Annotated in this window: 44 protein-coding genes and 1 pseudogene; 25 read left to right on the forward strand and 20 right to left on the reverse strand. The window is 70.9% G+C overall.

The genetic code is table 11. From position 1 onward, the window contains the following. Positions 1–85: 85 nt before the first annotated feature. Together ndk and ASG63_RS21600 are read left to right on the forward strand one after the other, a co-directional pair. A complete protein-coding gene (gene ndk / locus ASG63_RS21595) occupies positions 86–508 on the forward strand; it encodes a nucleoside-diphosphate kinase (protein ID WP_056221568.1) in 423 nt (140 codons plus the stop codon). Between the two features lie 160 nt (positions 509–668). After that, complete coding sequence (locus ASG63_RS21600) at positions 669–1,046, forward strand: hypothetical protein (protein WP_056221571.1); 378 nt, start codon at positions 669–671, stop codon at positions 1,044–1,046. Positions 1,047–1,095: 49 nt separating this feature from the next. Here ASG63_RS21600 and ASG63_RS21605 read toward each other — a convergent pair whose 3' ends face one another. From ASG63_RS21605 to ASG63_RS21660, 12 genes are all read right to left on the reverse strand, one after another. Further along, the gene (locus ASG63_RS21605) at positions 1,096–1,677 is read right to left on the reverse strand and encodes a TetR/AcrR family transcriptional regulator (RefSeq protein ID WP_056221574.1); all 582 of its coding nucleotides are present in this window, start codon (positions 1,675–1,677) and stop codon (positions 1,096–1,098) included. Between the two features lie 182 nt (positions 1,678–1,859). After that, positions 1,860–4,961, reverse strand: a complete 3,102-nt coding sequence (locus tag ASG63_RS21610; RefSeq protein WP_056221577.1) for an efflux RND transporter permease subunit — start codon at positions 4,959–4,961, stop codon at positions 1,860–1,862. Continuing rightward, on the reverse strand, positions 4,958–6,043 hold the full coding sequence (locus ASG63_RS21615; RefSeq protein WP_056221582.1) for an efflux RND transporter periplasmic adaptor subunit: 1,086 nt from the start codon (positions 6,041–6,043) through the stop codon (positions 4,958–4,960). Before ASG63_RS21615 ends, ASG63_RS21610 begins: the two co-directional genes overlap by 4 nt. A gap of 194 nt (positions 6,044–6,237) precedes the next feature. After that, entirely contained in the window at positions 6,238–7,491 is a 1,254-nt protein-coding gene (locus ASG63_RS21620; RefSeq protein WP_056221585.1) for an O-antigen ligase family protein, read from the reverse strand. A gap of 114 nt (positions 7,492–7,605) precedes the next feature. After that, positions 7,606–9,117 (reverse strand): lipopolysaccharide biosynthesis protein, encoded by a 1,512-nt coding sequence (locus ASG63_RS21625; protein WP_056221587.1) that lies wholly within the window; start codon positions 9,115–9,117, stop codon positions 7,606–7,608. Then, entirely contained in the window at positions 9,114–10,487 is a 1,374-nt protein-coding gene (locus ASG63_RS21630; protein ID WP_244472595.1) for a glycosyltransferase family 4 protein, read from the reverse strand. The genes ASG63_RS21625 and ASG63_RS21630 overlap by 4 nt, the downstream gene beginning before the upstream one ends. After that, entirely contained in the window at positions 10,484–11,743 is a 1,260-nt protein-coding gene (locus ASG63_RS21635; RefSeq protein ID WP_056221590.1) for a glycosyltransferase family 4 protein, read from the reverse strand. Before ASG63_RS21635 ends, ASG63_RS21630 begins: the two co-directional genes overlap by 4 nt. Further along, positions 11,724–12,869, reverse strand: coding sequence for a glycosyltransferase family 4 protein (locus tag ASG63_RS21640; protein ID WP_056221593.1), 1,146 nt, complete (start codon positions 12,867–12,869; stop codon positions 11,724–11,726). The genes ASG63_RS21635 and ASG63_RS21640 overlap by 20 nt, the downstream gene beginning before the upstream one ends. 41 nt (positions 12,870–12,910) lie before the next feature. Further along, a complete protein-coding gene (locus ASG63_RS21645; protein ID WP_056221802.1) occupies positions 12,911–14,017 on the reverse strand; it encodes a glycosyltransferase family 4 protein in 1,107 nt (368 codons plus the stop codon). 110 nt (positions 14,018–14,127) lie between these two features. After that, entirely contained in the window at positions 14,128–16,326 is a 2,199-nt protein-coding gene (locus ASG63_RS21650; protein ID WP_056221596.1) for a GumC family protein, read from the reverse strand. A 12-nt stretch (positions 16,327–16,338) separates the two neighbouring features. Then, positions 16,339–17,526 carry a glycosyltransferase gene (locus ASG63_RS21655; RefSeq protein WP_056221601.1) on the reverse strand — a complete coding sequence of 396 codons (1,188 nt, stop codon included), beginning with the start codon at positions 17,524–17,526 and terminating at the stop codon, positions 16,339–16,341. A gap of 253 nt (positions 17,527–17,779) precedes the next feature. Continuing rightward, complete coding sequence (locus ASG63_RS21660; RefSeq protein ID WP_056221604.1) at positions 17,780–18,868, reverse strand: acyltransferase family protein; 1,089 nt, start codon at positions 18,866–18,868, stop codon at positions 17,780–17,782. Positions 18,869–19,297: 429 nt separating this feature from the next. Between ASG63_RS21660 and ASG63_RS21665 the strand changes: the two genes are divergently transcribed. Genes ASG63_RS21665 through ASG63_RS21695 form a run of 7 tightly spaced genes read left to right on the forward strand, consistent with a single transcriptional unit; the run spans position 19,298 to position 28,170 of the window. Then, the gene (locus tag ASG63_RS21665; RefSeq protein ID WP_244472596.1) at positions 19,298–19,552 is read left to right on the forward strand and encodes an acyl carrier protein; all 255 of its coding nucleotides are present in this window, start codon (positions 19,298–19,300) and stop codon (positions 19,550–19,552) included. Beyond that, positions 19,549–20,712, forward strand: a complete 1,164-nt coding sequence (locus ASG63_RS21670) for an acyl-CoA dehydrogenase family protein (protein WP_056221610.1) — start codon at positions 19,549–19,551, stop codon at positions 20,710–20,712. The genes ASG63_RS21665 and ASG63_RS21670 overlap by 4 nt, the downstream gene beginning before the upstream one ends. After that, positions 20,712–21,680 (forward strand): amino acid--[acyl-carrier-protein] ligase, encoded by a 969-nt coding sequence (locus ASG63_RS21675; protein WP_082559452.1) that lies wholly within the window; start codon positions 20,712–20,714, stop codon positions 21,678–21,680. Before ASG63_RS21670 ends, ASG63_RS21675 begins: the two co-directional genes overlap by 1 nt. Before the next feature lie 4 nt (positions 21,681–21,684). Further along, positions 21,685–22,659, forward strand: a complete 975-nt coding sequence (locus ASG63_RS21680) for a DUF1839 family protein (protein WP_056221613.1) — start codon at positions 21,685–21,687, stop codon at positions 22,657–22,659. A gap of 9 nt (positions 22,660–22,668) precedes the next feature. Next, a complete protein-coding gene (locus ASG63_RS21685) occupies positions 22,669–25,104 on the forward strand; it encodes a glycosyl hydrolase 2 galactose-binding domain-containing protein (RefSeq protein ID WP_056221616.1) in 2,436 nt (811 codons plus the stop codon). After that, the gene (locus ASG63_RS21690; RefSeq protein ID WP_056221619.1) at positions 25,094–26,890 is read left to right on the forward strand and encodes an alpha/beta fold hydrolase; all 1,797 of its coding nucleotides are present in this window, start codon (positions 25,094–25,096) and stop codon (positions 26,888–26,890) included. The genes ASG63_RS21685 and ASG63_RS21690 overlap by 11 nt, the downstream gene beginning before the upstream one ends. Continuing rightward, a complete protein-coding gene (locus tag ASG63_RS21695; RefSeq protein WP_056221622.1) occupies positions 26,887–28,170 on the forward strand; it encodes a hypothetical protein in 1,284 nt (427 codons plus the stop codon). Before ASG63_RS21690 ends, ASG63_RS21695 begins: the two co-directional genes overlap by 4 nt. 10 nt (positions 28,171–28,180) lie before the next feature. Here ASG63_RS21695 and ASG63_RS21700 read toward each other — a convergent pair whose 3' ends face one another. Both ASG63_RS21700 and ASG63_RS21705 read right to left on the reverse strand, forming a co-directional pair. Next, on the reverse strand, positions 28,181–28,450 hold the full coding sequence (locus tag ASG63_RS21700; protein ID WP_338011825.1) for a PilZ domain-containing protein: 270 nt from the start codon (positions 28,448–28,450) through the stop codon (positions 28,181–28,183). 72 nt (positions 28,451–28,522) lie between these two features. Next, positions 28,523–28,765, reverse strand: a complete 243-nt coding sequence (locus tag ASG63_RS21705; protein ID WP_056221628.1) for a PilZ domain-containing protein — start codon at positions 28,763–28,765, stop codon at positions 28,523–28,525. 258 nt (positions 28,766–29,023) lie between these two features. Between ASG63_RS21705 and poxB the strand changes: the two genes are divergently transcribed. Then, positions 29,024–30,784 (forward strand): ubiquinone-dependent pyruvate dehydrogenase, encoded by a 1,761-nt coding sequence (poxB, locus tag ASG63_RS21710; protein ID WP_056221631.1) that lies wholly within the window; start codon positions 29,024–29,026, stop codon positions 30,782–30,784. Positions 30,785–30,864: 80 nt separating this feature from the next. Here the strand turns inward: poxB and ASG63_RS21715 are convergent, their stop codons facing one another. Next, positions 30,865–35,523 carry a beta strand repeat-containing protein gene (locus ASG63_RS21715; protein ID WP_056221635.1) on the reverse strand — a complete coding sequence of 1,553 codons (4,659 nt, stop codon included), beginning with the start codon at positions 35,521–35,523 and terminating at the stop codon, positions 30,865–30,867. A gap of 518 nt (positions 35,524–36,041) precedes the next feature. Then, complete coding sequence (locus ASG63_RS21720; protein ID WP_244472601.1) at positions 36,042–36,746, reverse strand: GntR family transcriptional regulator; 705 nt, start codon at positions 36,744–36,746, stop codon at positions 36,042–36,044. 158 nt (positions 36,747–36,904) lie between these two features. Here ASG63_RS21720 and ASG63_RS21725 point away from each other — a divergent pair, with 158 nt between their 5' ends. Then, positions 36,905–37,882, forward strand: coding sequence for a PfkB family carbohydrate kinase (locus ASG63_RS21725; RefSeq protein WP_056221638.1), 978 nt, complete (start codon positions 36,905–36,907; stop codon positions 37,880–37,882). Here ASG63_RS21725 and ASG63_RS21730 read toward each other — a convergent pair. Next, positions 37,857–38,936, reverse strand: a complete 1,080-nt coding sequence (locus ASG63_RS21730) for a helix-turn-helix transcriptional regulator (RefSeq protein WP_056221640.1) — start codon at positions 38,934–38,936, stop codon at positions 37,857–37,859. The two genes, ASG63_RS21725 and ASG63_RS21730, sit on opposite strands and share 26 nt — an antisense overlap. 520 nt (positions 38,937–39,456) lie before the next feature. Here ASG63_RS21730 and ASG63_RS26090 point away from each other — a divergent pair. From ASG63_RS26090 to ASG63_RS21755, 5 genes are all read left to right on the forward strand, one after another. After that, a complete protein-coding gene (locus ASG63_RS26090) occupies positions 39,457–39,804 on the forward strand; it encodes a hypothetical protein (RefSeq protein WP_056221643.1) in 348 nt (115 codons plus the stop codon). A gap of 11 nt (positions 39,805–39,815) precedes the next feature. Next, positions 39,816–41,117, forward strand: a complete 1,302-nt coding sequence (locus ASG63_RS21740) for a glycosyltransferase family 87 protein (protein WP_244479997.1) — start codon at positions 39,816–39,818, stop codon at positions 41,115–41,117. Between the two features lie 388 nt (positions 41,118–41,505). Next, positions 41,506–42,249 carry a (Fe-S)-binding protein gene (locus tag ASG63_RS21745; RefSeq protein WP_056221646.1) on the forward strand — a complete coding sequence of 248 codons (744 nt, stop codon included), beginning with the start codon at positions 41,506–41,508 and terminating at the stop codon, positions 42,247–42,249. Continuing rightward, on the forward strand, positions 42,246–43,913 hold the full coding sequence (locus ASG63_RS21750; protein WP_056221651.1) for a lactate utilization protein B: 1,668 nt from the start codon (positions 42,246–42,248) through the stop codon (positions 43,911–43,913). The genes ASG63_RS21745 and ASG63_RS21750 overlap by 4 nt, the downstream gene beginning before the upstream one ends. After that, on the forward strand, positions 43,910–44,503 hold the full coding sequence (locus ASG63_RS21755; RefSeq protein ID WP_056221654.1) for a LutC/YkgG family protein: 594 nt from the start codon (positions 43,910–43,912) through the stop codon (positions 44,501–44,503). Before ASG63_RS21750 ends, ASG63_RS21755 begins: the two co-directional genes overlap by 4 nt. A 4-nt stretch (positions 44,504–44,507) precedes the next feature. On the opposite strand, the gene ASG63_RS21760 is transcribed toward ASG63_RS21755, so the two are convergent. After that, complete coding sequence (locus ASG63_RS21760) at positions 44,508–44,984, reverse strand: hypothetical protein (protein ID WP_056221659.1); 477 nt, start codon at positions 44,982–44,984, stop codon at positions 44,508–44,510. Between the two features lie 310 nt (positions 44,985–45,294). On the opposite strand from ASG63_RS21760, the gene ASG63_RS21765 reads away from it, so the two are divergent. The 6 genes from ASG63_RS21765 to ASG63_RS21790 all read left to right on the forward strand — a co-directional run bounded on the left by ASG63_RS21765 (position 45,295) and on the right by ASG63_RS21790 (position 52,614). Further along, positions 45,295–46,155, forward strand: a complete 861-nt coding sequence (locus tag ASG63_RS21765) for a transglutaminase-like domain-containing protein (RefSeq protein WP_056221813.1) — start codon at positions 45,295–45,297, stop codon at positions 46,153–46,155. A 533-nt stretch (positions 46,156–46,688) separates the two neighbouring features. Then, entirely contained in the window at positions 46,689–47,387 is a 699-nt protein-coding gene (locus ASG63_RS21770) for a hypothetical protein (RefSeq protein ID WP_056221662.1), read from the forward strand. Positions 47,388–47,440: 53 nt separating this feature from the next. Then, positions 47,441–48,838 carry an ethanolamine ammonia-lyase subunit EutB gene (locus tag ASG63_RS21775; protein ID WP_056221665.1) on the forward strand — a complete coding sequence of 466 codons (1,398 nt, stop codon included), beginning with the start codon at positions 47,441–47,443 and terminating at the stop codon, positions 48,836–48,838. After that, a complete protein-coding gene (eutC, locus tag ASG63_RS21780) occupies positions 48,835–49,626 on the forward strand; it encodes an ethanolamine ammonia-lyase subunit EutC (protein ID WP_056221668.1) in 792 nt (263 codons plus the stop codon). The genes ASG63_RS21775 and eutC overlap by 4 nt, the downstream gene beginning before the upstream one ends. 350 nt (positions 49,627–49,976) lie before the next feature. Next, on the forward strand, positions 49,977–51,707 hold the full coding sequence (gene ilvD / locus ASG63_RS21785; RefSeq protein ID WP_056221671.1) for a dihydroxy-acid dehydratase: 1,731 nt from the start codon (positions 49,977–49,979) through the stop codon (positions 51,705–51,707). A gap of 61 nt (positions 51,708–51,768) precedes the next feature. Next, entirely contained in the window at positions 51,769–52,614 is an 846-nt protein-coding gene (locus ASG63_RS21790) for a tetratricopeptide repeat protein (protein WP_156394308.1), read from the forward strand. Positions 52,615–52,655: 41 nt separating this feature from the next. Here ASG63_RS21790 and ASG63_RS21795 read toward each other — a convergent pair whose 3' ends face one another. Next, the gene (locus ASG63_RS21795) at positions 52,656–53,285 is read right to left on the reverse strand and encodes a glutathione S-transferase family protein (protein WP_056221677.1); all 630 of its coding nucleotides are present in this window, start codon (positions 53,283–53,285) and stop codon (positions 52,656–52,658) included. Positions 53,286–53,363: 78 nt separating this feature from the next. Next, positions 53,364–54,158 (reverse strand): exodeoxyribonuclease III, encoded by a 795-nt coding sequence (gene xth / locus ASG63_RS21800; protein ID WP_056221680.1) that lies wholly within the window; start codon positions 54,156–54,158, stop codon positions 53,364–53,366. Positions 54,159–54,298: 140 nt separating this feature from the next. On the opposite strand from xth, the pseudogene ASG63_RS21805 reads away from it, so the two are divergent. From ASG63_RS21805 to glpX, 3 genes and pseudogenes are all read left to right on the forward strand, one after another. Continuing rightward, positions 54,299–55,029 (forward strand): annotated as a pseudogene (locus tag ASG63_RS21805) (ceramidase domain-containing protein). 182 nt (positions 55,030–55,211) lie between these two features. Next, positions 55,212–56,534: a homoserine dehydrogenase gene (locus tag ASG63_RS21810; protein ID WP_056221683.1), complete on the forward strand. Its 1,323-nt coding sequence runs from the start codon at positions 55,212–55,214 to the stop codon at positions 56,532–56,534. 123 nt (positions 56,535–56,657) lie between these two features. Further along, positions 56,658–57,644, forward strand: coding sequence for a class II fructose-bisphosphatase (glpX, locus tag ASG63_RS21815; RefSeq protein ID WP_056221688.1), 987 nt, complete (start codon positions 56,658–56,660; stop codon positions 57,642–57,644). Positions 57,645–57,671: the final 27 nt, after the last annotated feature.

A 57,671-nucleotide genomic window follows, 5' to 3' on the forward strand; every position in this document is an offset into this window, starting at 1 on the left:
GCCTCGGGTTGAGGGCCGGGGGCCTGGCGGCTATAAGCCCGGCGCCGAAGCCATTTTCGGCTGAGCGATCACAACCGGACGGACCATGGCCACCGAGCGCACCTTCTCCATTCTCAAGCCCGACGCCACGAAGCGGAACCTGACCGGCGCGGTCAACGCCGTGATCGAGAAGGCGGGCCTGCGCATCGTCGGCCAGCGCCGCATCCAGATGAGCCGCGCCCAGGCCGAGACGTTCTACGAGATCCACAAGGAGCGCCCCTTCTTCGGCGAGCTCGTGGAGTTCATGACCTCCGGGCCGGTCGTCGTGCAGGTGCTCGAGGGCGAGAACGCCGTCGCCAAGTACCGCGAAGTGATGGGCGCCACCAACCCGGCCAACGCCGACGCGGGCACCATCCGCAAGACCTTCTCCGAGTCGGTCGGCGAGAACACCGTCCACGGCTCCGACAGCCTCGAGAACGCCAAGGCGGAAATCGCCCAGTTCTTCCAGGATTCCGACATCGTCGGCTGAATCCTTCGGGGTTCGGACACGGTCGACCAAACCGGCGCGCCGAAGCTTCCCGGAAGCTTCGGCGTTTGCCGTCCCAGTGTGGCCCCGGCGCCCTTGCGCGGCGGGGGCCCGGACGTGAAACCGGTTCGTTCCCGAATCGCTTTCACGGACCCATCATTCCATGCGCTCCATCGCCCCGCGCACCGGCCGGCTCCTGCTCGCCGCCGGCCTGCTCTCGCTCGTCGCCGCCTGCAACGCCAACAAGTCCGGCCCGACCGCGTCGCTCGAAGGCTACACTCCCGATCCGGCGCTGAAGACGGCCTCCACCAGCAACCTGACCGGCCGCGTGCGTCACGCCTGCACCGTCACCCAGGCCCGTCTGCAGAACGTCTCCGAGGTCTCCCTCGCCCGCCCCTGCGGCTGCTACGCGAACCAGACGTTGGCAAGCCTCGACAAGAGCGAGCTCGATGGCTACCGCAGCACCGGCTACTTCAACGATTCCGCCCGCGCCAAGGCCCTGAACGCTCTCGACAGCTGCAAGCTGCCGCGTCCGGCGTAAGGCTCCGTCCGTCCCGGACTGCCCCGGGAGGCGACGCGTCGGTGCCGGTTCAGTGCGGCGACGCGCTGTCGGGGGTCGGTGGGTCGCCGCGCTCGCCTGCGGCGGTCCGTGCGGCCCGGAGGAGATCCTCGGCGAGGCTCGGATCGTCCACCGCCCGTGCCAGCACGACGGCGCCCACGAGGGTCGACAACTTGGCGAGCGCGCGCTGGCGGCGGCGCTCCTTCGCACCCTGGGGCGAGAGCTCGGACAGCAGGCCCACGAGGTGTCGGACCCCATGGGTGAAGCGTCCCCGCAGGGGACTCCCCGCCGGCTCGCGGGCGACGTCGTTGGCCAGGGCGGCGAGGGGGCAGCCCATGCCGGGCGACTGGACGTGGCCCACGGACAGGTAGTTGGCGATGAGCATGTCCAGCGCGCCCCGCCGGTCCTCCCCGAGGGCCGCGTCGAACGCCTCGACCGCCAGCGCATCCTTGCTGGCGAACTGGCCGTAGAAGCCGCCATGCGTCAGGCCGGCCGAGGCCATGATGTCGGCCACCCCCACCCCGTGCAGGCCACGTTCCCGGAACAGGGCGGCGGCGACCGCGACGACCCTTTGGCGGTTGAGCTTGGCCTGCTCCTGCGAAACTCTCGGCATCTCCGGCTCTCCCGCTGCCTTCCCGGTCTTATATAGATGCGGGCCGTCATCGATACAGGTCCGCATCGGCCGGCCCGCCGAGGGGAACAGGGTACGGATCGGCCGACGGCCCGCGCGGTCTCGGGCAAGCCCGGCGCGATACGCTTATACCACCGCTGCCGGGATCTCGCCCCGCGCCTGCGTCAGGTTCCGGCCCCCTGCGGCGCCGTCTCGGTGGCGCCCCGCGCGTCGCGCGGCTGGCGCGCCACCCGGAACCAGAGGGCGTAGAGGGCGGGCAGGAACAGGAGGGTCAGCAGGGTGCCGACCCCGACGCCGCCGATGAGGACGTAGGCCAGCGCCCCCCAGAACACCGAGTGGGTGAGCGGGATGAAGGCCAGCATCGCCGCCGCCGCCGTGAGGATGACGGGACGGGCGCGCCGCACCGTGGATTCCACGATCGCGTCGTAATCCCCCAGGCCCGCCGCCTGGTCGTAGTGGATCTGGTCCACCAAAATCAGGGTGTTGCGCATCAGGATTCCCGACAGGGCGATCAGCCCGAGGATCGCGTTGAAGCCGAAGGGCTGGTGGAAGAGCAGCAGGGTCGGTGCTGCGCCCACCAGGCCCAGCGGGGCGGTGGCGAAGACCATGAACATGGTGGCGAACGAGCGGACCTGGATCATGATGACGGTGAGCGTCACGATCAGCATGATCGGGAACACCGCCACCAGGGACATCATCGCCTTCTCGCTCTCCTCCACGGCACCCGCGGTATCGATGCGGTAGCCCGGCGGGAGATTGGCCTTGATCGGCGCCAGGAGGGGAAACACCTGGGCATGGATGTCCGGCGGCTGCTTGCCGTCGAGCACGTCGCCCTGGACGCGGATGTAGGTCTCGCGGTTGTAGCGCTTGAGCACCGCGTCCTCGGTCCGGCTCTCCAGGCGCGCCACCTGCGAGACCGGCACCTGACGACCGTCCTTGGTCGTCAGCGTCAGGTCTCCGATCTCGCCCAGGGAGCGCCGCTCGGGGCCGGGGCTGCGCAGGACGACGTCGACGGAACGCAGGTTCTCGCGCACCTGGGTGGCGGGCGTGCCGTTGAGGTAGCTCTGCAGCTGCTGGCCGGCCTCCTTCGGGGTCAGGCCGATGAGGCGCAGACGTTCCTGGTCGAAGGCGAGGCGCAGGCTCGGGGTCTTGTCGCCCCAGTCGAGATGGACGAGGCGCATGTTGGCATTGGCCGCCATGACCTCCCGAACCTCGGCGGCGATGCCGCGGATAACGTCGAGGTCGGGCCCCACCACCCGGAAGGCGACGGGAAAGCGGATGGGTGGGCCGAACACGATCTGGAGCACCCGCACGCGGGCCTCCGGAAAGCGGCCGTCCTCCACGAGTCGGCGCAGCTTGCCCCTGAGGACGTCGCGCGCCTGCGCGTCGGCCGTCTGCACCACGATCTGTGCGAAGGCCGGATCGGGCAGCTCGGGATCGAAGGAGAGCACGAAGCGCGGCATACCCTGGCCGATGTAGCTCGTCATCGCGCCAGCTTCCGGCAGATCGCGCACCGCGGCCTCGATCCGCTTGACGCTGGCCTCCGTCGTGGCGAAGGCCGAGCCCGCCGGCAGCGTGACCTCGACGATGAGCTCGGGGCGCTCTGAGTTCGGGAAGAACTGCTGTTCGACCTTGCCCATCGCCGCCACGGCGAGGGCGAACAGCCCCACGGTGATGCCGGCGGCGAGCCATTTGTGGTCGACCGACATCCGCACGACGCGGCGCAGGCGCGCGTAGGTCTTCGTGGCGTAGATCGCCTCGTGTCCCCCCAAGACGCGCTGGATGTTCGGCAGGAGCTTCACGCCGAGATAGGGCGTGAAGGTCACGGCCACGATCCAGGAGAGGATCAGCGAGAAGGCCACCACCCAGAAGATGTCGCCGGCGTACTCACCTGCCGTGGAAGCGGCGAAGCCCACGGGCAGGAAGCCCGCGATGGTCACCAGAGTGCCGGTGAGCATCGGCGCGGCCGTGGCGCTCCAGGCATGGGTCGCCGCCGCGATGCGGTCGGCGCCCTCCTCCATGCGCACCACCATCATCTCGATGGCGATGATGGCGTCGTCGACGAGGAGGCCGAGCGAGATGATGAGGGCGCCCAGCGTGATGCGATCGAAATCGCGGCCCGTGACCATCATCACGACGAACACCGCCGAGAGGGTGAGCGGCACGGCCAGCGCGACCACGATGCCGACCCGGAAGCCGAGTGCCACCAGGGAGACGAGGATCACCACGCCGAGGGCAGTGAAGAACTTGACCATGAACTCGTGGATGGCGTCGTCGATGACCTTGGCCTGATCGGTGATCTTGGTGAAGGCGATGCCCACCGGCGTCTCGTGGTGGATCGCCACCTCCTCGGCGTTGAGCGCCGCGCCGAGCGTGAGCCCGTTGAAGCCGGGCTTCATCACGAGGCCGAGCATCAGGGCCGGGTCGCCGTCGTTGCGGATCGCGAAGGTCCGGGGATCCTCGTAGCCGCGCCTGACCTCGGCGATGTCGCCGAGCTTGAGGCTGCGGTCGCCGGCGGCCACGGGAAGATTCCGGATGGCGTCGAGGCCGTCGATGGCCCCGTCGAGACGCAGGTACACCCGCGGTCCCGCCGCCTCGACAAAGCCGGCCGGGGTGACGTCGTTCTGGTTAGCCAGCGCGGCCAGCAGCTGCTGGCCGGTGATGCCGAGGGTGGCGAGGCGCTGGTAGGAGATCTCCACGAAGATCTTCTGGGTCTGCTCACCCAGGATGTTGATCTTCTCCACGCCCGGCACCCGCAGCAGGCGCTGGCGCAGGTCCTCGGCGTGCAGCACGAGCTGGCGGTGTGGCAGACCCTTGGCCTGTACGGCGTAGAGGGCGAAGTAGATGTCCGAGAACTCGTCGTTGAAGAGCGGCCCCATCACGCCGCGCGGCAGGCTGGAGGCCTGGTCGGAGAGCTTCTTCCGGGCCTGGTAGAACTCCGACTGGAGCTTGGCCGGAGGCATCGCATCCTTGAAGATGACCTTCGTCACCATCAGGCCGGGGCGCACCGTGGTCTCCGCCCGGTCGTAGTAGACGAGCTCCTGCAGGCGCTTCTCGAGGGGGTCGGCGACCTGGCGCTGCATCTCTTCCGCCGTGGCGCCGGGCCAGGCAGCCGAGACCGTCATGACCTTGACGGTGAAGGCCGGGTCCTCCGCCCGCCCGAGCTTCTGGAAGGCGAAGAAGCCCGCCCCCGTCAGCGCGATCAGCAGGAACAGGGTGACGGCCCGCTCGCGGACGGCGAGCGCGGAGAGGTTGAGGCCGCTCATCGCACCACCCCGGTCCTGCTGGCGGGCGCCGGGCGCACCCGCTGGTCGGCCGTGAGGAGATGGGCACCGAGCGCCACGATCCGGTCGCCGGGGTTCAGACCGTCGACGATCTCGGCGCGCTCCTCGCCCAGGCGAGCGACCTGCACGATCTGCGGACGCACGGTCTCGGTGGCGGCATCGTAGCGCCAGACCGCTATGCCGTGCCCCTGGTCGAACAGGGCCGCGAGGGGCACCTCGACGCGCGGTACGCGGGCCGCCGCGGCATCAATGAGCTGAAGGGTGACGGTGGCGCCCAGTGGGGCGGCCTCGCCCCCGCCCGAGAGGATATAGCGCGCCCGGTAGGTCCGCGTCGCCGGATCGGCGGTGGCGGAGAGTTCGCGCAGGCGCGCCGGGTACGTCGCCGCGCCCTCGGCGTAGAGGGTGGCGGAGGCCTCTCCCTCGGCAGCGCGCCGGCTGCCCTCGGGCAGGAACACCTCCGCCTCGCGCGCCCCGTCGCGGGCGAGCTTGACCACGGTCTGGCCGGCCGCGACCACCTGGCCGGGCTCGGAGGGCACCTCCATGACGACGCCGTCGGCATCGGCCTGGAGTTCGGCATAGCCCGCCTGGTTCTGGATCTGACTGGCCTGGGCCTCGGCAAGGGCGAGCTGGGCGATGGCGGCATCGGCCGCGCCCTTGTTCTGGTCGTAGGTCTGCCGGGAGGTCCAGCCGTCGGCCACCAGCCTGCGGCTGCGCTCCTCGTCCGCCTTGGCCTTGATCATTTGGGCCCGGGCCGCCTCGGCAGAGGCGCGGGCGGCGTCGAGGGCGAGGGTGAAGTCGGTGCGGTCGAGGCGCATCAGGGGCTGCCCGCGACGCACCCGGTCGCCCGGGTCGACGAGGCGCTCGAAGATCTTGCCGCCGACCCGGAAGCCCAGGTTGCTCTCGGTCCGGGCCCGGATCACCCCGGTGTAGCGCGCGACCGTGCCGGAACCGCGGACGACCTCGGCCACCTGAACGAGGGGCGGTTCCGGGCTCACCGCCGTCTCCGCCGGCGAGCAGGCGCCGAGGGCGAGGGACGCGAGACCGGGTGCGAACCACTTCTGCATGATGCATCCTCAGCAGCCGGACCATCCGCCGCTCTAAGATTATGTTTATCATCTATTTTGGCGGATGGAACAGGTCAACGCTGCCGTGGCGCCCCCGCGTGCGGGGGGACACCCAGGGAGGTCGACACCGGTAGAAGTGGGCACCGGACGAGAACCTTGGGGCGACCGGATCGGCCGACGTGCCGCCCGTACCCCTAGCGCCCGGTTGCCGGCTCCGAACCGGACCGCACGACCCGCGAGGCCAGCAGCACCGCCATGAAGAAGAGGAAGTACTGGTTCACCGACAATTCCTCGAACATCATCGAGGGCACCAGGAACAGGGCCGTGTAGGCGACGAAGGGACCGGCGGCGGCGGGTGCGCGGGCGATGCGCACGAGGGCCGCGAGGAGGAGCAGCGCCGTCGCGATGCCGCTCTGGAGCGCCAGGGAGACGAAGCCGTTATGCGGCGTCACCAGCCCGGTGAGGGCGCGGAGTTCTTCGCGCCGCGTGGTCTCGCCGACACCGAACGGGTATTCCACCACGAGTTGCAGGGCGGTGAAGCCGGAAATGAAGCGCTCGTCGGCGTTGCCCGAGACGTTGCCGTCGCCCGCAAAGCGCGTCTCGATGGACTGCGCCAACTTCTGGGGCAGGGGGATCTCGCCGGTCATCGAGAAGCCGATGAGCAGGATCCCGAGCACCCCGAGGACGGGCAGCACCACCTGCAGCCGGATGCTCCGGCGCATCAGCACCAGCAGGATCAGCACCGGCATGAACAGCCCGGAGCGGTTGTTGGTCAGGGGAAAGCTCGCCAGCAGGGCCGCGAAATAGGCAAGGTAGATCAGGTTCAAGCGGTAGCGCAGGCTCAGCAGCAGGGCCGCCGCCCCGCCGAGGGCGAAGACGTGGCCGGTCTCGTTGCCGGAAGCCCAGAGGCCGCCCTGCTTGTCCTCGACGAAGAGCTTGAGTTCCTCGTCCAGGCCATCGGTCGGGACGCCGAGGCCGAAGCGGTCCAGCGGCAAACCGGAGGACGAGAGCAGCAGGACGACCAGCGAGCCGCCGAGGCCCGCGAGAAGGCCCCAGCAGAAGGCGTTCTCCAGGCTCCGGTCGCGGAACATCACAAGCAGGATCATCGCCAGGACGAAGTAGAGCAGCAGGACGAGGGTCAGGTAGACGTCGCCGGCCTGGATCTCGGCCTTCAGCACCAGCGAGAGGGCGATCAGGATTCCGACGGCCCCCATCGGGACAGCCTGGCGCAGCCCCTCGGCGATCACGGCGCGGCGCAGGCCGAACCAGGGGATCAGCAGGAAGGGCAGGAGGTCCGACAGGCGCTGGAAGGGAAGCCCGAAGCTCGAGGTCAGGACGTTGAGCTGCAGGGCGACCCCGAGCAGGAACACGGCCGCACGGTCGGCCATGATCGGCACCGCCCGCGTCCGCCGCATCCCGGCCGCCATCGGCCCCGCTGGTCCCGTCATCGCTCCGGCCCCCCGAGAAGACGCCGCGTGCCCGGCTCGGGCATGCCTCCGCCCGCGCGTGCACTCTGGCGCGCAAAGGTTTGCGAAGCGTGCAGGTGCCGGGAGGCCGGTGGCTCAGCCGCCGCGGCGGACGAAGAACCCGAGCGCCGCGCGGACGGTGGGACGCAGGAAGACAAGGGCGAGGGTGCCATAGGCCATCATGCCCAGGGTCACGCAGGCGACGAGGCCGAGTCGGTCGCCGAGGGCCGCGTTGATGGGCTCCTGCACTAGCAAGACCAGGGCCGCCATGGCGCCGGCGCAGGCCGTGGCGGGCAGCAGCACCCCGACGAGGCCCCCGTTGCTCACCGGCACGAAGCGCCCGGCCCGCGCGACGATCAGGGGTGAGAACAGGTAGGCCCGGACCACGTGGCCGATGACGAGGGCCGACAGGCCGAACGGTCCGGTGAGGATCGCCGTCACGGCCCCGATCCCGAACTGGGCGCCGGCGAGCTTCAGGGCGGTGCCGCTGCGGCCCAGCGCCGTGAAGATCATCCACAGCATGGAGGTCACGACGAATTCCGGCGCGAGCAGCGCCAGGATGCGCAGGACCGGCGCCGCGTCGTGCCACTGTTCGCCGAACAGGAACGGGATCACCGTCGGGGCCACCGCCGCCATACCGAAGAAGGCCGGCAGCGCCAGGAAGGCGGAGGTCCGGGTGAAGTCGTGGAAGGCGGCGGCGAGGTCGGCCGGTCGGTCCTGCAGGCGGGCATAGGTGGTCAGCGCAACCGCCGAGAACGGGATCACCGCGACCTGGCTCACGAGGTCGATGCAGCGCCAGGCGAGGCGCAGGTGGCCGACATCGGCGGTGGACAGGAAATAGGCGGCGATCACCTCCTGGCTGCGGATCGAGAAGACCAGCAGCAGGTTCGTGGAGAAGACCCGGGAGCCGAAGGCGATCTGGCGCCGGGCCGCCGCGAGATCCAGGCGCCGGGCCGGGACCCAGGGCATCGCCGCCCAGGTCAGGAGCGTGGTCGCGCCGGTGGCGACGAGGCGCTGGACCACGAGGCTCCAGACCCCGTAATCCGCGAGCGCCAGGGCCAGAGCGGCGGCGCCCCCGAGGAGGTTCGCGCCGAGCGCCCGGAGGGCAAGCTTGCGGAAGCCGAAGCTGCGCTGGAGCCGCGCCTCGTGGATCGCGCCCAGCGCCGAGATCACGAAGCAGGCGGAGAGCGCGCAGAGGGCGGGCCGCAGCTCGGGCAGGTCGAGCAGCCAGGCGATCGGCCAGGACAGGGCGACGAGGGCCGCAGCGTAGACGACGCTGGAGGCCAGGGTGACCCAGAAGGCGGTAGCGGCGAAGGCCTCCTCGAGATCGGCCCGCTGGACCACCGCGTCGGGCAGGCCGCCGCGGGCGACGATCTGCAGGATGTCGATGAACACGGCGGCGACGGCGACGAGCCCGAACTGGGCAGGCTCGATCAGCCGGGCCAGGACCAGGAACACCCCGAAGCTGAGGACGACGTTGCCGACGGAGGCCAGCGCCACCCAGCGGGCCGCCGCGAAGGAGCGGCCGGAGACGTCCGGCTCGTCGGTGACCCCGAGGGCGGCCGGGGCGGTGGCGGCCTGCCCCGGAAGCAGTGCGGTGGCGCTCACGCGCGGTCGGCCCGGCGCTCGTCCACAAGCTCGGCGTAGAGATCGAGATACTTCTCCGCCACGCGCTCGGAGGTCGATTCCCGGATGACGTGCTGGAAGCTGCGCTCGTCCGGCAGACCGACGCGGCCGCGGGCGATCACGGCCCGGATTCGGTCGGCAAGCTCGGCCTCGTTGCCCGGCGTGAACAGCCATTCGGCGTTGTTCTCGCCGATCAGCTCGGGGATGCCGCCCGAGGCCGCGCCGATCACCGGCACGCCCATGACGTAGGCCTCGTAGATCGTCCGCGGCGAGGGCTCGGCCCAGAACGAGGGCACGATGAGCACGTCGATCTCGCTGAGGAAGTCGGCGGGCTTGGCCCAGCCCACGAACTCGATCGGCAGCCCCTCGGCCTGCGCCGTGAAGCGGTCGATCGAGTCGTCCATCGCTTGGCCGGCCACGAGGCAGCGCCAGTCGCCGGGGCCCACCGCGCGGAATGCGTCGACGAGGGTGCCGACGCCCTTCTCGACGTTGATGCGGCCGAGATAGCCGAAGGTCATCGGCCGACCGGTGCGGTCGATCCGCCGCCGCGCCTCTGGGTCGCCGTCCGGCACCGTGCAGGAATAGTAGATGACCCGGCGGCGCTCCGGCGCGAGGTGGCGGAACAGGCCGTGCGTCACGTGGGTCTTCAGGATTTCGGTTCCGACGCTGACCACGGCGCCCACCGCCCGGTTGGTGATCTGCTTGGTGGCGTTCACCACCTTGCAGCCGAGGTGCCAGTGCGTACAGGGCTTGCCGTGCCGGAACATCGCGGCATTGCCGCAGATCAGGTCGTACTCGCAGACCGTGTGGACGATCGGAATGCCGCGCTTGGCCGCCTCCCGCCAGACCAGGGTGGAGACGTCGAGAAGCGAGTGGGTGTTGACGATGTCGGGCCGGAAATCGTCGAGGACGCGGCCGAACTCCGCGGCGATGGCGAAGTTCCACTGCTGCTTCAGCTTGGCCCAGGTGCGGCCGACCCGCGTCGCCTTCGGCCAGTCCTCCAGCCAGAAATCGTTGTTGTGGGCCATGCGGTAGACGGTGACGCCGTTGCGCACGATCTTGGGCTCGGCCTCCCGGGCGATGCAGGCCGCCGCCACCGTGTGGCCGGCCGTCACCAGCTCCTCGGCGAGATGCTCCACCGACCGCTCGGCGCCGCCAACGATGTAGGGCGGGTAGAGCGCGCTGAGATGTAGGATGCGCAGCGGCCCGGTGGCGGCGATCCGTGCGGCACTCTCCGCGCCGCGCACCGCGAGCGCCGGGGCGGCGGACGGGGCCAGCTGGGCGCGGGTGAGGCCCGGGGCCGTCATCGCGGCGGTGGCCATCTCGGACGCGGTCATCATGGAAGCGGTCATGGGCGACACTCGTCGAGACGCGGGGGCTCGGAGAAGGCCACCGGCGGGAGAGGATGGGGGGAGGTCGCGACGCCAGCGCGAACGGCGGCGTAGAGCTCGAGATAGGCGCCGGCGACGACGTCGGGGTCGGTGCCCGAGCGAACGGCTTCGGCGCGGGACAGGCCCTCGGGAAGGCGCTCCGGCGCCGCCACGACCCGCGCCATCGCGGCGGCCAGGGCGGACGCATCGCCGGGAGGGACGAGCCAGGGGCCGGCGCCGATTTGCTCGCCGATCCCGCCCACGGCGGTTCCGATCACCGGCACGGCGCGACCATAGGCTTCCGCCACCGTCCGGCCGAACGCCTCCGGCCAGACCGGCGGGACGACGAGACAGTCGATGGCGTCGAGGAAGGCATCCTTCTCGGCATACCCGACAAACGTTACCGGCAACCCCTCGGCCAGGGCGCGGTATCGCGCGAGCCCATCCGCAGCCCGGCCGGCGACGACGAGGCGCCACCCCTCGGGCGGCAGGTGGCGGCAGGCCGCCAGCAACACGTCGGTGCCCTTCGACGCCTCGATGCGGCCGAGGGAGCCGAAGACGACCGGATCGCCGGGCCTGCGCGGCGGACGAGCGGCGGGGCCACCGGAGGCGATCGGGTTCCAGATCACTCGGCGCAGCGAGTCGGGAATCTCCGCGAAGAACCCGGCCGCCAGGTGCCGGTCCAGGATGTCGGTGCCGACCGCCGCGACGGCGGAGACCGCGCGCTGGCAGCGGCGGTGCGGCTCGCCGTAGAGCCGACACTTCAGGTGCTGGCCGGCGCAGGCGCGTCCGTGCTTCGCCATCGCACCGTTGGTGCACAGGCTGGTGAAGTCGTGAAGCGTGTGGACAACCGGAATATCGAGGCGCCGGAGCATCGGCCAGACGGCCGGGGTGATCTCCGAGATCGAGTGGGTGTTGACGACATCGGGGGCGAAGGCGCGGACCGCCGCCTCCATCCGGATCACCGTCTTCCGGTTCCACTGCGTGGCGAGCTTGTAGCGGAGGCGGTCGAGGCGTCCGTGCTGCGGCCAGTCGAGGCTGTGGAAGGGCGTGCCATGGCCGGTCCGGTAGACGGTGACCCCGTCCTGGAGGGTCGGCGCCTCCACCCGGCGCGAGGCGCAGGCCACCGCCACGGCATGGCCGAGGCCGGCCTGGGTCCGGGCCAGGGTCTCCACCATCAGTTCGGCGCCGCCGACCTGCTCGGGGGCGTAGAGGGAGCTAAGGTGCAGGATGCGCATCCGAGGCCTCCCCGGCGGGCATTGGGCGGGCGGCGTCCCGCAAGGCCTCGAGCAGCACGCTCTCGTAGCGCCGGGCGGTCTCGGCCCAGTCGTAGCGTCGGGCATTGGCGTGGCCCCGCGCGATCAGGTCGGCGCGCAGGTCGGGCTCGTGCAGGAGGCGGCGCAGGGCCGCGGCGAGCGCAGCGGGATCGGCGGGATCGAAGGTGAGCGCACCATTCCCGGCGATCTCGGGCGTCGCCGAGCGGTCCGAGCACAGCACCGGGCAGCCCAGGGTCTGCGCCTCCAGCACCGGCAGGCAGAATCCTTCGGCAAAGGAGGGTACGCACAGGCACAGGGCGTCCCGGTAGAGAGCGGCGAGGCGATCCTCGCCGATGCGCGACAGGCGCGTCAGCCGCACCGGCGCCCCCGCCAGGGCCGCCGCGATGGTCTCTTGCGCGTCCTCGCCGACATGGACGATGGCAAGGTCGGGATGGGTTTGGGAGAGCGCCGCGGCCGCATGCGCCAGGGCGGCGAAGTTCTTGTTGTGGGTGGCGTTGCCCACCGCCAGAACGTAGGCGCCCCGCGCGGTTTCGGGCGCGATGCCGCCCGTCGCCGACGCATCGAGCATGGCCGCCGAGGGCACGCTCCGGACGCGCTCGCGCAGGGAGGGGTAGAACTGCCCGAGGCTGTCCCGGGTGGTGTCCGAGACCGCGATCACCCGGGCGCTGTTGCCGAGGACCAGCCGGAAGATCAGGTCCGTCGTGAGCGCCTCGCGCCACCCGGTGCAGTCCGGGATGGTTCGGAAGTAGAGGTCGTGCACGACGGTGACGCGGGCCAGGCCGCCGAAGGCCGCACCGTAGGGATCGGCGTTCAAGACCAGGTCGATCCCTTCCGCCCGGCACAGGGCCGGGACGGTGACGGCCTGGCGCAGGACGTCGAGGATCATCAGGCGCGGGCGCGGCACGGTCACGACCGCGACCCGGTCGCGAATCGCCTCGGGCAGCTGCGCGCGGGTCCAGGGCGAGCGCAGGACGACGGTGATGGTGCCCCGGTCGAGCAGCCCGGCGATCACCCGGAAGGCGACCAACGCCACGCCGGACGGGCGGCCGCCATGCTGGCTCGGCATGTTGACGAGGACGCGGGTCATCGTGGCTCGGCGGCTCCGGATGGGGGGATTGTCCGTCAGCGTCACGGGCGAGCGGCGGCCTGGCGGATCAGGTCGGCGAGGTCGTCCTGCATCCGGGTGGCGCCGTAGCGGGCGAGGGCCCGCTCGCGAGCCAGGCGAGTGCGCTCCGCGAAGGCCTCCGGGCGATCCAGGATCTCGGCGAGGGCGGCGGCGATGCGGTCGGGGCGACGGGGCGGTACGAGGGTGCCGAGGGCGCCGCCGTCGAGGATCTCGCTGGAAGCGCCGGCATCAGTGGCGACCACTGGCACGCCGGCCAGCATCGCCTCGACGAGGGTCCGGCCGAACGGCTCGGGGTCCACGGAGGGATGAACGACCGCATCGACGGCCTGCATCAGGCGAGGCACGTCGCTGCGCTGGCCCAGGAACAGGACCCGGTCGGCGACGCCGCGGGCCGCCGCGAGGTCGCGCAGGCCCGCCGCGTAGGCATCCTCCCCGAACAGGGCCGAGCCCACCACGACGCAGCGCAGGCCCGGCACCTCGGCCAGCGCCTCGATCACGACGTCCTGCCCTTTCCAGGGCGCGAGACGGCTGAACACACCGACGAGAGGTCCGGCGGGCAGGCCGAGTTCCGTGCGCAGTTCGGCCACGGGGCGCGGGTCGAGGATCAGATCGAGGCCGTTCGGCACCACCGTCACCCGGTCCCGGCGTCCGCCCGCCTGCACGAACGCCTCGGCCGCGGCCCGCGAGGGGACGATGACGCACGCCGCGCAGGCATTGGCGAGCCGGGCCTGCACGATCCGCTGCGCCGGGCCGAAATGGGCGCCGTCGAGGATGTCGTGCAGGTGCCAGACCAGAGGGCGGCCGACGAGACGGGCCGGCAGGGCCGCGAGCAGGAAGGCCTTCTGCGAATTGGCATAGACCACGTCGCAGCCGCGCGCGGCCCGGGCGAGGTCCCGCGCCAAACGGGCGAGGCTGCCGAGCACCGGAAGGGCGCGCCAGGGGGAGACGTCCCGGCGCAGGCCGGAGAGGTCGGCGCCCGGCGCTGCGAGCCGGATCGTCAGGCCGGCCTCCCGCAGGGCGTCGGCGAGGGGGCCGCCCTCGAACAGGAAGGCCTGGGAGCCGGGCCAGGCCCGCACGACGTCCCGCAGAACGAGCTCGGCGCCGGACATGGTGCCGGTGTGGCTGACGAACAGCACCCGGGGCTGGGCCGCCCGCGCCTCCACCAGATGCGCGGTGCGCGCCCGCTCGGAACCGGTCGCGGTCGAGAGCGTCCCGGCCATCAGGCGGCTCCCGTACGATGCGGCAAGGACAGGGGCATGGCCTCGTAGGCCGGCTGGCCGCCGGGCTTGACCATCGTCATGGCGATGCCGAGGACGGCGCCGCCGGCCTGACGCAGGCTCGTCACGGTCTCGATCGTATCGGACAGCTGCGAGCGGCCCGCACGGGTGCAGCAGAGCACGCCGTCCACGTGGCGGGCGAGCATGCAAGCATCCATCAGCAGGCTGGTCGGCGGACTGTCGAGGAGCACGAGGTCGTAGCGCCGGCTCCAACGCAGGAGGTTCGCCATGCGGTGGTTCATCAGAAGCTCGGTCGAGTCCGGCGTCGGAACGCCGGCCGGGATGACGTCGAATCCGTCCTTGGCGATGACGGCCGCCGCCGCGTCGATCTCGCCGCGCAGGATGCCGGCGAGGCCGGGACTGCGGCCCAGACCGAGGGAGGCCTCGAAGTTGGGCCGGCGCAGGTCGCACTCGATCACCAGGACACGGCGACCGCTCGCGGCACTGAGGCCGGCAATGGCGAAGGTCGTGAAGGACTTGCCCTCGCGCGGCTTGCCCGAGGTCACCAGCACCGTGCGCGAGCCGTCGCCGCCCGCCAGGAACAGGTGGGCGTGGAGGGTCCGCAGCACGTTCCGCATGCCAGGATCCGCCTGCGCCCGCTGCAGGGCCTCGGCCAGCGGCAGTTCGCGGCGCCGGTCGGAAAGGCGGCCCATCAGGCCGCCGGCAGCCAGGCAGGGCAGCTGGGCGAAGACCGGGGCGCCGGTGCCGGCCACCAGCTGGGCGGGCGTGCGGACCCGGCGGTCGGCGAGATCGCGCAGGAGGGCGGCGCCGGCGGCGAGCACGGTCGCCAGTACGACGGCCCCGACCAGGAACGGGACGGGCTTGGGCGAGAACGCCTCCTGGGGCACTTCGGCGAGGCTGACCAAGCGAGTGCTGCCGGTGAGGATGCGGCGCTCGGTCTCCAGCTCGCTCGCCCGCTTCACGAGGTCGGCATAGCGGGCGCGCTTGATCTCCGCATTGCGGACCATGCCCTCGATCGAGGCCTCGTCGTCCATGGCAGCGGCCGCCTCGGACTTGGCGGCGTCCATCTGGGCGCGGAGGGAGCGGGCCAGGCTGTTCGAGGCCTCGTAGGTCTTGCGCAGGCCATCGGCGACGTTGGCGAGTTCCCGGTCGATCCGGGCGCGCAGGCTGGCCTGCTCGGTCTGCAGGGCGCGAACGGTCGGGTGGTTCGGGCCAAGCAGAGTGCTCTGGTTGGCGAGCTGCGCACTGACGCCGCTGATCTGCTGCTTGAGGTCGCCTACGGCGCGGCTGGCGAGCACCGCCGGGGCGCTGTCGGAGCCGCGTCGACGGTCGGCCTCGATCTCCTTCAGGCGTGCAGCGGCATCCGCCTTGGCGGCCTCGGCGGCCGCGAGCTGCTGGCTGATCCCGGTGAGGCGCTCGGCGCTGATCGGACCGGTCGCACCCTTCACGAGGCCTTTACGGCGGCGGAAGGCCTGGATGCGCGCCTCGTCGTCGCGGATCGAGGCGTCGAGCTGCTTGATCTCGGTGAACAGCCAGTCGGTGGCCGCCTTGCGGCTCGAGGCCTGCGCGTTGCGCTGGTCTTCCAGAAAGGCGTTGATGAGCGCGTTGGTCATCGTCTGCGCCACCTCGGGCAGCGGCGACTTGTAGCCGATGGCGATGACGCGGGAGCGGCCGGCGCTGCCGACCATGTAGCGCTTCTGCAGATACTCCACGAGCGCGTCGCGGTCCGCGCCGAGCTTGGCGCAGACGGCATCCTTCTTCTCCGTGATCCGGTCGGGATGCCCACGGGTGACGGTCTCGCGGCATTCGGACATCACCGCCTCGGCGAGGCCGCTCTCGGCGGCGAGACGCATGAGGCGGGGCGAGCGGATCACCAGGATCTGGCTCTCCAGATCGGCCGGATCGCCGAGCTTCTGAATCCAGGCCATCGAGGCGTTGCTGGCGCCCGGCTCCGGCTCGGCCACGATGACGGACCCGGTCGCCACGTACTGGGCGGGTGTGCGCAACAGGATGGCCACCGCGAGCCCGAGGACGGCGACGAAGACGGTCACGAACAGGACGCGGCGGCGCCAGATCTTGAGGAGGGGCGCCATGAGCGCGCCGCCGCGCTCGCGGTCCTGCTCGGGTACGCGCCCGGCGGCCGGCGCGCGGTCGGGCATGTCGAGGGTGAGGAGGGACATACGCGCCGCTCCTCAGGACACGGCTTCGAAGCGGGGAACGGCCTCGAGCCGGGAGAGGGTGCGCAGGCGTGGCTCGCAGGCGGCGCGATGCATCGTGAGCTGTTCGTCGACGAAGCGCGAGAAGCGGATGCGGAACAGATCGGAGGAGAACGGCTCCGCCTGGTTCCGGCAGGCCTCGCGGGTGAAGCTGTCCTCCTGGCGGATGAAGTCGCAGACGCAGGACGCGATGGCATCGGGCTCGGGCGTGTCGAAGAACAGGCCCGTGCGGTTCGGCCCACGGACCTGCACGGTCTCGCGAGCGCCGCCGCGCCCGAGGGCGAGGACGGGCGTGCCCTCCGATTGGGCCTCCACAACGATGATCCCGAAATCCTCCTCCGCCGCGAAGACGAAGGCGCGGGCCGTGGCCATGAGACGGCGCAGCTCCTCGTCGGATACGAACCCCGCGAAGGTGACGTTCGGGGTCGCGATCGCCCTCAGCCGCTCGGCCTCCGGACCGGTGCCGGCGACCACGAGGTCGAGGCCGGGCAGCTGCGCGAAGGCACGCACCACGGCTTCGACGTTCTTGTAGGGCACGAGGCGGCTCGCCACCAGGAAGTGGTTCCCCCGCGGTCCGTCGTAGCGCTGGCTGGACAGGGTGACGGGCGGAGGGATCACCTCGGCGCCGCGGCCGTAGACCTTGTGGATCCGCCGCGCCACGAAACCGGAATTGGCGATGATCGCGTTCGGCCCGGGGGCGGTGCGGTAGTCCCACAGGCGCATCCGGTGGAGGATGAGCCGAGCGAGCAGGCCCTTGAGGCCGCTCGCGCAGCCGCTTTCCCGCAGATAGGTGTGCTGCAGATCCCAGGCGTAGCGCATGGGGGAGTGGACGTAGGACACGTGAAGCTGGTCCGGTCCGGTGAGTACGCCCTTGGCCACGGCGTAACTGCTCGAGATGACGAGGTCGTAGCTCGACAGGTCGAACTGCTCGATGGCGAGCGGCATCAGCGGCAGGTAGTGCCGGTGCCGCGTGCGCGCGAGGGGAAGGCGCTGGATGAAACTCGTGCGCGCCTGCGTGTAGCCGAGATAGGCCCGCGCGGACTCGGGCAGGAAGTCGAACAGGGTATAGATATGGGCCTGCGGATAGATCTTCAGCAGCTGGCGCAGCACCTGCTCGGCGCCTCCGACCACGTATAACCAGTCGTGAACGATCGCGATACGCATCCGAACCATCCTCGCCGGCCTGCCGGACACCGAGAGAACCTCCGCAGACGGACGGCATGACACCGACCCCTAAGAGCATTCTCTCTTCGAACTAAACTACTATGATAAACCCATGTACTGAAGTCATCTTACGCACGATCAGTACTTAGAGATAACAGTCTGCGGACGCTTTTATCGAAAATCAGCCTGCCCGTATTAGGGTTTTAGGAAGGATCAAGACAGACGGTGGTTTCGTATCGCGGCGTCCGTTCGTTCAGGAAGGAACCGCGCCGGGCAGCGGCCCAGGGCCCGGGCTCCGGTCGCACAACCGCCGCAGGGCGGCCCCGATGGGCCTTTCCACGCAGCGGAACAGCCATTCCCCGAGGAGCACGGAAGCGCTGAAGGCCAGGACGAAGACCAGGACGACGCGCAGGGGACCGGGAACCACCAGAACGGCCGCCACCTTGGCGCCGGCATGCAACATCAGATTGTGGATCAGGTAGAACGCGTAGCTGGCGTTCCCCTGGGAGAACAGCCACCTCGAGCGTAGGACGATGCCGCCCCGCTCCAGCAGAAGCAGCGCGCCGACGGCGAGCGCTGCGGCGCTCCCCCAGACAAGAGGGCGCAGGAACCCCGTCATCTCCAAATCGGCGCCGAGGGCGCCCGCCACCGCCTGCCCACCGAGGATGAGGGCGCCCGCGACCGCGAGCGCGCCGACGGCCGCCCGCCGGACCGGGAAGCCGGGCGAGGGCGCCCCGCAGCGGAGATAGGCGTAGCCCAGAGCCGCACCGGCCACGAATTCGAGCACGATCGGCTTCGTGTAATAGGCCCAGTAGAGGCCCGGTACCGGCGCCAGGCCGAGCAGGACCAGCGCACCGAAGGCGGCGGCCAGGCCGATCAACCGCGCGCGCAAGTCCGACACGAGCAGCAAGGCGGCGAAGCCGGCATAGAAGAACATCTCGTAGTTGAGCGTCCAGCCCACCGAATTGAGGGGCTCGACGTAGCCGCCCCGCGAGAACGGCAGGAACAGCAGTGACTGCACCACGTAATCCGGCCGCAGCTCGACGATGCCGATGGGTTTCAGTCCGGCAAGCGCGATCAGCGCCAGCCCGAGGGTGACGAGCCAGTAGAGGGGTACCACGCGAATCGCCCGACGGAGCAGGAACGAACCGGGGGTCTCGCTTCGCCCGGCCGTGCTCACGAACATGATGAAGCCGGACACGACGAAGAACACGTCCACGCCCGCCGCTCCGAACGCCATCACGTCGGGCCTCGGCAGGATGGGGCCCGCGTACAGTCCGAAATGCGTCAGGAAGACCGAATAGGCCGCCAGGGCGCGCAGGATCTGCAGGTTGTAGATCATCTCTCGCCGAAGGATCGTGTGCGTCCGCCGAACGGGAGCGGGCCCGGTCAACGCCTGATCGTCGAACCTGAGCGCGCGCCGGCCCGCAAAGTCACGTCATTCCAGGCATTATCCTGAATCGTTCCGCCTTTTGTCAATTATTGCGAGACTTTGTTTACCAAGCTATCAGGTGTTGTCGCTGACGCTGCGAATGCCGGTGAATTTCCGAGCCGGAGGATCTTGAGGGAAGCGCCTGTAAAGTCGCCTTCCTCTAGGATTGGCACGAAGATCGATCAGAAGACCGGCGCGCTGGGTGAGCATCGGAGCGTCGGCCGTCGACAAACCCGATCGCACACAACAGAGCCCGGTATTTACCATCGTGGCCCTTGTTGTTTGACAATTCAAATCGCCAGCCAATACATGTGCTATTGCTTAGAAAGGAGCCGTACCTTGGTCACCTCCCAGGACATCCGCGAGATCCTCGCGACCAATGAGGTGCTCGCGCCGGTCGCCGAACAGATCGGCGACGACGACAGCCTGTTCGATCGAGGCCTCGACTCGTTCGGCTCGGTCCAGCTGATGCTGGCCCTCGAGGAGCGGTTCGGCATCGAGTTCCCGGACGAGTTCCTGACCCGCAAGTCCTTCGCGTCGATCGCTGCGATCCGCGAGACCGTGGCCACCGTCCTCCATCCGCAGGCCGCATGAGTACCCTGGCCCAGCGCGCGCAGCGGGCAGCGACGATCGCGGCGCTCCATGCCGACGCCGTCGACCGAGACGGCCGCTTCCCCCTGGAAGCGGTCACGGCCCTCAAGGCGGAGCGCCTGTTGGGCCTGCAGATCCCGAGCCAGTTCGCCGGCGAAGGGGCCGGGCTGAGAGAGATCGCGGACCTGTGCTGCACGCTTGGGCAAGCGTGCAGCAGTGCCGCGATGGTGTTCGCGATGCACCACATCAAGGTCGCGAGCCTCGTGGCCCACGGCCTGGACAGCGCGTGGCATTGTCACCTGATGGAGCGGATCGCCCAGGAGCAGCTCCTCGTCGCCTCCTCGACCACGGAGGCCGGGATCGGCGGCGACCTGCGCACCAGCTTCTGCGCCGTCGAGACCACCGGAGGCGTCTTCGCCCTCGGCAAAGACGCCTCCGTGATCTCCTACGGGACGCAGGCCGACCTGATCCTCGCCACTGCCCGGCGCCACCCGGAGGCCGCGGGCTCCGACCAAGTGCTGGTGGCACTGTTCGCCGACCAGGTCTCCCTGGAGCGCAAGAGCGTGTGGGACACTCTCGGCATGCGCGGCACCTGCAGCGACGGCTTCCGCCTGGAGGCCCGGAACATTCCCGTCGAGCAGATCCTGCCCAAGCCCTTCGCGGAGATTGCGGCCCAGTCGATGCTGGCCTCCTCGCACCTCCTGTGGAGCAGCGTCTGGTTCGGCATCGCCAATTCCGCTGTCGACCGCGCCCGCACCTTCGTGCAGGCCGAGGCCCGGCGCCAGCCGGGGCAGGTGCCGCCGACGGCCCTGCGCCTCGCGGAAGTCTCGAACGCCCTCCAGGCGATGCGGGCCGCCATCGTGTCGGCGCTGCGCCGCTACGAGGACGCGCAGGGAGACGTCGACACCATCGGGTCGATCGGCTTCTCCGTCATGCTGAACAACTTGAAGACGACCGCCTCCGAGATGGCCGTCGACATCGTGCAGCGCGCCCTCTCGATCGTCGGCCTCGCCGGCTACCAGAACGGCACGCCCTTCAGCCTCGGCCGGCCACTGCGCGACGTCCTGTCGGCGCCGCTGATGATCGGAAACGACCGCATCCTCGCCAACACCGCCAAGCTTCTGCTCGTGCAGAAGGGCGGCGGCCAGCTCATGAGCGCGTGATGGACTCGACCTTCTCTCCCCGGGCAGAGTCCCGCGCCGCCGAAATCTTCGACGAGGCCCCGGACGGCGTCCCGAGCTTCCTCGACCGCCTGTTCGACCAGGGCCTCCTGGTACGCACCGGCGTCGACGGCCTCTACGGCCGCAGCGGCGCCTTCGAGAGCGTCGTCGATGCCCTCGAGCGCCTGATCAGCCGCCTCGGCGCGGCGGACGGGGCGGAGGTGATGCGCTTTCCCCCCGGCATGAGCCGGCCAGCCTTCGAGCGCAGCGGCTACCTCAAGGGTTTCCCGAATCTCGCCGGCACCATTCACAGCTTCTGCGGCAACGAGGCGGAGCATGCCGAGCTTCTCGCCTGCGTCGAAGCCCGGAGCGACTGGACCGGTCACCAGCAGGCGACGGACATCGTGCTCACCCCCGCAGCCTGCTACCCCCTCTACCCGGCCGCCGCAGCGCGCGGCCGCCTGCCCGAAGAGGGCGGCCTGTTCGACCTGCAATCGTACTGTTTCCGGCGCGAGCCTAGCCTGGAGCCGACCCGGATGCAGCTCTTCCGGATGCGCGAATACGTGCGCATGGGCAGCCCCGAGCAGGTGCTGGCCTTCCGTGAATCCTGGCTCGCCCGCGGCACCGAGATGATCCGCAGCCTCCTGCTGCCGCTGGCGATCGACGTCGCCAACGATCCGTTTTTCGGCCGGGCCGGGCGGATGCTCGCCAACAACCAGCGCCAGCAGAACCTGAAGTTCGAGCTGAACGTGCCGGTGAACAGCGTCGAGAAGCCGACCGCCTGCCTCAGCTTCAACTACCATCAGGACCATTTCGGAACGACCTGGAACCTGCGCCAAGCCGACGGCAGCGTCGCGCACACTGCCTGCGTCGGCTTCGGCCTGGAACGGATCACCCTGGCGCTCCTGCGCCATCACGGCCTGGACCTTGCCGCCTGGCCGGATGCCGTGCACATCACTCTGTGGGGCTGATCCGGTGACCGCCGCACGCCTCCGGCCGGCGCAGGGGCTCGCCCCCGAGACGCCCTACGCGCCGCACCTGCTCCATGCGGCCGACCGCAACTGGCCGGAAACGAACTGCTACGTCGATCTCTGGATCGAACTCCTGCACGGGCGCGGCCTCGTGCCGGAGGCGATGCTGGGCTTCACCCTGCGGCAGGATTTCGAGGGCGACCAGTTCACGTTCTTCAAGCCGCCGGCGGCCGATCTCGAGCGGCTCTACGGGATCGAGGTGCTGGAGCTCGCGGTCTACGACACCCTCGAAGCGCAGGCCCTGATCCAGGTCCAACAGGGCCGCCCGGTGCTGGTGGAAGTGGACGCGATCCACCTGCCCGATACTTCCGGCACCACCTACGGCCGGGAGCACGGCAAGACCACGATCGGTATCCTGGCCCTCGACCCCGAAACCCGGGAGCTCGACTACCTTCACAATGCCGGTCGCTTCCGGCTCTCCGGCGACAATTACCACGGCATCTTCGGACCTGCCGTGCTGCCGCCCTACGCGGAGTTCGTGAAGGCGGTCGCGTCCCCCATGAGCCCGGCCGACCTGCCGGGCGCCGCCCTCGACCTGCTACGGCGCCACCGTACGCGGGCGCCGGCGCACAATCCGGTCCTGGCGTTCCGCGACGCCCTCGCGCGGACGGCGCCTGCCCTGGTCCAGCGCCCCCTCGGGGTCTTTCACGCCTACGCCTTCAACACCACGCGCCAGCTCGGAGCGAATTTCGAGATGCTCGCGAGCCATCTCGCCTGGCTCGAAGCGGCAGCTGCGGGGCCTTTCGCTCCAGCCTCGGACGCGGCCGCGCGCCTCGCCGTCGAGGCCAAGGCCTTCCAGTTCCAGCTTGCACGGGCCTTCCACCGCCGCAGTGCCGACGGTCTCGCGCCGCGTCTCGACCGGCTCGCGGCCACCTACGCGGACGTGTTCGCAGCCCTCGACCGCGCGCTCGATCGATAGGGGCGGAGCGTGGCCAGGATCCGGTCCATCGACGGTGTGGTACCGCAGGCCGTGGACGGCCCCTGGCGGCTCGCCCTGACGCCGCCCGGCGCCTGGGCCGGCCCGGGCGACCTGTCGGAGGCGGCGGACTGGATCCCCGCCCCGGTGCCCGGCACCGTCGCCGCGGCCCTGCGGGACGCCGGAGGCTGGTCGGAGTCGGCACCGACGCCGATTCATGACCAGGACGTCTGGTACCGGACCCGGCTGACCCAAAGCGGTCCCGTGCGCCTGCGCTTCGAGGGCTTGGCGACCCTCGCCGAGGTGTGGCTCGACGGCATGCCCGTGCTGGTCTCCCGCTCGATGTTCGAGGCCTACGCCGTCGAGGCCGATCTCCGGCCGGGGGCCGAGCTCGGCCTCTGCTTCCGGTCGCTCAAGACGGAGCTCGACCGCCCGGGCAAACGCGGGCGCTGGCGCCCCCGCATGATCACGCCGGGCTCCCTGCGCCACGTCCGAACGAGCCACCTCGGCTTCATGCCGGGCTGGTGCCCGGACATCGACCTCGTAGGTCCCTACCGCCCGATCACGGTGGAGCCCTTGCGCCGCGGCCTGGCGGAAGCCGACCTGCGGGCCACCTATGACGGCGACGTGGGCCGGCTGTCCGCGCGCCTGCGGATCGACGGCCATCCCGCATCGGTCACGCTGCATTGCGCCGGGCGCGCGGTCACCCTGACGGAATCCGAGCCCGATCTGTTCACCGGAACCCTGGCGCTGCCCGGCGTGGCGCCCTGGTGGCCCCATACCCACGGCACGCCCCACCTCCATCCCGTGCGCGTGGAAATCGACGGCACGACGGTCGATCTCGGCCGGACGGGCTTTCGCAGCCTGTCGCTGGCACGACCCTTCGCGGAGGGCCTGGCGCTCGCCGTCAACGGCGTGCCGGTGTTCTGTCGGGGTGCCAACTGGACCCCCCCGGACCTCGTCGGCCTCGGCACCGAGGATGGCGCCATCCTCGTCGACCTTGCGCGCGAGGCCGGCATGAACATGCTGCGCGTTTCCGGCGCCACCCTCTATCCCTCGCCCAAGTTCTACGACCTTTGCGACGCCGCCGGCATCCTCGTCTGGCAGGACCTGATGCTGGCGAATTTCGATTATCCACACGACGCCGCCGGCTTTGCCGCCAGCCTCGACCGGGAAGTGTCGGGGATCCTCGAGCGGACTCAGCTCGCACCCTGCCTCGCCGTGATCTGCGGCGGCAGCGAAGTCTGGCAGCAAGCGGCCATGCTCGGGGCGCCGCGGACGGTTTGGGCCGACGCCTTCTGCACCGAGACGCTGCCGGGGCTCGTCGCCGGCACCCGTCCCGACCTCGTGGTGGTACCGAACTCGCCCTCGGGCGGCGACCTACCGTTCTCGCCGAGCGCGGGCTGTACCCACTATTACGGCGTCGGTGCCTATCGCCGCCCTCTGGAGGATGCGCGCCGGGCCGAGGTGGGATTCGCCAGCGAATGCCTCGCTTTCGCCAACCCGCCTGAACCGGCGACGCTCGGGCAGATGGGGCCCGCCGATCCGCTCTGGGCTCGCGGCATCCCCCGCGACCGGGGCGCCGACTGGGATTTCGAGCAGGTGCGCGACCACTATGTCGCCCTGCTCTACGGGGTCGATCCCGCCGCCCTGCGCGCCGCCGATCCCGAGCGCTACCTCGAACTCGGCCGCGCCGCCGTGGCCGAGGTGATGGAGGCGACCTTCGCCGAGTGGCGCCGGGCGCGCTCGCCGACTGCCGGCGGCCTCGTCTGGTTCCTGCGTGACCTCGAGCCGGGCACCGGCTGGGGCGTGATCGACTGGACCCAAACCCCGAAATCCGGCTGGTACGCCTTGAAGCGCGCCTTCCGCCCGGTGCAGGTCACCCTGTCGGACGAGGGCCTGAGCGGTCTCCACCTCCATGTCCACAACGAGACCGCCGGGCCGGTCGACCTGCGCTTGGGGCTGATCTTCGCGGATCGCACCGGCAAAGTCGCGGCCCGGGCCGAACGCGGGATCACGGTCGACCCGCGCGCCTCGCTGACCCTCTCCTCCGACGAGATGCTCGGCCGCTTCTTCGATGCCACCGACAGCTACCGCTTCGGCCCCCGCATCCACGACCTCGCGCATGCCCGTCTCACCGATGCGGACGGCGCGGTCGTCGCCGAAAGCTTCCACTTTCCGGGCCCCCTGCCGGTCACTCCCGAGGCGATCGGCCTGCGGGTCGAACCCGTGGCCGGTGCATCCGTACCGACCCTGCGCATCGGAACCGACCATCTCGCCCTCGGGGTGAGCGTGCGGAGCTCCGCGGCGCGGCCCTGCGACAGCGGCTTCCACCTGGCACCGGGGACAGAGCGGCTGGTTCGCTTCCCCGGGTGCCATCGGCTCCCGCAGGGCGCGGTCGCGGCCCTCAACAGCAGCGAAAGCGTGAGGTTCGGTCATGACGCGTGAGGTCCGCCCCGAGCACGAGACGCACGCGGCGCCCGACGCCGCCATGCCCGTGACCTTCGACGACCTGTTCGGATGGGTCCACCCGGCCGCGGGCCGGCGCGGCGTGCTCCTGTGCGGCGCCTGTGGGTTCGAGCAGATGGCCGCCCATCGCCCCTGGCGCGCCCTGGCGGATCGACTCGCCGGGGCCGGCTGCCCGACCCTGCGGTTCGACTATCCGGGGGAGGGCAACTCCGGCGATCCCGGCGAGGTGCGGGTTTCGGCCAACGTCGCGGCGATCCGCCGGGCGATGCGCTTCCTGCGCGAGACGACCGGCGTCACGGAGATCGTCCTCGTCGGCCTGCGCCTCGGCGCCAACCTGGCCCTGCTGGCGGCCCGGGAGGAGAGCGTCGACCGCCTGGTCCTGCTGGCACCGGCCGCGACCGGACGCGCCTATCTCCGCGAGATGCGGCTTCGCGCCCGGACGGTGGGCGGCGTCGCGGAGGGCGCGGCCCCGAAGGCGGATCCGGACGGCCTGTCGGTCGGGGGCTTTCGCATGGATGCAGCCTTCCTGACCGATGTCGGCGCCCTCGACGCCGGCGCGATCACCCGCGCGCCGGCCCCGCGAACCCTGCTTCTCGCACCGGAGACCCGGACGCTGGCGGGACGGCTGACGGCGCGCGGCAGCGCCGTCGAGACGGGGCCGCTGCCGGGCCTTCCGCTTCTCGTCGGCGACCCGATCTTCGCCGAGGTCCCGGAGGCGGATTTCAATCGGATCACCGCCTTCGCAACGGACGGCGTCACCATCGCCGGTCCGGCCATTCCCCTGGATCTCGGCCCGGCGCACCTCGTCGGCCCCGGCTGGTCCGAGGCGCCCGCCCGGTTCCAGCCGGACCTGTTCGGCATCAGCTGTACGCCCCGGCGGCAGGATCCGGGTGCGCCGACGGTGGTGTTCGTCTCCACCGGCATGACCGTGCATTCGGGGTGGGGCCGGCAGACCACCACGCTCGCCCGCAGGCTCGCGGTGGACGGCATTCCGTCCTTCCGCTTCGACCTCGCGGGCATCGGCGACAGCGGCGGCCGGTCGGACGGTCGCAGGCCGCCCTACGCCCCCGACGGTTTCGCGGATGTGGGCCGTGCCCTCGATCACCTCGCCGAGGTCCGAGGCCCCATCGTCCTCATGGGCAATTGCAGCGGCGCCCATGCGGCGTTCCAGGCCCTCTGCCGCGACGCCCGGGTCGATGGGGCGCTCCTGATCAACCCCTACTGCTTCGACTGGGACCCGGATCAGGACGTCGACGCCGTGATCCGCCAGACGTTCGGCAGCACCGGCACCTATGCGGCGCTGCTCAAGCGGGGCGCGACCTGGCGGCGGCTCCTGCGCGGCGAGATCCACGTGCGGGCGATCGGCGCGACCCTGGCCAAGCGCGGCCTCGATGCGGCCGTCCGGCGGCTGCGGCGCCTCGTGAACCCGATCTCCCCCGGCGGCTCCGTCGCCCGACGGGTGGCGCGGCTGCGGCGACGGGGCGCCGAGATCCGCCTGGTCTACAGCGCCGGCGACCCCGGGCTCGCCGCCCTCCACCGCTATCTCGGCCGCGCGCCCGGTCGGGCCGATCGGCACCTCGGCGCGCCGGTGGCGATCGTGCCCGAAGTCGACCACAACTTCAGCTCGGCCACGGCGCAGGCCCTGCTCGGGCATCACCTGCGCGACCTCCTGACGGCGGTTCAGGAGGCCCGGGCGACCCGCACGGAAGCGCACAAACCCGTCGAGACCGATTCCCGGGCCACCGTTCTGGCGAGCCTGGCGTGAGCGAGCTCACCCGCCGGGCGACCCTGGCCCTTGGGGCGGGGGCCTTCGCATCGCGGATCGAGGCCGCACCCGCGCCGGCGCACCGCTGCGAGGACCTGATCGACGCCATCGGCATCAACGTGCATCTCGGCCATGGCGGCTCGCCCTACGTCGCGCGCTTTTCCGACTGTGCCGCCGCCCTCGACGACCTCGGCGTGCGCCACCTGCGCGACGACATCGTCCTCGTCGGCACGGAGCCGGCCGGGCAGTTCGAGCGGATCGCGGGGCTCGCCCGCCGGGGCTACCGCTTCAGCCTGGTCTTCTATGACGGCCTGACCCCCGGTCCGCGCGTGCCGCCGGAGCGCTTCGCCGAGATCGCCGATTGGGCCGACGACGGGCTCGTCGTCGTGGAGGGCGGCAACGAGCCGCCGGTGGCCGCGCGTCCGGGCCTTGCCCGCCTGTCCGCGGAGCATCAGGCGGCGCTGTTCCGCGCGGTGCGGGACGCCCCGCGGCACCGAACCGTCCGGGTGGCCGGGCCGAGCTACATCCAGGCCAACATCGCCGCCGCGGAGAACCTGTCCGCCTCGGTCGATCTCGCCAACGTCCACGCCTATCCGGGGCTGGAGCATCCCGAAACCCGAGGGGCGGGCAGTCTCGGCGGTTTCCTCGCGGCCGTCCGGCCGGTCTTCGGCACCGCGCCGGTCATCGTCACCGAGACCGGCTATCACACGGCGCTGGCCACCCGGAGCGCCCACCTGCCGGTCTCGGAAGCTCTCCGCGCCCGCTACCTGCCGCGCCTCCTCCTGTGGAGCTACCTGCAGGGCGTACGCCGGACCTATCTCTACGAGCTGATCTCCGCGTTCGATGGGGGCGATGCCGATCCGGAGAGCCGGTTCGGACTGATCGCCCATGACGGCACGCCGAGCGCGTCCTTCGCCGCCGTTCGGAGCCTGATCCGCCTGTTCGGCGGCCGCGCGGAGGACGCGACGGCGTCCCGAGACCGCATCGGGGTCGTGCTGCCGGTCGATGTGCCCGATCTGGTGGCGACGAGTTTCCAGCGGGCGGACGGCGCCCTGCTGGTGCCGGTCTGGCTCGGGCTCGACGGCTGGGACCGCAACGCCCGGGCGCCGCGCCCGGACAGCGCGCCGCGCCCCGTGGCGCTCCATCTTTCGAGCCCGCCCCGGCGGTTGCGCCTGCACCGCTTCGGCGACGACGGCGTCGTCAGCGTCACGGGACTGGCACCGATGCAGGTCCCCACGGTGGCGGCCACCGACCGCCTCGCCGTCCTCGAGATCTGGTAGCCCGCCGGTCCTAGAGGGCCGGTTCGTCGAGGAACTGGACGCCGATCTCACCCGGCTTGCGCCACGCGACCCGGGCCGGGCGGCGCTCGCCCTGCAGCTCCAGCAGCAGCGTGAAGCGGTCGGGAATGCCGACCACGCTGGCGACCCGGAGACGGGCGCCGGACGCGGAGCGGTTGCGCAGCGTGCAGTCGATCACGCCGCCACCCTGCAACGCGATCTTGCCTGTCAGCAACGTGCGGGAGCGGGGCTCGGATCGTCTCTCTTCCATCGGGGGTGCCATGTGGTTGTGGTCGAGGCGAAGGTAGAGTCCCAGTGGTTACGACTCGGTATCCACGATCCGCCGGGCGGATCGTCAGCGGAATTGCACACCGATCATTTCGTCGGTGCGCCAGACGACGTGGCAGAGCTTGATCCCGTCCAGCGGTGGCGCCGTCAGCAGGAAGGGACTCGGCACCCGGGCGGCATCCGGTAAGGTGATCCTGACCCCGCCCAGGGAGACATCATGGACCAGGCAGGCGATCTCGGTGTGTTCGTCGAGAGTGATGCTGCCGGTCTCATCGGACAGGATCCGGGGTTCGGCGCGGCGGTCTTGCATGGGACGGATCTCGAGACAGATCGGACAGCCCAGATTCGGCGGCCCGCGCCAAGGACGGCCTAACCGGGTCGCTCAAATTGCCCGCATTCCCGAGAAAAGTCGGGGCCGGAAACCGCGCAGCGTATACGCCGAGGGTCGCGACGAGGTCGCGCCCCGCGCCAACGCCCCCGGATGACAGCTGCGCGTGGGACACAACCCTCGGCTGGAACCGCCGGGTGCGGCATCCGGTTCGGCAGGGGACAACCGGAGCCGAGCGCCATGAAGATCGTCACCGTCGCGGACCTCATCGTCGACACCCTGGACCAGGCGGGCGTCCAGCGGATCTACGGCATCGTCGGGGACAGCCTGAACGCGCTGACCGAGTCGCTGCGGGCCCGGGGCACCATCGACTGGGTCCATGTCCGCCACGAGGAGGTGGCGGCCTTCGCGGCGGGGGCCGACAGCCAGCTCTCGGGCAAGCTCGCGGTCTGCGCCGGGTCCTGCGGGCCGGGCCATGTCCACCTGATCAACGGGCTCTACGATTGCCACCGCACCCGCACTCCGGTGCTGGCCATCGCGGCCCATATCCCGTCGTCCGAGATCGGCTCGGGCTACTTCCAGGAGACGCATCCGGGCGAGCTGTTCCGCGAGTGCAGCCACTACTGCGAGATGGTGGGCGACGCCTCCCAGCTGCCGCAGGTGCTGGAGAACGCCATGCGGGCGGCGATCGGCCTCTCCGGCGTCGCCGTGGTCATCATCCCCGGCGACGTCGCCCTGATGGACGCGCCCACCCGCGGCGTCGCCCCCAATGCGGGGCTGATCCCGCCCAGGCCCGTGGTGCGCCCGGCCGAGCCCGAGCTCGACGCGCTCGCGGCGCTGCTGAACGGCTCGGAGCGGATCACCCTGCTGTGCGGACGCGGCTGCGCCGGGGCCCATGCCGAGCTGCTCCAACTGGCCGAGGCCCTGAAGAGTCCGATCGTGCATGCCCTCGGCGGCAAGGACATGGTCGAGTACGACAACCCCTACGACGTCGGCATGACCGGGCTGATCGGCTTCTCGTCGGGCTATGCCGCGATGATGTCCTGCGACACCCTGCTGATGCTCGGCACCGACTTCCCCTACCGCCAGTTCTACCCGCAGGACGCGACGATCGCGCAGGTCGACATCCGCCCCGGCCAGCTCGGGCGCCGGTGCAAGCTCGACCTCGGCCTCGTCGGCCACGTGGACGACACCCTCCGGGCCCTCCTGCCGAAGCTCACCGTCAAGACCGAGCGCAAGCATCTCGACGCCGCCCTGAAGCACTACGCCAAGGCGCGCGAGGACCTCGACGACCTCGCCACCGGCGCGCCCGCCAAGGGCTGGTTCGGCCTGAAATCGGCAAAGCCGCCGATCCACCCGCAATACCTGACGAAGCTGGTGAGCGAGGCGGCCGACGACGATGCGGTGTTCACGGCCGATGTCGGCACCCCGACGATCTGGGCGGCGCGCTACCTGAAGATGAACGGCCGGCGCCGGCTGATCGGCTCCTGGGTCCACGGCTCGATGGCCAACGCCATGGCGCAGGGCATCGGCGCGCAATCGGCCTATCCCGACCGGCAGGTGGTGTCGCTCTCGGGCGACGGCGGCTTCACCATGCTGATGGGCGACCTCCTCACCCTGCGCCAGCAGAAGCTGCCCCTGAAGATCGTGGTCTACAACAACGGCACCCTCGGCTTCGTCGAGCTGGAGATGAAGGCCGCCGGCTACATCGAGACGGGCGTGTCCCTCGACAACCCGGACTTCGCCGCCATGGCCCGCGGCGCCGGCATCCATGCCGTCCGGGTCGAGGACCCGGCCGAACTCGAGGACGCCGTGCGCGCGGTGATGGCCCATCCGGGCCCGGCTCTCCTCGACTGCGTGGTGGCCCGCCAGGAACTCTCGATGCCCCCGAAGATCGACGGCAAGCAGGTGAAGGGCTTCAGCCTCTACGTCCTGCGGGCGGTGATGAGCGGGCGCGGGGATTCGGTCCTCGACCTGGCGAAGACGAACCTCCTGCGCTGAGGGCGGAGGGCCGCCCGGGCGGCCCATCCTCACCGCAAGCGCCGCTCGGGCGGCCGGGGTCTCCCAGCCGCCCGAGGCCGTCAGCCCAGGGGGGATCGGCCCTCGAGCGCGCCGAACTGCAGGTAGTGCAGCATCGGGTCGATCTGCTCGGCCCGGACGTCCGGGTTGGCCGCCTCGTAGGCGTTCGTGTGGAAGCCGGCGGACGGATCCCGCCCTTCCTTCCAGCCGAAGTCGTGATAGTGCGCCAGGGGATCCATGTTGGCGGCGGCGACGTCCTGGTAGGCCGCCAGATACCCCTGGGTGTCGAAGATCGCGTTCGGATCGCGGCCCTCGTGCCAGCCGTTGGTCTCGTAGTGCTGGTAGGCGAAGGCGAAGCTGTCCCCGCCGGCCTTAAGCGCCGCCTGGGCGACGTCGAGGTTGGACAGCAGGTAGTATTCCGCGTCGAAGCCCGGGTGCGTGTTCAGGTCGAGCGCGCGGCCCACGGCGGCATAGGTCTCGCGCCCCTCGGCCTGGCCGAAAGCGAGGTAATGGACCAGGGGATTCATGCCCGCCGCCTTCACGTCCGGATTCCGGGCGAGGTACAGCTCGTTGTCGAAGCCGAGCGACGGATCGCGGCCCTCGTTCCAGCCGTTGGTCTCGTAATGCGTCAGGGGATTCACCTTCGCGGCCGCGACGTCCGGATTGGCCGCCAGGTAGCCCGTCGTCGAGAATTCCGCGTTCGGATCGCGGCCCTCCAGCCAGCCGAACTGGGCGTAGTGCGTGTCGGCATCCATGCCGTCCCGCCAGACGTCCTTGTTGCTGCCATAGTAGAACAGGTCGTCGACCAGCGGGCTGGCATCGTTCTCGACGATGGTCCCATCGGTGAACTTGATTTCGGAGATCCCGGTGACGTCGTGTGACAGTCCGCTCGGATCGATGACGAACGATCGCCCCTGCTCGATCCGGACCTGCGAGGCGTCGAAGGCGAACGCGAACGTGACGGCGTCGCGCGATCCCAGGTCCACGATCGCCCCGAGCGTCTGGGACGCGAGTCCCGGATGGTTCGCACCATCGGTGTAGGTCGCGTCGATGGCGAGCGCCTTGCCGCCATCCTGATAGCCGGGCGTATAGACGCCGGTGTTGTTCGTCTCGACGACGATCCCGTCGAGCTTGAAGTCGTAGGCGACGCTGCCGGCCGCCGGGTCGCCATCCGCATCCGTCACCCGGGCGGTCAGCCTCTGTCCCTCGACGGCCCGGCCATCGCTGAGGCCGGCCAGGAGCAGGCTGCCGGCCCGGTCCCCGTCCGCCACGCTGCCGCCCACGGCCGAGGCGACGTCCGCGTGGCCCTGCGCATCCGTGTAGCTGGCAACCACCGAAAGCACCTTGCCGGCCTCGGCGTAGCCGAGGGTGTACTGGCCGGAGCTGTTGGTCTCCACCGTGCTGCCGTCGAGCTGGAAGGCGTAGCTCACGCCCCCCGGTGCCGGGAGCCCGTCCGGGTCCGACAGGCTGGCGCTGACGGTCTGGCCTTCCGCTACCAGCCCCGACAGGAGCAGGCTGCCGGCGCGGTCCACGTCCGTGACGGTGCCACCCACCGCCGAGGCGATGTCCGCGTGGCCCTGCGCATCGGTGTAGCTCGCGACCACCGAGAGCACCTTGCCGGCTTCGGCGTAGCCGAGGGTGTACTGGCCGGAGGTGTTGGTCTCCACCGTGCTGCCGTCGAGCTGGAAGGCGTAGCTCACGCCCCCCGGCGCCGGGACCCCGTCCGGGTCCGACAGGCTGGCGCTGACGGTCTGGCCCTCCGTCACCGAGCCCGACAGGAGCAGGCTGCCGGCGCGATCCACGTCCGTGACGGTGCCACTTACCGCCGAGGCGATGTCCGCGTGGCCCTGCGCATCGGTGTAGCTCGCGACCACCGAGAGCACCTTGCCGGCATCGGCGTAGCCGAGCGTGTACTGGCCGGACGTGTTGGTCTCGACCGTGCTGCCGTCGAGCTGGAAGGCGTAAGTCACGCCCCCCGGCGCCGGGACCCCGTCGGGGTCCGACAGGCTGGCGCTGACGGTCTGGCCCTCCGCCACCGAGCCGGACAGGAGGACGCTGCCGGCGCGATTCACGTCCGTGATGGTGCCGCCCGCAGCCGCCACCACACTGTCATGGCCCTGCGCATCGGTGTAGCTGGCAACCACCGAGAGCACCTTGCCGGCATCAGCGTAGCCGAGCGTGTACGCGCCGGACGTGTTGGTCTCGACCGTGCTGCCGTCGAGCTGGAAGGCATAAGTCACGCCGCCGGCTGCCGGCACGCCATCGGGGTCCGACAGGCTGGCGCTGACGGTCTCGCCCTCCGTCACCGAGCCCGACAGGAGGACGCTGCCGGCGCGATCCACGTCCGCCACGCTGACGCCCACGGCGGAGGCGATGCCGGCGTGCCCTTGCGCATCCGTGTAGCTCGCGACCACCGCGAGGACCTTACCGGCATCGGCGTAGCCGAGGGTGAACTCGCCGGAGGTGTTGGTCTCCACCGTGCTGCCGTCTAACTGGAAGGCGTAAGTCACGCCCCCCGGTGCCGGGACCCCGTCCGGGTCCGACAGGCTGGCGCTGATCGTCTGGCCTTCCGTCACCAGGCCAGACAGCAGGACGCTGCCGGTGCGGTCCACGTCCGTGACGGTGCCACCCACAACCGAGACGATGCCGGCGTGGCCCTGGCCATCGGTGTAGCTCGCGACCACCGAGAGGACCTTGCCCGCATCGGCGTAGCCGAGGGTGTACTGGCCGGACGTATTCGTCTCGACCGTGCTGCCGTCGAGCTGGAAGGCGTAAGTCACGCCGCCCGGCGCCGGGACCCCATCCGGGTCCGTCAGGCTGGCGCTGACGGTCTGGCCTTCCGTCACCGAGCCCGACAGCAGGACGCTGCCGGCCTGGTTCGCGTCCGCCACGCTGCCGCCGGCGACCGAGGCGATGTCGGCGTGCCCTTGCGCATCCGTGTAGCTCGCGACCACCGAGAGCACTTTGCCCGCATCGCCGAAGCCGAGCGTGTACTGGCCGGAGGTGTTGGTCTCGACCGTGCTGCCGTCGAGCTGGAAGGCGTAAGTCACGCCGCCCGGCGCCGGGACCCCATCCGGGTCCGACAGGCTGGCGCTAACGGTCTGGCCCTCCGCCACCGAACCCGACAGGAGGACGCTGCCGGCGCGGTCCACGTCCGTGACGCTCCCGCCCACGGCCGAGGCGATGTCCGCGTGGCCCTGGCCATCGGTGTAGCTCGCGACCACCGAGAGCACCTTGCCGGCATCGGCGTAGCCGAGCGTGTACGCGCCGGACGTGTTGGTCTCGACCGTGCTGCCGTCGAGCTGGAAGGCATAAGTCACGCCGCCCGGTGCCGGGACCCCGTCGGGATCCGACAGGCTGGCGCTGACGGTCTGGCCTTCCGTCACCGCGCCCGACAGGAGGACGCTGCCGGCGCGGTCCACGTCCGTGACGCTGCCGCCGACAGCCGAGGCGATGCCGGCATGTCCCTGCCCATCGGTGTAGGTGGCGACCACCGAGAGCACCTTGCCCGCATCGCCGTAGCCGAGGGTGAACTCGCCGGAGGTGTTGGTCTCCACCGTGCTGCCGTCCAACTGGAACGCGTAAGTCACGCCGCCCGGTGCCGGGACCCCATCCGGGTCCGACAGGCTGGCGCTGACGGTCTGGCCCTCCGCCACCGAGCCCGACAGGAGTAGGCTGCCGGCGCGGTCCACGTCCGTGACGCTCCCGCCCACGGCCGAGGCGATGTCCGCGTGGCCCTGGCCATCGGTGTAGGTGGCGACCACCGAAAGCCCCTTGCCGGCATCGCCATAGCCCAGGGTGTACTGGCCGGAACTGTTGGTCTCGACCGTGCTGCCGTCGAGTTGGAAGGCGTAGCTCACGCCGCTGGCCGCCGGCACGCCATCGGGGTCCGACAGGCTGGCGCTGATGGTCTGGCCTTCCGCCACCGAGCCCGACAGGAGGACGCTGCCGGCGCGGTCCACGTCCGTGACGCTGCCGGCCGAGGCCGAGGCCGAGTCGGCGTGCCCCAGGGCGTCGGTGTAGGTGACCGTGACGGCGATGATCTTGCCGCTGTCGCCGTAGGTCGGCGTGTAGCTGTTGGAATCGGTGGCCTGCAGCACCTGATTCGCGACGATGTCCAGGAAGGTGTAGAGCGCCGGCCCACCGGGCACAAGGCCATCGGCATCGGTGAGGGTCGCCACGATGGGCGTGCCTTCGGACGCATTGCCGTCGGTCAGCCCGGACAGCGTCAGGTCTCCGGGCTGATTGGTCTCAGCGATCGTGTAGGGGCCGGCCGCATAATCGCCCGGAATGAAGACCGCGTTGTTGACGTCCGCGAAAACGTTCAGGCTGGTCGGCCCGCCGATCTGGGCCGTCGGGAGGCTGAGTTCCAGCACCGAGCGATCGGCGTTGTAGGCGTGGGTGAGGGGCGTGACCGAAACGAGTGTCCCCCCGTCGACGCCCGTATAGAGATACGGTTGCCCGTCCGGCGCGATGTTGATGTTGAAGTCGTAGCCGCCGTAGAGGTCAAAGATCTGGTATCCGGTCGCCGTGTTGGCATCGGTGTCGAGCCAGATCGTGGTGAAGGTTCCGATGGCGGTCCCGGCGGGTGCCGTGATGGCGAAGGTCGCCACGCCGCCCTCGATGTGCCCGTAGAGGCCGTAATCCATCGGCCCGCCGTCGATGGGATTCAGACGGTCGGAAGGCGCCCATTCCCCGAGATTACCGTCAATCGTATACATGGCGTCCCTGTCTCCCTACGACAGAAAAATACGAACAACGACGACCACAGCTTATCTATCGACGCGGACAGGGTCCGATGCGCGCTCCGGAGAAGCCAGACGAGCTTCAGTAAAGATCAGGCCGCCAGAACAACCGTTCGCCACTAGACGATAACGCTGCCGTTTTTTCGTTCAATTTTACGTACCGCAGCGGGACAACGAGTAAAATCAAACCTTTGGTTCTTTGAATAACGAAAAATGATTAGATGCTTCGCGCGAATTCTGGCGGACAGGCGTCCGAGGCTGCGGACGCGGCGCACGGCCCTTCGGCCGCGCCGCCGACCGCGTCCGGTTGATCGCTTCGGTTGGCACGTGCGGAACGGCCCCCCTCCCGTGTGCGGGAGGGGGGCCGCAGGAACCAACCGGAGGGGGGACCCGGCCCATCCGTTCGATCCCTTCGGGAGACCGGATCTGGGCTTCGCTCAAGGGCCGCGCAGGCTTGCCGATCCGGGCACCGCCTCGATCGAGCGGAGCCCGGATCAGGTGCTCAGGTTCAGGCGGTAGCGGTAGGCGTCGCCGCGGAACAGGCCCTCGACATACTCGATCATGACCGCGTCGCGGTTGTAGCTGTGGCGCTTGATCAGCAGGCAGGGGAGGGGCTGGGCGAAGGCGAAGATCTCGCATTCGGCCGCATTCGGCATCGTCGCCTCCACGGTCTGCTCGCAACGCACGAGGCGGCCGCCCGGGTGCTCGGCCAGGAAGGCGTAGACCGAGCCGGAGAGGTCGCCGGTCTCCAGGCTGGGCACGGCCCGGATGTTGTACCAGGCCACCTCCCGGGACATCGGCACGCCGTCGCCGGAGCGCACGCGGGTCAGCCGCAGGAACGGGGCCGTGGAGGGCAGGCCGAAGATCGAGGCGATCGAGCGGTCCTCGGCGACCACCCGCTCCAGGATGCGGGAGGAGGGGATCTTGCCCAGCTCCCGCATCTCCTCGGTGAAGCCCTTGAGGCGGTCCATGCCCGGGCGCACCGGCTCGGGGCGATGGCGCACGAGGAAGCCGGAGCGTCCGCGGGGAACGAGGAGCTCCTCGTCGCTGAGCTCGGCATAGGCCCGCTGGACCGTGACGCGACTGACGCCGAGGCTGTCGGCCAGCTGACGCTCGGCCGGCAGGATGACGCCCGGCGGAAGGGAGCCCGACAGGATCAGCTCGCGCAGCTGGCCCTCGATCTGCCGGTAGAGCGGCATGGCGGTGTCCGCGCGCAGCCGCAGGAGGGACAGCACCGAGGGGCGATCACCGGCCGCCGGATCCGGCGCGACATCGCCGTGTATCGTTGGATTTCTGGGGCGCACGTCCGTCCGACCTCCGGTACGAATACTTATATCGGATCGGGCCGGGGTGCTCCATGCGGGTCTTCGTCATCGGCAGCTTCGTGATTGCCTGCTCGGTCAAGGTCCCGCGGCTGCCGCAGGCGGGCGAATCCCTCGGGGGCTCGGCCTTCCGCGCGGAGCCCGGCGGCAAGGGCTTCAACCTCGCGCTGGCCGCGCACCGGCTCGGCGTCGGGGTGGACGGGCTCTTCGCCGTCGGCGCGGACGTGTTCTCCCCGGTGGTCCGCTCGACCTTCGCGCAGGTGGGCTTTCCCGAGACCATGCTGGTGCCGCATGCGGGCTCGACCGGCGCCGGCGTCGCCTTCGTCGATCCGGCGGGCGAGAACTGCCTCGCGGTCTGCCTCGGGGCCAACCTCGCCCTGACGGCGGCGGATGTCCGGGCCGCGGCCGACCGCGTCGCGGCCGCCGACCTCGTGGCGGCGACCTTCGAATCCCCGGATGCCCCCATCCGCGAGGCCTTCGCCCTGGCCCGGGCGCGGGGCCTGCCCACCCTGCTCAACCCGTCGCCGATGCGCCCCCTCGACCCCGCGATCCTGGCCGACACCACGCTCCTCGTCGTCAACGGGATCGAGGCGGCCGCGCTCGGCCTCGGCCCGGCCGAGGCCCTGGCCGAGACGCGGCGCCCGACGCCCGCCATCGCCGCCCTCCTCGACGGGGGCCTCGACCACCTCGTGGTCACCCTGGGGGAGCGCGGCGCGGTCGCGTTCCGCCCCGGGCTGCCGCCCCTGCGCCAGCCGGCCTTCCCGGTGGCGGCCGTCGATACGGTCGGGGCGGGCGATGCCTTCGCGGCCGGCCTGATGGCGGCCCTGCTGGCGAAGGCGCCCCTCGGGGCGGCCCTGCGGCGGGCGGCGGCCTGCGGGGCGCTGGCCACCGCGCAGTTCGGCGCCTTCGACGCCTTCCCCACCGCCGCCGCGCTGGAGGCCTTCCTGGACGGGGCCGGGCCGGACGCCGCCTCCGGCGACGCGGGCCTCAGCACGGGGCCGACGGCCCGCTGAACATCGAGAGCGAGGCCACGATGCTCAGGAGTTCCGCCTGCCGCTTGGTGCCCGTCTTGTTGAAGATCGAGGTGAGCTGGGTCCGCACCGTGCTGGTCTGGACGCCGACGCTCTCGGCATAACTCTGCAGGCGCAGGCCCCCGGCCAGGGCCTGGAGCAGGCGCGCCTCCGCCGGGGTCAGGTCGAACAGCAGGTGGAGGAGGCCGTCATCCGGCGCCGCCCGGGCGCCGACCTGCACCAGGATGAGGAGCACCGCCGAGGCGTCGAAGACGTCGCCGGGGTGCCGGTCGAAGCGCAGGATGTGGGCGATGCGGGCGCGGCGGTCGGCGTAGCCGCGCACCGGCATGGTCTGGGCCGCGCGCCGGCCGGCGACCACGTCGGCGATCGCGTCCTGCAGGAGCTTGCTGTTGGCCAGGCTCTTGAACAGGAGGCCGCCATGCTGGCCCGAGGGCAGGATCTCGTCCTGCTCCTCCAGGCGGGCATTCATGGCCAGGACCCGCCCCGAGGCCGACAGGACCGCGGCCGGCAGCCCGATCCGGTTGAGGGCCGTGGTGGTGGTGCGGGCGCGCCCGGAGCCGAATCGCGCCCCGAGCCGGCAGGCGCGGACGAGATGCGGCCGCAGGGCATCGAGGCGCGGCAGGAGGCCGGCCTCGTGCGGACCGGCCTCGGCCCGGCGCTCGGCCGTGACGATCGCCACGTCGCCGGTGGGGAGGGGGATCGTCGTCCCCACCTGCCAGAACGGTTCGTCGACCCGGGAGGACCGGCCGTCATAGGAACCCGGCAGCAGGTCGACGTCGCGGACGAAGCTCCCCTGGGCGAGGGCGCGCCACTGCGCCGTGCGCCCGCTGCCCCGCCAGGACGCGGCGTCGGTGTGATGCCGCAGGCGGCGCTCGAGGGACGGGGAGGCGATCCAGCGCGGCGTGCCCGCGGGCGGCAGGACCATGAGCACGCCGCCATCCGAATGCGCCGTCTCTCCGAAGCATTGGAGGACGTCCGGCCAGAATTCGGGCGTGCCAGCCGCTTCATAGATCCGGTCGATCAGAGTTTCCCGCATCGGCCCGCCCCACTGATGATGTGTCTGATCTTGATAAGACCAATATCAGTCCAAAACCGGCGGCGGTATCCTCCGAATGGGGGATGTCGCCGGCCCGAGCTGGGCGCGGGGCCGGCGGCAGGTCCCTCCGCCCGCGGAGGACGGTGCGGCGGGCGGTCCCCGGCCGGTCGCGCGGTACGCGGCAAACCCCTGGCGAGACGGTGCTTATTCGACGGGGCCGGGGCACCGGCCGGAGCCGGTGGCGACCGGCACGGCCGCGGCCGTGCCTTCCGGACCTGCCGAGACTGTCCGCGTTTCGGAGGATCCCGCCATCAGGACCTTCTGCGCCAGCGCCGTCGTCGTCCTGTCCTGCACCGCGACGCGGGCCGACGAACGGAACGACGGGCCCGATCTCGCCTGAGCCCAGGCTTCCTCGGCCCTGAAGCGCGGGCCGATCGGCTCCCCGGAGGCGACCCTCGCGACGGTCGCGCCACGGGCGGGATTCGTCGCCCGCGACCGCACGGAGGTCGACGAGGCGCCCGTGGCGGGCGCCGTGAGCGTCATCGCCACGGCCCTGCCGGCCGGCGCGAGCCGGGGTCTGTCCATCGCCGCGCCCATCGGCCCGACGAGCCTTCTCTGCATCCGGCGCACCCTCGCGGGCGCCCTGCCCACCGGCCTCGCCACCGGGCTCGGCGTCGCAACGGTCCACCTGACCGACGGAACCCTGGCGGCCCGCTGGGGCGCCGGCCGGACCGCATCCACCCGGGCCGGACGCGGTTTGTTAAGCGCTTTCGGCCTTACTGAAGCCGGGCGGACACAGCCTCCGGCCGCCCGGGTCGGGACCGTCGTCGCGGCCGCCCGTGCCCCGGAGCGTTCCTGGTGCGTGTGATCGGAATGGCCATGACGGGACGGCACGCAACTGCGCCGCACGGCGCCTGGCGCGCCGCGTTCGCGGACCTGGTGGGCTCCGATGCGCGCCTGCTGGCCTTTGCCCGGCGCGCCGCCTGGATCCTCGTGCCCCTGACCCTCGGGGTGGTGGCGGTGCTGTACGGCACCGGCCCCGAGCCGCGGCGGAACTGGCGGGGCGACGTGCTCGGCGTGGATTTCAGCCAGATCTGGGTCGCGGGCCGGGTCGCGCTGGAGGGCCGCGCCGGCGAGCCCTACGACCTGCCGGTGCACCTCGCGAACCTGAAGGCCGCGTTCGGGCCGGATTGCCGCTTCGCCTGGCACTACCCGCCGGTGTTCCTGCTGCCGGCCGCCGCCCTGGCGGTGTGGGAGCCGCAGGCCGCCTTCTGGCTCTGGACCGCGCTGTCCGTCGGCCTGTTCACCCTCGCGATGGGACTCGCGGCCGGGTGCCGCGACGGGGCCGGGATCGCGCTCGCGCATCCGCTCGTCTTCTGCACGCTCGTCTATGGCCAGAACGCCCTGTTCACCGCCGCGCTCCTGACCCTGGGCGCGACCCTGGTGGACCGGCGCCCCTGGCTCGCGGGGCTGTGCTTCGGGCTGCTCTGCTACAAGCCGCACTTCGCGGTGCTGGCGCCGCTCCTGCTCCTGGCCACCGGCCGCCGGGCCTGCCTGGGCGCCTGCCTCGCCACCATGCTCGCCCTCGCCGCCGCCGCCCTGGCGGCGTTCGGCCCGGCGCCCTGGATCGGGTTCCTCCGGACTCTCGGCACCACCAACCAGATCATCCTCCGGGACGCCGGGGCGGGCCTCGACGTCAACGCCAGCGCCTTCGGCGCGGTGCGGCTCGCGGGCGGCACGATGGCCGCCGCCTGGGCCTTCCAGGGCCTCGTCGCCCTGGCGGCGCTGGCGCTGGCGCTGCGCAGCTGGCGCGGGCCGACGCCCGCGCCGCTGCGCGCCGCCGCTCTCCTCGCCGCGGTGCCGCTGCTCTCGCCCTACCTGCCGGTCTACGACCTCGCGCCCCTGGTGCCCGCGACCCTGTTCCTCGTCCTGGCGGCCCGGGACGCCGGCGGCCTGCGCTGGCCGGAGCGGGCCCTCCTGTGCGCGACGCCCCTGTTCGCCCTGCCGCGCCTCGTCGCCGACCTGACGGGGGTGCCCCTCGGGCTCGGGCTGGCCCTGGCCGTGCTCGCCTGCGTCGCCCTCCGGGTGCTCCACCCCGGCGGGGCCCCGATGCGCCCCGGTCCGTCGACGGCCCCGCGGCCGGGCGGCCTGGGGCACCGGGAGTCCGCGCCGCGCGCGTGAGATCCCAAGCCCCGCGCGAGACCCGGAGCCCCCCCCGGACTCGCCCGAGGGACGAACCGTCCGCGCAGCGCCCGACCCCTCGCCCTGCCGGATGCCGGCGAGGTCGTCCCGGTCCGCGGGCGCGTGGTACGGGTCGGGGTCGGGTCGGACGGCACGCCATCGTCCGCGCGGGCGCGAAAAGGCTCCGCGAAGGCGCGAGACGTGAACCCGCCGAGACCGATGCGTGCGCCACCCGCCGGGATGCGTGCCGGGGCGCCGGCCCACGGCCCCCGCGCCCGAGAAACCGGTTTCCCCTTTCCGGTCCGATGCTCTAAACCTGGCCCCAGAGTAGAACATTTCCAAAGGCGGCCGGCGGGGTGTCCCGGCGGGCGCGGGACCAGGGAACGCCATGCGCATCGGACTGTTCGTGCCGTGCTACGTCGACGCCTTCGAGCCGGAGGTGGGGGTGGCCACCCTGGAGCTGCTGGAGCGCTTCGGGCTCGACGTGGACTACCCCTTCGACCAGACCTGCTGCGGCCAGCCGATGACCAACACCGGCTGCCACGCCGAGGCCGCCGCCACCGAGGCCCTGTTCGTGAAGAACTTCGCCCCGTTCGACTACGTGGTGGCCCCGTCCGGCTCCTGCGTGCACCAGGTGCGCGAGCACCTCACGGCGATCCCGCAGACCGAAGAGGTCAAGGCGGTGCGGGCCAAGACCTTCGAGCTGGTCGAGTTCCTGCACGACATCCTCAAGGTCGATGAATTCCCCTGGGCCGAGTTCCCCCACAAGGTCGGCTACCACGGCAACTGCAACGCGCTCCGGGGCATCCACCACGCCCGCCCGTCCGAGCTGAACGCGCCGTTCTTCTCCAAGCCCCTGGATCTCCTGAAGAAGGTCAAGGGCATCGAGATCGTGGCCCCCGCCCGGCCCGACGAGTGCTGCGGCTTCGGCGGCACCTTCTCGGTGTTCGAGCCCGCCGTCTCGGCCAAGATGGGCTACGACAAGGTCGCGGACCACGCCCAGGCCGGGGCCGCCTACGTCGTCTCGGCCGATTCCTCCTGCCTGATGCACCAGAAGGGCTGCGCCGAGCGGCTCGGCGTGCCGCTCAAGTACATCCACATCGCCCGCATCCTGAATGGAGCGACCGCATGAGCGCCTCCGACGAACTCCGTCCCCGGGAGAACCTTCGACCCCGCGACGATGCCCGCCGCGACGGCGTGATCCATCCCGAGGTGCTGGCCGCGAACGACGAGAGCGAGCGGGGCCAGGACGGCCGGCGCCTGCAGTACGCGGAGGGCGCCTCGCGGCCGATCTCGGCCGAGGCCATCTCCCCGAAGGCGCCCCGCGAGCCGCAGCCGCGCGGCGCCAAGATCCGCGGCGACCGGCCCATCGACCAGGCCGAGGCCGCCGAGCGCTTCCTCGCCGCGCCGCTGCACCAGAAGGCGCACGACGCCCGGCTCTGGGACCTGCGCTCCAAGCGCGACACCGCCGCCTTCGGCATCCCCGAATGGGAGGAGCTGCGCGAGCTCGCCTCCCAGATCAAGACGCACACCCTGGCGAACCTCGACCGCTACCTCGAGCAGTTCGAGGCCCAGGCGAAGGCCAACGGCGTGCACGTGCACTGGGCCGCCGACGGGGCCGAGCACAACCGCATCGTGCACGGCATCCTCAAGGATCACGGCGCCAAGTCGCTGATCAAGTCGAAGTCGATGCTCACCGAGGAATGCGGCTTCCGGCACTACATGGCCGGCACCGGCATCGAGGTGATCGAGACCGATCTCGGCGAGCGCATCCAGCAGCTCGACAACGAGGAGCCGAGCCACGTGGTGGTGCCGGCCGTGCACAAGACCCGCTTCGACGTGGCCGAGGTCTTCTCCCGCACCATGGGAACCGACCCCGAGAACGACGACGCCCACTACCTCGCCGAGAGCCAGCGCATGCACACGCGCCCGCTGATCCTGGAGGCGGATGCGGGGCTCACCGGCTGCAACTTCGCCATCGCCGAGACAGGCACGGTGGTGACCTGCACCAACGAGGGCAATGCCGATCTCTCGGGCAACGTGCCGAAGCTCCAGATCCACTCCATCGGCATCGAGAAGCTGATCCCGCGCATCGAGCATCTCGGCGTGTTCCTGCGCCTGCTCTCGCGCTCGGCGCTGGGCTCGCCGATCACCCAGTACACCTCGCACTTCCGCGCGCCCCGCGCGGGCACCGAGATGCACATGGTGCTGGTCGACAACGGCCGCTCCGAGCGCCTCGGCATGGAGGAGTTCTGGACGTCCCTGAAATGCATCCGCTGCGGCGCCTGCATGAACACCTGCCCGGTCTACCGGCGCTCGGGGGGCCTGTCCTACGGCGCCACCTATTCGGGCCCGATCGGGCTGATCATCGACCCGACCTTCAACAAGCGGAAATACTCGACCCTGCCGTTCTCCTCGACGATGAACGGCTCCTGCACCAATGTCTGCCCGGTGAAGATCAACATCCACGAGCAGATCTTCGCGTGGCGGAAGGTCTTGGCCGAGGAGCACCAGATCCCGCTCCTGAAGCAGGGCATGATGAAGGCGGCGGGCCAGGTCCTGAGCCGCCCGGCCACCTACCGGGCGGCCATCGGCGCCGCCGATTCCGCCCTCAAGGTGCTGCCGCGCTTCGCCGTCTACAACCCGCTCAACACCTGGGGGAAGGGCCGCGAGATGCCCGAGGCCCCGCGCCAGACCTTCCACGCCTGGTACAAGCAGAACCGCATGGGCCAGGCGGGGGGCAGGAAGACCGGCGACACGACCAAGACCGGCGACACGACGAAGAGTGCGACATGAGCGTCCGCGAAACCACCCTGGCGCGCATCCGCCAGAACCGCCCGGCGGGCGATTACCCCCTGCCGGAGGTGCCGCTCTTCGCGCCGCTGGTCGGCGACGACCACGTGGCCGAGTTCGGCGAGCGCCTGAAGCGCATGGGCGGCCGGCTCGCCGAGGCCGACCCCGGCGGCGACCCCTTCGCCAGCGTGCGCGAGCGCCTGGCCGACGCGTCGGTCATCGCCTCGGCCGTGCCGGAGATCGCGGGCAACCGCGATCTTGGCGCCGTGGCCCGGCCGCAGGACCTCGCCGACGTCGACGTCGCCGTCGTGCGGGCGGTGTTCGGGGTCGCCGAGACCGGCTCGGTGCTGTTCACGCAGGCCGAACTGCAGGTAAACGCCGTCGCCTACCTCGCCCAGCACCTGGTGGTGCTCCTCGACCCGGACGACATCCTGGTGAACATCCAGGCGGCCTACCGCCGCCCGGACTTCGCCCACGCCGATTACGCCGTGCTCCACACCGGCCCCTCGGCCACCGCCGACATCGAGGGCGTGCTGATCCACGGCGCGCAGGGCGTGCGCTCGCTCACGGTGATCCTGGTGCCGCGAGGCTGAGGGGTCAGGTCATCCCCAACGAGGCCTGCACGTCCGGCGTGACGAGCTTGCGCATCCGCCTGGCGAGGCTGGTCGGCGCGTTGCAGATGGTCACGAGACGCCAGACGATGGACCAGCCATCCTGCACCGGCGCCTGGGTGAACGAGCGGTCCCCGACGCTGGGCTGGCGGATGCCGTTCTGATCGGCAAGGTAGTATTGCCAGACGGAGTAGGGGTTCGGAGTCGGGTCGGTGAAGCTCTGGGCCAACCGATAGAACCCGGCCGGATAGGTGATCCCGGTGCGTCCCTGGAACGGCGTCGGGTGGTTGATCCCGATCGAGTTCACGATCGTGTTCTGATCGAAGACGATCGACGTATAATAGAAGTTTGGATCCGCGCGATAGAGGTACTGCATAATATCGCCGACCGTATTGCCCTTCACCTGGCTGAGATCGACGCGCGTTTTGTAGAAGACGCCGACCACACTGAAATCAACCGCCATGGCTTTCCTCCCGGCATTGGTGCGCAGCGCCAAACCACAGCCGTTGCAGCGTGGCGTGATCTCTCAGGACTTCGTCCCGAAGATTGTCTTCATCGACTCCACTGAAGATATTTCAAGTTGTCTCAGCTGCGGTAGTTTTGCAACCTGAGATTTTCAACTCTCGAAAACGTGAGGCGCATGGCGATGGTCTCGTCCGCGAGTCGTCCGCAGTCTCGCGAACCATCCCCAGGTTCGGCGGGCACGATCTCTGCTGCCACAGGCGCGATCCTTGCTATGATGGCCGCCGAGACCTGCCGGCAAGGAGCGGATGGTGCGCTATCAACTGGGCTGCAACTTATCCTACAATATCCTCTCGGACACGACCTTCATCTTCAACCTCGAGGTCGCGCGCCTGCGTAGCGTCGAGATCCTCAGCGAGAGCCTGATCCTGTCGCCGAACCTGAAGCGCGACATCTACATCACGCCCGACCTCCAGAACCGCTACCTCGGCGTCAACGTGCCGGTGGGGCAGTTCGCCCTGGAATACAGCGCCGAGGTCGAACTCACCGTGCACCGGGCCGACCCGGCGACGGTCAACGAGACGCCGATCTCCCAACTGCCCCTCGACATCCTGCCGTTCCTGCTGCCGAGCCGCTTCGTCTCGTCCGACCGGCTGACGCCCTTCGCGCTGGCCGAGTTCGGCGCCCTGCCGAAGGGCCACCAGCGGGTCAACGCGATCTGCAACTGGATCCACGACCACCTGACCTACCAGCCCGGCACCAGCGACGGCGAGACCACCGCCGACGAGAGCCTGCTCAAGCGGGCCGGGGTCTGCCGCGACTTCGCCCATATCGGCACCGCCTTCTGCCGGGCGCTCGGCATCCCGGCCCGCTTCGTCAGCTGCTACGCCCACGGCCTCGTGCCGAGCGACTTCCACGCGGTGTTCGAGGCCTATCTCGACGGGCGCTGGTGGCTGTTCGATGCGACCCGCCAGGCCGACCTCGACGGCCTGGTGCGCATCGGCGTCGGGCGCGACGCCGCCGAGATCGCCTTCTCGACGCCCTGGGGCAACATGCAGCCGGTCAACCAGCAGATCCGCATCGTGCGCGCGGACGGGCAGGGCAGCCCGCCCCAGCGCACGGTCGACGCGATCTCCACCGAGGAGCCGGCCCCGCACGCGGGCGCGGCCTAGGGTTCTGTCAGGTTCCTCCCGAACCTGACGGACTCTCGAATTCTTTCCTGTCGTTCGTCTTGTCGGAACAACCGGTTTCCACCGATCCCCGACAAACGCGAAAGGGGTCTCGGGCGATGCGTCGCGCCGGAGCGACCGTCCGGCAGCGTCCCGCGGCACGGGTGCTCTCTGCTGCGACAGCGACCGTATGCACGCCTGTCCGCACGACGCGGCCCTCCTCCCGACCGAGGGAGGGGAACGCGCCTTCTCCGGACGGCGCCAGAGGTGTGAGTCCCATAGCATCGAGAAGGGAGAGTCCGTCGCGGTCATGACAACCGTGGTGATGCGACGGAGCCCCGACAGCCGGCGCGCCGGGTCAACATCTCGCGAAAGTTGGATAAGAATTGTTCCAAATTCAATTGATCCGCGTGTTTTCCGTCGACCCAGGCTATAAGAGCCTATAGGCAGCGTGTCCTATTCAGACCGAGACGATGGAACGACACACGATGACGGATCCTGATCGGCCACGAGGGACAACATCGGCGGCTTACCGGATGGCCTTTCGGGCGGTCCGCGCCCTCTGGCCCGAGACCGGACTCGTCGCAGGCCTTCTCGCCGCCCAGACGCTGATCACGACGGAGTTGGGAAAACCGGGAAACCCGACAGCGGGTCCGCCCGGTATCCTGGCCGATCTGGCCGCAACGGTCTTGGTGCTGCCCTACACGATCGCGGTCTATCGCTATGCCATGGGCCTGCCGGTGGGCAGCCTTCGAGACCGGGTCAGGCAAGTCGTCCGGCGGAAGGATTTTCTGGCCTACAACCTTGGACTCTTCCTCCTCGGCATCCTCCTGGCCGAGGCTTGGACCCTCTCTTTCCCGTACCACTCCCTGGTCTTCGTCGTCCTGTGCGGGCCGTCCTTCTGGCTGACGACGCGCCTCTTCGTCATGGGACCGACCCTCGCCCTGGACGGCTTCGATGTCACGGTCCGTGAGGCCTTTCGGGTAACGGCCGGCCAAATCTGGACCCTGTTCCTGCTCGGATTCTACGTGACCCTTCCCCTCCTTGGCGCCATCCTCATCGTTGGGCTGGCCGCCGGTGTCGTGAACTGCGGGCTGAATCTGAAGCCCGCCCCGGCCTCCTTTGGCGCCCTCTTCCTGCCGTCCAGTGTCTTCGGACATGTTCTGAAGGCCGTGTTGGAGACGAAAATCTTCCAGAGACTCCTGCTCCCCACGCCCCCCCAAGATGTGAGATGATCGATCCGCCGCGGTGGCTCGATTTTCGCGACGGGGCCGCAGGAGCATCGCCCATGGCCTATCGTCACACCGTCGGCCCCCGCACCCACGTCTTCGCCGATCTCGCGGCCCTGATGGCCAAGGCGACGCCGGTGCGCTCGGGCGACCGGCTCGCCGGCGTGGCGGCGGAATCCGCCGAGGAGGCGGTGGCGGCCCGCTGGTGCCTCGCCGAGGTCCCCTTGCGCGAGATCCTGGCCCGGCCCCTGATTCCCTACGAAGCCGACGACGTCACGCGCCTCATCGTCGACACCCACGACGCGGGGGCCTTCGCCGAGATCGCCCACCTCACCGTCGGCGACTTTCGCGAGTTCCTGCTGACGGCCTCGTCCGGGACCCTGGCGCGGATCGCCCCCGGCATCACGCCGGAGATCGCCGCGGCGGTCTCCAAGATCATGCGCAACCAGGACCTGATCCTGGTGGCGCGCAAGTGCCGGGTGGTCACGCGCTTTCGCAACACCATCGGGCTGCCGGGGCGCCTCGCCGTGCGGCTGCAGCCCAACCACCCCACCGACGATGCCGCCGGCATCACCGCCTCGATCCTCGACGGCCTGTCCTACGGCTGCGGCGACGCGGTGATCGGCCTCAACCCGGCCTCCGATTCCGTCTCGACCCTGAGCGGCCTGCTCCACCTCTTCGACGACCTGATCCGGCGCCTGGAGATCCCGACGCAAGGGTGCATCCTCACCCACGTGACCACCACGATCGAGGCCATGAACCGGGGCCTGCCGGTCGACCTCGTGTTCCAGTCGATCGCGGGCACGCAAGGGGCCAATGCCAGCTTCGGCGTCACCCTGCCGATCCTCCGGGAGGCGCACGAGGCGGCGGTGGCCCTCAAGCGCGGCACGGTCGGCGACAACTGCATGTACTTCGAGACCGGGCAGGGCTCGGCCCTCTCGGCGGGCCAGCACCACGGCATCGACCAGCAGACCCTGGAGGCCCGGGCCTACGCGGTGGCCCGGCCGTTCCGGCCCCTCCTCGTCAACACCGTGGTGGGCTTCATCGGGCCGGAATACCTCTACGACGGCAAGGAGATCATCCGGGCCGGGCTGGAGGACCACTTCTGTGGCAAGCTCATGGGTGTGCCGCTGGGCGTCGACGTCTGCTACACCAACCACGCCGAGGCCGACCAGAACGACATGGACACCCTGATGACCCTGCTGGGGGCGGCCGGCTGCACCTTCATCATGGGCATCCCCGGCGCCGACGACGTGATGCTGAATTACCAGTCCACCTCGTTCCACGATTCCCTCTACCTGCGCGAGGTGCTCGGCCTGAAGCGCGCCCCGGAATTCGAGGCCTGGCTGGAGCGGATCGGGCTCACCGACGTGGACGGCGCCCTGCTGCCGGAGGGGCCGAGCGCCAGCCTGATCGCCGCCGCGCCGGGGCTCGCCGATCCCGGGCTGGCCGCATGAGCACCGAGGCCGACCCCTGGGCCCGCCTCGCCCGGCTCACCCCCGCCCGCATCGGCCTCGGCCGGGCCGGCTCCGGCCTGCCGACCCGGGAGGTCCTGCGCTTCGGCCTCGCCCATGCCCAGGCCCGGGACGCCGTGCACACGCCCCTCGACGCCGAGGCGGTGAGCGCGGGCCTCGCGGCCCTCGGGTTCGAGACGCTCCGCGTGGCCTCCGCCGCGCCGGACCGGGCGACCTACCTGCGGCGGCCGGATCTCGGCCGCACCCTGACGGAGGAGGGCGCCGCGGCGCTCGCCGCCCGCAGCGACGGCCCGGTGGACCTCGCCCTGGTGGTCGCCGACGGCCTCTCGGCCCGGGCCGTGCAAGAGGGGGCGGCGGGCCTCCTCGCCGCCTTCCAGCCCCACATCGCGCGGGCCGGCTGGCGACTCGCACCCATCGTGGTGGCGACGCAGGCGCGGGTGGCCCTCGGCGACGGCATCGGCGCGGCGCTCCAGGCCCGCGCCGTGGTGGTGATCATCGGCGAGCGGCCCGGCCTGTCCTCGCCGGACAGCCTCGGGCTCTACCTCACCTTCGCCCCGCGGGTGGGGCGCTCGGATGCCGAGCGCAACTGCCTCTCGAACGTGCGCCCGGCCGGGCTCTCGCACGCGTTGGCCGCGTTCAAGCTCGACTGGCTCCTGACCCAGGCCTTCGCGCTGGGGCTCTCCGGCGTGACCCTCAAGGACGACAGCGGGCCCGCCCTCGCGGCCGCCCCGGGGCCGACCCTGCTGGGCGACGGGTCCGAGCCGGCCTGAGGTTGGCAAAGCCTTCGCGCGGGGACCCGGGACGAACCCCGCCGTCGCCTCAGGTTGTCCGGAAGAAATCCCGCCCCAAAGCGTGGCTGTGGCGAGGTCGCAACACCCCGAAAGCATCCCGACTTTGCCTTGGGAGACCCCTCTCGCCGCCGCGATCCCGCCATAAACCGGGACCACCTCAGCAAGGGCGGTAAACGATAGTTCCCCCAACGCTTTACCGCGGAGTTCAGACGCTTTCCGAGAAACGGTCCGGTGGGCCGCGCGCCGTGGGTCCCCACGGAACGCACCCATCTGTTCGCGGTCGCGCCGAACCCACACATGCGTATCAGGCCGGGGCGGTGAGACACACGATGGACGCGAGCAAAACCGACAAGTCGAAGCTTCCGAGCCGCCATGTCACGGAGGGGCCCGAGCGCGCGCCCCACCGCTCGTACCTCTACGCCATGGGCCTGACCCGCGAGCAGATTCACCAGCCGCTGGTGGGCGTCGCCTCCTGCTGGAACGAGGCCGCCCCCTGCAACATCTCGCTGATGCGCCAGGCGCAGGCGGTGAAGAAGGGCGTCTCGGCCGCCAACGGCACCCCGCGCGAGTTCTGCACCATCACGGTGACGGACGGCATCGCCATGGGCCATGCCGGCATGCGCGCCTCGCTGCCCTCCCGCGAGGTCATCGCCGACTCGGTCGAGCTGACCATGCGCGGCCACGCCTACGACGCCCTCGTGGGCCTGGCCGGCTGCGACAAGTCCCTGCCCGGCATGATGATGTCGATGGTGCGCCTCAACGTGCCGTCGATCTTCATCTATGGCGGCTCGATCCTGCCCGGCTCGTTCCGGGGCCGTCCGGTGACGGTGCAGGACCTGTTCGAGGCCGTGGGCAAGGTCGCGGTCGGCGACATGTCCCTCGAGGACCTCGACGAGCTGGAGCAGGTCGCCTGCCCGTCGGCCGGTGCCTGCGGCGCGCAGTTCACCGCCAACACCATGGCCACCGTCTCCGAGGCCATCGGCCTGGCGCTGCCCTACTCGGCCGGCGCCCCGGCGCCCTACGAGATCCGCGACAGATTCTGCATGACCGCGGGCGAGAAGGTGATGGAGCTCATCGCCAAGAACATCCGCCCGCGCGACATCGTCACCCGCAAGAGCCTGGAGAACGCGGCGGCCGCCGTCGCGGCCTCGGGCGGCTCCACCAACGCGGCCCTGCACCTGCCGGCCATCGCCCACGAGTGCGGCATCAAGTTCGACCTGTTCGACGTCGCCGAGGTATTCAAGCGGACGCCCTACATCGCCGACCTGAAGCCGGGCGGGCGCTACGTCGCCAAGGACATGTTCGAGGTCGGCGGCATCCCGCTCCTGCTCAAGACGCTGCTCGACCACGGCTTCCTGCACGGCGACTGCATGACCGTGACCGGCCGCACCATGGCCGAGAACATGGAGAAGGTTCACTGGAACCCGGACCAGGACGTGGTCCGCTCCGCCGCCACCCCCCTGACGCCCACCGGCGGCGTCGTCGGCCTGCGCGGCAACCTCGCCCCCGAGGGCGCCATCGTGAAGGTGGCCGGCATGTCGGAGGACAAGCAGGTCTTCACCGGCCCGGCCCGCGTGTTCGACGGCGAGGAGGCCTGCTTCGAGGCCGTCCAGAAGCGCACCTACAAGGAGGGCGAAGTCCTCGTCATCCGCTACGAGGGTCCGAAGGGCGGCCCCGGCATGCGCGAGATGCTCTCCACCACCGCGGCCCTCTACGGCCAGGGCATGGGCGACAAGGTCGCGCTCATCACCGACGGGCGCTTCTCGGGCGCCACCCGCGGCTTCTGCGTCGGCCATGTCGGGCCCGAGGCCGCCGTCGGCGGTCCGATCGGCCTGATCCGCGACGGCGACGTCATCACCCTCGACGCCATCAAGGGCACCCTCGACGTGGCGGTCTCCGACGCGGAGTTCGCGACGCGTCGCGCCGCCTGGAGCCCGCGCACCAACTCGGCCACCTCCGGCTACCTGTGGAAGTACCAGCAGACCGTCGGGCCGGCGGTGAACGGCGCGGTGACCCATCCGGGCGGCGCCGAGGAGACGCACACCTATGCGGACATCTAGGACAGCCCTCGGCCGCGCCCCGCGGCCGGTCCGGGCCGCCCGGGATCGGCCGCTCGCCCCGATGGGCCGGCGGCTCGCCGCGGCGGTCGGGCTCGTGCTCCTCGGCGCCCTGCCGGGGGCTCTCGGCGCCCTGCCGGCGGCGGCCCTCGACGCCACCGCCCGGACACCGGTGCCCAGCGGCAATTACCGCAGCGCCCGCGAGGCCCTGCGCATGGGCGTGCGCGACTACAATGCCGGCGACAAGGAAGGGGCCGCCCGCGCCCTGGAATACGCCGCCGAACAGGGCCATGCCCTGGCGCTGTGGAAGCTCGGCCGCATGTATGCCGAGGGCGACGGCGTGCCCCACGACGACCTCAAGGCCTTCGAGTTCTTCTCGCGCATCGCCGACGACACCACCGACGAGGGTCCGGACGCCCAGAACTCGGGCGTGGTCGCGAGCGCCTTCACGGCCCTGGGCGCCTACTTCCTCGACGGGATCAAGGGCACCTACGTGCGCCCGAACCCCGAGCGCGCCTACGACATGTTCAACTACGCCGCCTCGTATTTCGGCGACCCGAACGCGCAGTACAATCTTGGCCGGCTCTACCTCGACGGCACCGGCGTCGACACCGACGCGCGCCAGGCGGCGCGCTGGTTCAACCTCGCCGCCGAGAAGGGCCATGCCCCCGCCCAGGCCCTGCTCGGCCAGCTCCTCGTCAACGGCCAGGGCGTGCCGGCCCAGCGCGCCCGCGGGCTGATGTGGCTCTCAATGGCCCGGGAAGCCGCCCAGGGGCGCAAGGACGACTGGATCGTCGCCCTCTACGAGAAGGCCTGGGCCTCGGCCAGCGAGGAGGACCGCGCCGCCGCGATGGCGCAGGCCTCCCAGACCACCGCCCAGGTCACCGGATCAGCGCGCCGCCGGCGCTGAACGCCGACGGTCGCACCGCTTCGGGTGACCAATTCGGGCGATCAGTTCGGAGACGTCCGGGCCGCCAGCGCCGTGACGAAGGACGGGCGCGCCAGGGTGGCGTCGACGTAGCCGGCGAGCTTGGGCCAGCGCCCGGCATCGACGGATTCGCCAGCCAAGTGCAGGTTGTGGAAGCCCGTGGCCACCGAGATGTCCGCGACGCTGAAGGCGTCGCCGACGAGGTAGGGCCCGTCGATCTGCCCCTCAAGGTAATCGTAGATCTTCGGCAGGTCCTCGTTGAGGGCCTTGGCGACGGCGCCCTCGTCGCCGGGCTGCCCGAGCATCTTCGGCTTCACCACCCGGTTGGCGAAGGGGGCGATGATGACGTCGAACATCTCGGTGTCGCCGTACTTGTCGAACCAGATCGCGCGGCCGCGGGCCTTGGCCTCGGACGGGTACAATGCCGGGCTCGGGAACTTCGCCTCCAGGTAGGTCAGGATCGCGGAGGAATCGGCCAGCAGGAAGCCGTCATCGTCGAAGGCCGGGATCTTGCCCAGCGGGCTCGCCGCCTGGAAGGCCGGGTCCTTGTCGTGGAAGAACAGCGGGATGTGCTCCGCCTCCTGGCCCTTCTCGGCCAGGGCGACGAGCACCTTGCGGACGTAGGGCGAGTAGCTGGTGCCGTAGAGTTTCACGCGGGGGGTTACTCCGTGTTGGGGGGATTCTGGTGGGGGATTGCCGGAGCCCAACCCCCGGGCGCGCCGATCGTTCGCTCACGCGTCCGTGAGATCCGCCGTCACGGGCACGTGGTCGGAGGGTTTTTCCAGGCCGCGCAGGTGCTTCTGCACCGAGGCCGAGGTCAGCCGGTCGGCGGCCTGCGGCGAGAGCAGGAGGTGGTCGATCCGGATGCCGGCGTTCCGGTTCCAGGCCCCCGCCTGATAGTCCCAGAAGGTGTAGAGGCCGGCCCGCGGATCGCAGGCGCGCAGGGCATCGGTGTAGCCCTCGGCGAGGAGCGCCCGGAACGCCGCCCGGCTCCGGGGCAGGAACAGCGCGTCCCCGCGCCAGGCCTCGGGGTCGGCCGCATCCTCCGGCTCGGGAATCACGTTGTAGTCGCCAGCCAGCACCACCGCCTCCTCGGCCTCGCGCAGGCCCTGCGCATGGCGCCGCAGCCGCTCCAGGAAGCCGAGCTTGTAGGGGTATTTCGGGCTGTCGGCCGGGTTGCCGTTGGGCAGGTAGATCGAGGCGACGCGGACCGGCCGCACGCCCTCGCCGGAGATCAGCGCCTCGATGTAGCGGGCCTGCTCGTCGGTGTCGTCGCCGGGCAGGCCGCGGAGGATTTCGGACATCGCCAGGGGCGCGCGCACCAGCAGGGCGACGCCGTTATAGGCCTTCTGCCCGAGGGTCTCGACGGCGTAGCCCGCCGCCTCGATCTCCGCCCGGGGAAAGCCCTCGTCCTGGCATTTCAGCTCCTGCAGGCAGACCACGTCGGGCTTGGCCTCGTCGAGGAAGCCGACGAGGTGACCGACGCGCTGCTTGATCGAATTGACGTTCCAGGTGGCGATCCGCATGGGCAGGGAGTCTCTGGGAGCTGGGGCGCGTGGATGCCCGTCATCGGGCCTTCGCCGCGGGCTGGCAAGGCTTCGACGGCGAGGCTCGGATCGAGGCGTTGCGCTCCGCAGGCGCGACGGGCGATGACGGGGAGGTCCGGATGGACGGGGACTGGCTGACGCCGATCTGCGCCTATTGCGAGCGCAGCGATCCCGGCTTCTGGGCGGAGCCGGTCAACGCCCTGTCGAACGGCGCCTTCCTGATCGCCGCCGCCCTGGCGGCGGCGCGCGTGCGCCGCGCTCGCACGGGCGACAGGCCGGCCCTCCTGCTCAGCGCCCTGGTGGCGGTGGTGGGCGTCGGCTCGTTCCTGTTCCACACCCTGGCGGTGCGCTGGGCGCTGCTGGCCGACGTCATCCCGATCGCGCTCTTCATCTACGCCTACTTCCTCCTGGCGATGCGGCGCTACTTCGGCCTCGGGACCGGGGCGGCGCTGGCCGCCACCCTGGCCTTCGCGGCCGTCAATCTCGGCCTGGAGCCCGCCCTCGACGGGCTCACCGGCCGGTCGACGGACGCGCTCACCAACGGCTCGATCGCCTACGCCCCCGCGATCCTGGCGCTGGCGGGCGTCGCCGCCGGCCTGCTGGCGCCGCGGGGCGGTCCCCCGGATCCCGCCCGGCGCGAGGCCGCCATGATCCCGCCCGGCGCGAGGCCGGGCTCGGCCTCTTGGGAGTCGCCGCCCTGTTCGCCGTCTCGCTCGCCTTCCGCACCCTCGACCGGGCGGTGTGCCCGGTCTGGCCCCTGGGCACCCACGCCCTCTGGCACATCCTCAATGCCGGGGTGCTCTACGCGCTCATCGCCATCGCGGTCCGCTACCGTCGGCGCCGATCGTAACGCCGCGTCACCCCGACGGCCGGCCGTTTTGTTGCGCCCCCCGGCAAATCGTTGCAGAAGATCGGGCCGCGCCGAGCGCGGCATTCGCCTCCGCCGATCGACGCCGGGCCCGCACCGCCGCCGGACGCGGCAGGTCTCGGACCCGGCAGGTCCACGGCGCGACAGAGTGACGGAACACACCCATGACACAGAGCCTTCGCCTCGGCGTTGCCGGCCTCGGCACCGTCGGCGCCGCCGTCGTCCGGATGGTCGCCCGCCGGGCCGAGGCCCTCGGCCAGACCAGCGGGCAGGCGATTCGCGTCACCGCCGTCTCCTCGCGTGACCGGAGCCGCGACCGCGGCCTCGACCTCGCCGGCGTGACCTGGTTCGACGATCCCGTCGCCCTGGCGACCTCCGGGGAGGTCGATTGCGTGGTCGAGCTCATCGGGGGCGCCGAGGGGCCGGCCCGGCAGACGGTGGAGGCGGCCCTGGCCGCCGGCAAGCACGTGGTCACCGCCAACAAGGCGCTGCTGGCCAAGCACGGCGCGGCCCTCGCCCGGCAGGCCGAGGCGGCGGGCGTGGCGCTCGCCTACGAGGCCTCGGTCGCCGGCGGCATCCCGGTGATCAAGGCTCTGCGGGAGGGCCTGACCGGCAACGCCGTGTCGCGCGTCTACGGAATCATGAACGGCACCTGCAACTACATCCTGACCCGGATGGAGCGCGAGGGCCTGACCTTCGAGGCCTGCCTCAAGGACGCCCAGGCCCTCGGCTATGCCGAGGCCGACCCGACCTTCGACGTCGAGGGCTTCGACACCGCCCACAAGCTCGCGATCCTGACGAGCCTCGCCTTCGGCACCGAGGTCGACGCCGAGGGCGTTTCGGTCGAGGGCATCTCGGCGATCCAGCCCCTCGACCTGACCATGGCCGAGGAACTCGGCTACCGGATCAAGCTCCTCGGCGTCGCACAGGCGGCGGCCGGGGGCATCGAGCAGCGGGTCCATCCGACCATGGTGCCGAAATCCTCCGCCATCGCCCAGGTGATGGGCGTGACCAACGCGGTCACCATCGATGCCGATGCGGTGGGCGAGCTCACCCTGATCGGTCCCGGTGCCGGCGGCGAGGCCACCGCCTCGGCCGTGGTCTCCGACATCACCGACATCGCCGCCGGCACCCGCCGCCCGACCTTCGGACGCCCCGCCGCCGCCCTGAGCCCGTCCCAGCGCGTCGCCATGCAGCGGCACGAGGGCGGCTACTACATTCGCCTCACCGTGCACGACCGCCCCGGCGTCGCCGCGGGCGTCGCCACCCGCATGGCCGAGCGCGACATCTCCATCGAGAGCATCCTGCAGCGCCGCTCCGAGAGTGCGGCCTCGAAGGACCCGCATGGCCGCTCGGGCCAGCCGGTCCCCCTGGTGCTGATCACCTACGCCGCCACCGAGGGCACGATCCGGGACGCCCTCGACGCGATCGCGACCGACGGCCTGCTCGCCGAGGCCCCCCAGCTGATCCGGATCGAGCGCGAATAGGGGCCGTGCGCACGATCTGGGGATGAACGAAGAAAACTGCGCGCGCGGCGCGAAACTTCATGCCAAACGCGCATTTTAGTTCATAAGGAGCGCCCGAGAGAGGCGCAGGGGCGCGAGGCTCACATGTCTGGTGGCAATTTGGAATCGCGCGCGCCGGTGGCCCGGTCCCTGACGCTGGAGCTGGCGCGGGTCACGGAGCGGGCCGCCATCGCCGCGGCCCGCCTGCGCGGACAGGGCCGCGAGAAGGAGGCCGACCAGGCCGCCGTCGACGCGATGCGCCTGGAGCTCAACCTGCTGCCCATCGACGGCTCCGTGGTGATCGGGGAGGGCGAGCGCGACAACGCCCCGATGCTCTACATCGGCGAGCGCCTGGGCACCGGCGACGGTCCGAAGGTCGACATCGCCGTCGATCCCCTCGAGGGCACCACCCTCTGCGCCAAGGACATGCCCGGCGCCATCGCGGTGACGGCCCTGGCGGAAGCCGGCTCCCTGCTCGCCGCCCCCGACGTCTACATGCAGAAGATCGCCATCGGGCCCGGCTACCCGGCCGGCCTCGTCGATCTCGATGCCAGCCCGGCCGACAACATCGCTGCGCTCGCCCGTCACAAGGGCGTCGACCCGGCCCAGATCACCGCCATCATCCTCGACCGACCCCGCCACATGCAGCTCGTCGCCGCCGTGCGGGCGACGGGGGCGGGCATCCGCCTGATCTCGGACGGCGACATCGCAGGCATCATCCACACCGCCAATGCCGAGGCGACCGGAGCGGACATCTATCTCGGCATCGGCGCGGCTCCCGAGGGCGTGATCGCGGCCGGCGTGCTCCGCTGCATCGGCGGGCACATGCAGGGCCGCCTGATCCTCGACAGCTACGACAAGCGCGAGCGCGCCGCCCGGATGGGCATCAGCGACCCGAACCGGAAGTACGAGCTGCACGACATGGCCCGGGGCGACGTCATCGTCGCCGCCACCGGCGTCACCGACGGCGCCCTGCTGCGGGGCGTCCGCTTCCGGCCGGGCCTGATCGAGACCGAGACCGTGGTCTACCGCTCGGCCAGCGGGACCGTCCGGCGCATGCTCTGCGAGCACCGCCTGCTGGGCGACGCCTGAGCGGGACACGTCCGGGGTCGGATCGGC

This window comes from Methylobacterium sp. Leaf94, assembly GCF_001426045.1.
Lineage (GTDB): Bacteria > Pseudomonadota > Alphaproteobacteria > Rhizobiales > Beijerinckiaceae > Methylobacterium.

Coding starts and splice junctions, on each gene's coding strand:
- ASG63_RS21760 (WP_056221659.1), bottom strand. CDS start 44,984: ATGGCGGTTGATTTCAGTGTGGTCGGCGTCTTCTACAAAACGCGCGTC.
- xth (WP_056221680.1), bottom strand. CDS start 54,158: ATGCGGATCGCCACCTGGAACGTCAATTCGATCAAGCAGCGCGTCGGT.
- ASG63_RS21660 (WP_056221604.1), bottom strand. CDS start 18,868: ATGATCTACAACCTGCAGATCCTGCGCGCCCTGGCGGCCTATTCGGTC.
- ASG63_RS21670 (WP_056221610.1), top strand. CDS start 19,549: ATGAGTACCCTGGCCCAGCGCGCGCAGCGGGCAGCGACGATCGCGGCG.
- ASG63_RS21640 (WP_056221593.1), bottom strand. CDS start 12,869: ATGACCCGCGTCCTCGTCAACATGCCGAGCCAGCATGGCGGCCGCCCG.
- ASG63_RS21655 (WP_056221601.1), bottom strand. CDS start 17,526: ATGCGTATCGCGATCGTTCACGACTGGTTATACGTGGTCGGAGGCGCC.
- ASG63_RS21605 (WP_056221574.1), bottom strand. CDS start 1,677: ATGCCGAGAGTTTCGCAGGAGCAGGCCAAGCTCAACCGCCAAAGGGTC.
- ASG63_RS21615 (WP_056221582.1), bottom strand. CDS start 6,043: ATGCAGAAGTGGTTCGCACCCGGTCTCGCGTCCCTCGCCCTCGGCGCC.
- ASG63_RS21675 (WP_082559452.1), top strand. CDS start 20,712: ATGGACTCGACCTTCTCTCCCCGGGCAGAGTCCCGCGCCGCCGAAATC.
- ASG63_RS21715 (WP_056221635.1), bottom strand. CDS start 35,523: ATGTATACGATTGACGGTAATCTCGGGGAATGGGCGCCTTCCGACCGT.
- ilvD (WP_056221671.1), top strand. CDS start 49,977: ATGGACGCGAGCAAAACCGACAAGTCGAAGCTTCCGAGCCGCCATGTC.
- ASG63_RS21770 (WP_056221662.1), top strand. CDS start 46,689: ATGGCCTTTCGGGCGGTCCGCGCCCTCTGGCCCGAGACCGGACTCGTC.
- ASG63_RS21750 (WP_056221651.1), top strand. CDS start 42,246: ATGAGCGCCTCCGACGAACTCCGTCCCCGGGAGAACCTTCGACCCCGC.
- ASG63_RS21610 (WP_056221577.1), bottom strand. CDS start 4,961: ATGAGCGGCCTCAACCTCTCCGCGCTCGCCGTCCGCGAGCGGGCCGTC.
- poxB (WP_056221631.1), top strand. CDS start 29,024: ATGAAGATCGTCACCGTCGCGGACCTCATCGTCGACACCCTGGACCAG.
- ASG63_RS21720 (WP_244472601.1), bottom strand. CDS start 36,746: ATGCCGCTCTACCGGCAGATCGAGGGCCAGCTGCGCGAGCTGATCCTG.
- ASG63_RS21755 (WP_056221654.1), top strand. CDS start 43,910: ATGAGCGTCCGCGAAACCACCCTGGCGCGCATCCGCCAGAACCGCCCG.
- ASG63_RS21645 (WP_056221802.1), bottom strand. CDS start 14,017: ATGTCCGGCGCCGAGCTCGTTCTGCGGGACGTCGTGCGGGCCTGGCCC.
- ASG63_RS21700 (WP_338011825.1), bottom strand. CDS start 28,450: ATGGCACCCCCGATGGAAGAGAGACGATCCGAGCCCCGCTCCCGCACG.
- ASG63_RS21810 (WP_056221683.1), top strand. CDS start 55,212: ATGACACAGAGCCTTCGCCTCGGCGTTGCCGGCCTCGGCACCGTCGGC.
- ASG63_RS21690 (WP_056221619.1), top strand. CDS start 25,094: ATGACGCGTGAGGTCCGCCCCGAGCACGAGACGCACGCGGCGCCCGAC.
- ndk (WP_056221568.1), top strand. CDS start 86: ATGGCCACCGAGCGCACCTTCTCCATTCTCAAGCCCGACGCCACGAAG.
- ASG63_RS21740 (WP_244479997.1), top strand. CDS start 39,816: ATGACGGGACGGCACGCAACTGCGCCGCACGGCGCCTGGCGCGCCGCG.
- ASG63_RS21650 (WP_056221596.1), bottom strand. CDS start 16,326: ATGTCCCTCCTCACCCTCGACATGCCCGACCGCGCGCCGGCCGCCGGG.
- ASG63_RS21745 (WP_056221646.1), top strand. CDS start 41,506: ATGCGCATCGGACTGTTCGTGCCGTGCTACGTCGACGCCTTCGAGCCG.
- ASG63_RS21730 (WP_056221640.1), bottom strand. CDS start 38,936: ATGCGGGAAACTCTGATCGACCGGATCTATGAAGCGGCTGGCACGCCC.
- glpX (WP_056221688.1), top strand. CDS start 56,658: ATGTCTGGTGGCAATTTGGAATCGCGCGCGCCGGTGGCCCGGTCCCTG.
- ASG63_RS21790 (WP_156394308.1), top strand. CDS start 51,769: ATGGGCCGGCGGCTCGCCGCGGCGGTCGGGCTCGTGCTCCTCGGCGCC.
- eutC (WP_056221668.1), top strand. CDS start 48,835: ATGAGCACCGAGGCCGACCCCTGGGCCCGCCTCGCCCGGCTCACCCCC.
- ASG63_RS21635 (WP_056221590.1), bottom strand. CDS start 11,743: ATGCGCATCCTGCACCTTAGCTCCCTCTACGCCCCCGAGCAGGTCGGC.
- ASG63_RS21600 (WP_056221571.1), top strand. CDS start 669: ATGCGCTCCATCGCCCCGCGCACCGGCCGGCTCCTGCTCGCCGCCGGC.
- ASG63_RS21620 (WP_056221585.1), bottom strand. CDS start 7,491: ATGACGGGACCAGCGGGGCCGATGGCGGCCGGGATGCGGCGGACGCGG.
- ASG63_RS21775 (WP_056221665.1), top strand. CDS start 47,441: ATGGCCTATCGTCACACCGTCGGCCCCCGCACCCACGTCTTCGCCGAT.
- ASG63_RS21725 (WP_056221638.1), top strand. CDS start 36,905: ATGCGGGTCTTCGTCATCGGCAGCTTCGTGATTGCCTGCTCGGTCAAG.
- ASG63_RS21630 (WP_244472595.1), bottom strand. CDS start 10,487: ATGACCGCTTCCATGATGACCGCGTCCGAGATGGCCACCGCCGCGATG.
- ASG63_RS21705 (WP_056221628.1), bottom strand. CDS start 28,765: ATGCAAGACCGCCGCGCCGAACCCCGGATCCTGTCCGATGAGACCGGC.